The 57,180-nt window shown below is 37.6% G+C and carries 59 protein-coding genes (2 of these 59 running past the window's edge); 25 read left to right on the top strand and 34 right to left on the bottom strand.

Annotated elements, in window-relative coordinates; genetic code table 11:
• The 5 genes in view from pssA to selD are tightly spaced (at most 23 nt apart) and all read right to left on the bottom strand, a layout consistent with a single transcriptional unit that may run on beyond the window.
• Positions 1-565 carry the 5' portion of a CDP-diacylglycerol--serine O-phosphatidyltransferase gene (gene pssA, locus SKC36_RS03385; protein WP_459464591.1) on the bottom strand. It extends 158 nt beyond the left edge of the window, so the window shows 565 of its 723 coding nt (coding positions 1-565); the start codon lies at positions 563-565; the stop codon falls past the left edge of the window.
• A gap of 1 nt (position 566) precedes the next feature.
• Positions 567-1,208: an MBL fold metallo-hydrolase gene (locus SKC36_RS03380; protein WP_459464588.1), complete on the bottom strand. Its 642-nt coding sequence runs from the start codon at positions 1,206-1,208 to the stop codon at positions 567-569.
• A 23-nt stretch (positions 1,209-1,231) separates the two neighbouring features.
• Complete coding sequence (locus SKC36_RS03375) at positions 1,232-1,954, bottom strand: SAM-dependent methyltransferase (RefSeq protein ID WP_459464586.1); 723 nt, start codon at positions 1,952-1,954, stop codon at positions 1,232-1,234.
• Complete coding sequence (locus SKC36_RS03370; RefSeq protein ID WP_459453114.1) at positions 1,951-2,712, bottom strand: alpha/beta fold hydrolase; 762 nt, start codon at positions 2,710-2,712, stop codon at positions 1,951-1,953. The genes SKC36_RS03375 and SKC36_RS03370 overlap by 4 nt, the downstream gene beginning before the upstream one ends.
• A complete protein-coding gene (gene selD / locus SKC36_RS03365; RefSeq protein ID WP_459464584.1) occupies positions 2,713-3,750 on the bottom strand; it encodes a selenide, water dikinase SelD in 1,038 nt (345 codons plus the stop codon).
• 264 nt (positions 3,751-4,014) lie between these two features.
• Between selD and SKC36_RS03360 the strand changes: the two genes are divergently transcribed.
• Positions 4,015-7,326 carry a TonB-dependent receptor gene (locus tag SKC36_RS03360; protein WP_459464582.1) on the top strand — a complete coding sequence of 1,104 codons (3,312 nt, stop codon included), beginning with the start codon at positions 4,015-4,017 and terminating at the stop codon, positions 7,324-7,326.
• A gap of 228 nt (positions 7,327-7,554) precedes the next feature.
• On the opposite strand, the gene SKC36_RS03355 is transcribed toward SKC36_RS03360, so the two are convergent.
• The 4 genes from SKC36_RS03355 to SKC36_RS03340 form a co-directional block, all read right to left on the bottom strand.
• Complete coding sequence (locus SKC36_RS03355; RefSeq protein WP_459453111.1) at positions 7,555-8,529, bottom strand: UDP-glucuronic acid decarboxylase family protein; 975 nt, start codon at positions 8,527-8,529, stop codon at positions 7,555-7,557.
• A gap of 9 nt (positions 8,530-8,538) precedes the next feature.
• Positions 8,539-9,852 (bottom strand): UDP-glucose dehydrogenase family protein, encoded by a 1,314-nt coding sequence (locus SKC36_RS03350; RefSeq protein WP_459453110.1) that lies wholly within the window; start codon positions 9,850-9,852, stop codon positions 8,539-8,541.
• An 85-nt stretch (positions 9,853-9,937) separates the two neighbouring features.
• Complete coding sequence (gene pafA, locus SKC36_RS03345) at positions 9,938-11,575, bottom strand: alkaline phosphatase PafA (protein ID WP_459464580.1); 1,638 nt, start codon at positions 11,573-11,575, stop codon at positions 9,938-9,940.
• Positions 11,572-12,033: a type I restriction enzyme HsdR N-terminal domain-containing protein gene (locus tag SKC36_RS03340; RefSeq protein ID WP_459453108.1), complete on the bottom strand. Its 462-nt coding sequence runs from the start codon at positions 12,031-12,033 to the stop codon at positions 11,572-11,574. Before SKC36_RS03340 ends, pafA begins: the two co-directional genes overlap by 4 nt.
• A gap of 66 nt (positions 12,034-12,099) precedes the next feature.
• Here SKC36_RS03340 and SKC36_RS03335 point away from each other — a divergent pair, with 66 nt between their 5' ends.
• Positions 12,100-12,873, top strand: coding sequence for an AMP nucleosidase (locus SKC36_RS03335; protein ID WP_459464578.1), 774 nt, complete (start codon positions 12,100-12,102; stop codon positions 12,871-12,873).
• 2 nt (positions 12,874-12,875) lie between these two features.
• On the opposite strand, the gene SKC36_RS03330 is transcribed toward SKC36_RS03335, so the two are convergent.
• From SKC36_RS03330 to argS, 4 genes are all read right to left on the bottom strand, one after another.
• Positions 12,876-14,222 carry a tetratricopeptide repeat protein gene (locus SKC36_RS03330; protein ID WP_459464576.1) on the bottom strand — a complete coding sequence of 449 codons (1,347 nt, stop codon included), beginning with the start codon at positions 14,220-14,222 and terminating at the stop codon, positions 12,876-12,878.
• Positions 14,223-14,260: 38 nt separating this feature from the next.
• Positions 14,261-15,175, bottom strand: a complete 915-nt coding sequence (menA, locus tag SKC36_RS03325; protein ID WP_459464573.1) for a 1,4-dihydroxy-2-naphthoate octaprenyltransferase — start codon at positions 15,173-15,175, stop codon at positions 14,261-14,263.
• 69 nt (positions 15,176-15,244) lie between these two features.
• Complete coding sequence (locus SKC36_RS03320) at positions 15,245-15,871, bottom strand: glutathione peroxidase (RefSeq protein ID WP_459464571.1); 627 nt, start codon at positions 15,869-15,871, stop codon at positions 15,245-15,247.
• 1 nt (position 15,872) lies between these two features.
• Positions 15,873-17,660, bottom strand: coding sequence for an arginine--tRNA ligase (argS, locus tag SKC36_RS03315; RefSeq protein WP_459464569.1), 1,788 nt, complete (start codon positions 17,658-17,660; stop codon positions 15,873-15,875).
• 107 nt (positions 17,661-17,767) lie between these two features.
• On the opposite strand from argS, the gene SKC36_RS03310 reads away from it, so the two are divergent.
• Both SKC36_RS03310 and SKC36_RS03305 read left to right on the top strand, forming a co-directional pair.
• Positions 17,768-18,334, top strand: coding sequence for an L-threonylcarbamoyladenylate synthase (locus SKC36_RS03310; RefSeq protein ID WP_459464567.1), 567 nt, complete (start codon positions 17,768-17,770; stop codon positions 18,332-18,334).
• Complete coding sequence (locus tag SKC36_RS03305) at positions 18,331-19,776, top strand: CCA tRNA nucleotidyltransferase (protein ID WP_459453101.1); 1,446 nt, start codon at positions 18,331-18,333, stop codon at positions 19,774-19,776. Before SKC36_RS03310 ends, SKC36_RS03305 begins: the two co-directional genes overlap by 4 nt.
• A gap of 30 nt (positions 19,777-19,806) precedes the next feature.
• Here the strand turns inward: SKC36_RS03305 and SKC36_RS03300 are convergent, their stop codons facing one another.
• The 3 genes from SKC36_RS03300 to SKC36_RS03290 all read right to left on the bottom strand — a co-directional run bounded on the left by SKC36_RS03300 (position 19,807) and on the right by SKC36_RS03290 (position 21,608).
• Complete coding sequence (locus SKC36_RS03300; protein ID WP_459453100.1) at positions 19,807-20,439, bottom strand: NAD(P)H-dependent oxidoreductase; 633 nt, start codon at positions 20,437-20,439, stop codon at positions 19,807-19,809.
• Positions 20,440-20,512: 73 nt separating this feature from the next.
• The gene (locus SKC36_RS03295; RefSeq protein ID WP_459453099.1) at positions 20,513-21,088 is read right to left on the bottom strand and encodes a YceI family protein; all 576 of its coding nucleotides are present in this window, start codon (positions 21,086-21,088) and stop codon (positions 20,513-20,515) included.
• Positions 21,089-21,158: 70 nt separating this feature from the next.
• Complete coding sequence (locus tag SKC36_RS03290) at positions 21,159-21,608, bottom strand: MarR family winged helix-turn-helix transcriptional regulator (RefSeq protein WP_459453098.1); 450 nt, start codon at positions 21,606-21,608, stop codon at positions 21,159-21,161.
• Positions 21,609-21,721: 113 nt separating this feature from the next.
• On the opposite strand from SKC36_RS03290, the gene SKC36_RS03285 reads away from it, so the two are divergent.
• Positions 21,722-22,333 carry a Maf family protein gene (locus SKC36_RS03285; protein WP_459453097.1) on the top strand — a complete coding sequence of 204 codons (612 nt, stop codon included), beginning with the start codon at positions 21,722-21,724 and terminating at the stop codon, positions 22,331-22,333.
• Positions 22,334-22,339: 6 nt separating this feature from the next.
• Here SKC36_RS03285 and SKC36_RS03280 read toward each other — a convergent pair whose 3' ends face one another.
• Positions 22,340-22,666 carry a HesB/IscA family protein gene (locus tag SKC36_RS03280; RefSeq protein WP_459451814.1) on the bottom strand — a complete coding sequence of 109 codons (327 nt, stop codon included), beginning with the start codon at positions 22,664-22,666 and terminating at the stop codon, positions 22,340-22,342.
• 145 nt (positions 22,667-22,811) lie between these two features.
• On the opposite strand from SKC36_RS03280, the gene sufC reads away from it, so the two are divergent.
• Genes sufC through SKC36_RS03250 form a run of 6 tightly spaced genes read left to right on the top strand, consistent with a single transcriptional unit; the run spans position 22,812 to position 27,284 of the window.
• Positions 22,812-23,564 carry a Fe-S cluster assembly ATPase SufC gene (gene sufC / locus SKC36_RS03275; RefSeq protein ID WP_459464565.1) on the top strand — a complete coding sequence of 251 codons (753 nt, stop codon included), beginning with the start codon at positions 22,812-22,814 and terminating at the stop codon, positions 23,562-23,564.
• Between the two features lie 3 nt (positions 23,565-23,567).
• Entirely contained in the window at positions 23,568-24,842 is a 1,275-nt protein-coding gene (gene sufD, locus SKC36_RS03270; RefSeq protein WP_459464563.1) for a Fe-S cluster assembly protein SufD, read from the top strand.
• Positions 24,843-24,846: 4 nt separating this feature from the next.
• Entirely contained in the window at positions 24,847-26,067 is a 1,221-nt protein-coding gene (locus tag SKC36_RS03265) for an aminotransferase class V-fold PLP-dependent enzyme (RefSeq protein WP_459453094.1), read from the top strand.
• Position 26,068: 1 nt separating this feature from the next.
• Positions 26,069-26,494 carry a SufE family protein gene (locus SKC36_RS03260; RefSeq protein WP_459453093.1) on the top strand — a complete coding sequence of 142 codons (426 nt, stop codon included), beginning with the start codon at positions 26,069-26,071 and terminating at the stop codon, positions 26,492-26,494.
• Between the two features lie 3 nt (positions 26,495-26,497).
• Complete coding sequence (locus SKC36_RS03255; RefSeq protein WP_459453092.1) at positions 26,498-26,836, top strand: iron-sulfur cluster assembly protein; 339 nt, start codon at positions 26,498-26,500, stop codon at positions 26,834-26,836.
• 34 nt (positions 26,837-26,870) lie between these two features.
• Positions 26,871-27,284, top strand: coding sequence for a BrxA/BrxB family bacilliredoxin (locus SKC36_RS03250; protein WP_166228622.1), 414 nt, complete (start codon positions 26,871-26,873; stop codon positions 27,282-27,284).
• A 77-nt stretch (positions 27,285-27,361) separates the two neighbouring features.
• On the opposite strand, the gene SKC36_RS03245 is transcribed toward SKC36_RS03250, so the two are convergent.
• Both SKC36_RS03245 and SKC36_RS03240 read right to left on the bottom strand, forming a co-directional pair.
• The gene (locus SKC36_RS03245) at positions 27,362-30,217 is read right to left on the bottom strand and encodes a M16 family metallopeptidase (protein WP_459464560.1); all 2,856 of its coding nucleotides are present in this window, start codon (positions 30,215-30,217) and stop codon (positions 27,362-27,364) included.
• A gap of 99 nt (positions 30,218-30,316) precedes the next feature.
• Positions 30,317-31,720, bottom strand: a complete 1,404-nt coding sequence (locus SKC36_RS03240; protein WP_459453090.1) for a tetratricopeptide repeat protein — start codon at positions 31,718-31,720, stop codon at positions 30,317-30,319.
• 104 nt (positions 31,721-31,824) lie between these two features.
• On the opposite strand from SKC36_RS03240, the gene SKC36_RS03235 reads away from it, so the two are divergent.
• From SKC36_RS03235 to SKC36_RS03210, 6 genes are all read left to right on the top strand, one after another.
• Entirely contained in the window at positions 31,825-32,781 is a 957-nt protein-coding gene (locus SKC36_RS03235; protein ID WP_459464558.1) for a Ppx/GppA phosphatase family protein, read from the top strand.
• Between the two features lie 64 nt (positions 32,782-32,845).
• Positions 32,846-33,592, top strand: a complete 747-nt coding sequence (locus tag SKC36_RS03230) for a MotA/TolQ/ExbB proton channel family protein (RefSeq protein WP_109323214.1) — start codon at positions 32,846-32,848, stop codon at positions 33,590-33,592.
• Between the two features lie 5 nt (positions 33,593-33,597).
• Positions 33,598-33,999, top strand: coding sequence for an ExbD/TolR family protein (locus SKC36_RS03225; protein ID WP_459453088.1), 402 nt, complete (start codon positions 33,598-33,600; stop codon positions 33,997-33,999).
• 1 nt (position 34,000) lies between these two features.
• Positions 34,001-34,513, top strand: a complete 513-nt coding sequence (locus SKC36_RS03220; RefSeq protein ID WP_459453087.1) for a DUF421 domain-containing protein — start codon at positions 34,001-34,003, stop codon at positions 34,511-34,513.
• Positions 34,514-34,578: 65 nt separating this feature from the next.
• Entirely contained in the window at positions 34,579-37,032 is a 2,454-nt protein-coding gene (thrA, locus tag SKC36_RS03215; RefSeq protein WP_459464556.1) for a bifunctional aspartate kinase/homoserine dehydrogenase I, read from the top strand.
• A 9-nt stretch (positions 37,033-37,041) separates the two neighbouring features.
• Positions 37,042-37,977, top strand: coding sequence for a homoserine kinase (locus SKC36_RS03210; protein WP_459453085.1), 936 nt, complete (start codon positions 37,042-37,044; stop codon positions 37,975-37,977).
• Here SKC36_RS03210 and SKC36_RS03205 read toward each other — a convergent pair.
• Together SKC36_RS03205 and rpsU are read right to left on the bottom strand one after the other, a co-directional pair.
• Complete coding sequence (locus SKC36_RS03205) at positions 37,974-38,852, bottom strand: tyrosine-type recombinase/integrase (RefSeq protein ID WP_459464554.1); 879 nt, start codon at positions 38,850-38,852, stop codon at positions 37,974-37,976. The two genes, SKC36_RS03210 and SKC36_RS03205, sit on opposite strands and share 4 nt — an antisense overlap.
• Before the next feature lie 36 nt (positions 38,853-38,888).
• Entirely contained in the window at positions 38,889-39,083 is a 195-nt protein-coding gene (gene rpsU, locus SKC36_RS03200; protein WP_109323208.1) for a 30S ribosomal protein S21, read from the bottom strand.
• Positions 39,084-39,224: 141 nt separating this feature from the next.
• Here rpsU and metG point away from each other — a divergent pair, with 141 nt between their 5' ends.
• Entirely contained in the window at positions 39,225-41,255 is a 2,031-nt protein-coding gene (gene metG / locus SKC36_RS03195) for a methionine--tRNA ligase (RefSeq protein WP_459464551.1), read from the top strand.
• 238 nt (positions 41,256-41,493) lie between these two features.
• Here the strand turns inward: metG and SKC36_RS03190 are convergent, their stop codons facing one another.
• On the bottom strand, positions 41,494-41,970 hold the full coding sequence (locus SKC36_RS03190; RefSeq protein ID WP_459453082.1) for a hypothetical protein: 477 nt from the start codon (positions 41,968-41,970) through the stop codon (positions 41,494-41,496).
• Between the two features lie 249 nt (positions 41,971-42,219).
• Positions 42,220-42,780 carry an aminoacyl-tRNA hydrolase gene (pth, locus tag SKC36_RS03185; RefSeq protein ID WP_459453081.1) on the bottom strand — a complete coding sequence of 187 codons (561 nt, stop codon included), beginning with the start codon at positions 42,778-42,780 and terminating at the stop codon, positions 42,220-42,222.
• A 76-nt stretch (positions 42,781-42,856) separates the two neighbouring features.
• Between pth and SKC36_RS03180 the strand changes: the two genes are divergently transcribed.
• A complete protein-coding gene (locus SKC36_RS03180; protein WP_459464549.1) occupies positions 42,857-43,606 on the top strand; it encodes an SDR family NAD(P)-dependent oxidoreductase in 750 nt (249 codons plus the stop codon).
• A 1-nt stretch (position 43,607) separates the two neighbouring features.
• Here SKC36_RS03180 and rlmB read toward each other — a convergent pair whose 3' ends face one another.
• The 4 genes from rlmB to SKC36_RS03160 all read right to left on the bottom strand — a co-directional run bounded on the left by rlmB (position 43,608) and on the right by SKC36_RS03160 (position 46,014).
• Positions 43,608-44,399, bottom strand: a complete 792-nt coding sequence (rlmB, locus tag SKC36_RS03175) for a 23S rRNA (guanosine(2251)-2'-O)-methyltransferase RlmB (protein WP_459453079.1) — start codon at positions 44,397-44,399, stop codon at positions 43,608-43,610.
• Between the two features lie 70 nt (positions 44,400-44,469).
• Entirely contained in the window at positions 44,470-45,063 is a 594-nt protein-coding gene (locus SKC36_RS03170) for an alpha-ketoglutarate-dependent dioxygenase AlkB family protein (RefSeq protein WP_459464740.1), read from the bottom strand.
• 98 nt (positions 45,064-45,161) lie between these two features.
• On the bottom strand, positions 45,162-45,461 hold the full coding sequence (locus SKC36_RS03165; RefSeq protein ID WP_459453077.1) for a winged helix-turn-helix domain-containing protein: 300 nt from the start codon (positions 45,459-45,461) through the stop codon (positions 45,162-45,164).
• Positions 45,454-46,014, bottom strand: coding sequence for a hypothetical protein (locus SKC36_RS03160; protein WP_459464547.1), 561 nt, complete (start codon positions 46,012-46,014; stop codon positions 45,454-45,456). The genes SKC36_RS03165 and SKC36_RS03160 overlap by 8 nt, the downstream gene beginning before the upstream one ends.
• 111 nt (positions 46,015-46,125) lie before the next feature.
• Between SKC36_RS03160 and SKC36_RS03155 the strand changes: the two genes are divergently transcribed.
• Both SKC36_RS03155 and SKC36_RS03150 read left to right on the top strand, forming a co-directional pair.
• The gene (locus SKC36_RS03155) at positions 46,126-46,896 is read left to right on the top strand and encodes a class I SAM-dependent methyltransferase (RefSeq protein WP_459453075.1); all 771 of its coding nucleotides are present in this window, start codon (positions 46,126-46,128) and stop codon (positions 46,894-46,896) included.
• 4 nt (positions 46,897-46,900) lie between these two features.
• On the top strand, positions 46,901-47,542 hold the full coding sequence (locus SKC36_RS03150; RefSeq protein ID WP_459464542.1) for an O-methyltransferase: 642 nt from the start codon (positions 46,901-46,903) through the stop codon (positions 47,540-47,542).
• Here SKC36_RS03150 and SKC36_RS03145 read toward each other — a convergent pair.
• Positions 47,539-49,116, bottom strand: a complete 1,578-nt coding sequence (locus SKC36_RS03145; protein ID WP_459464540.1) for a LysM peptidoglycan-binding domain-containing protein — start codon at positions 49,114-49,116, stop codon at positions 47,539-47,541. The genes SKC36_RS03150 and SKC36_RS03145 overlap by 4 nt on opposite strands.
• Positions 49,117-49,275: 159 nt before the next feature.
• Here SKC36_RS03145 and SKC36_RS03140 point away from each other — a divergent pair, with 159 nt between their 5' ends.
• Complete coding sequence (locus tag SKC36_RS03140; RefSeq protein WP_459464538.1) at positions 49,276-49,848, top strand: DUF3109 family protein; 573 nt, start codon at positions 49,276-49,278, stop codon at positions 49,846-49,848.
• Between the two features lie 60 nt (positions 49,849-49,908).
• Positions 49,909-50,235 (top strand): MGMT family protein, encoded by a 327-nt coding sequence (locus tag SKC36_RS03135; RefSeq protein ID WP_459464536.1) that lies wholly within the window; start codon positions 49,909-49,911, stop codon positions 50,233-50,235.
• Positions 50,236-50,256: 21 nt separating this feature from the next.
• On the opposite strand, the gene mtgA is transcribed toward SKC36_RS03135, so the two are convergent.
• The 3 genes from mtgA to SKC36_RS03120 are packed head-to-tail and all read right to left on the bottom strand — an operon-like array spanning position 50,257 to position 53,471.
• Positions 50,257-51,051 (bottom strand): monofunctional biosynthetic peptidoglycan transglycosylase, encoded by a 795-nt coding sequence (gene mtgA, locus SKC36_RS03130; protein ID WP_459464534.1) that lies wholly within the window; start codon positions 51,049-51,051, stop codon positions 50,257-50,259.
• A 57-nt stretch (positions 51,052-51,108) separates the two neighbouring features.
• Entirely contained in the window at positions 51,109-52,233 is a 1,125-nt protein-coding gene (gene hemW, locus SKC36_RS03125) for a radical SAM family heme chaperone HemW (protein WP_459464532.1), read from the bottom strand.
• Positions 52,234-52,241: 8 nt separating this feature from the next.
• Positions 52,242-53,471 (bottom strand): M16 family metallopeptidase, encoded by a 1,230-nt coding sequence (locus tag SKC36_RS03120; RefSeq protein ID WP_459453068.1) that lies wholly within the window; start codon positions 53,469-53,471, stop codon positions 52,242-52,244.
• A 66-nt stretch (positions 53,472-53,537) separates the two neighbouring features.
• Between SKC36_RS03120 and SKC36_RS03115 the strand changes: the two genes are divergently transcribed.
• Positions 53,538-54,560, top strand: a complete 1,023-nt coding sequence (locus SKC36_RS03115) for a glycosyltransferase family 9 protein (protein ID WP_459464530.1) — start codon at positions 53,538-53,540, stop codon at positions 54,558-54,560.
• Here SKC36_RS03115 and SKC36_RS03110 read toward each other — a convergent pair.
• The 3 genes from SKC36_RS03110 to rfbC are packed head-to-tail and all read right to left on the bottom strand — an operon-like array spanning position 54,540 to position 56,580.
• Positions 54,540-55,457: an aspartate carbamoyltransferase catalytic subunit gene (locus SKC36_RS03110; RefSeq protein WP_459464527.1), complete on the bottom strand. Its 918-nt coding sequence runs from the start codon at positions 55,455-55,457 to the stop codon at positions 54,540-54,542. The genes SKC36_RS03115 and SKC36_RS03110 overlap by 21 nt on opposite strands.
• Positions 55,458-55,467: 10 nt before the next feature.
• Positions 55,468-56,007, bottom strand: coding sequence for a bifunctional pyr operon transcriptional regulator/uracil phosphoribosyltransferase PyrR (gene pyrR / locus SKC36_RS03105; protein WP_459464525.1), 540 nt, complete (start codon positions 56,005-56,007; stop codon positions 55,468-55,470).
• 33 nt (positions 56,008-56,040) lie between these two features.
• A complete protein-coding gene (rfbC, locus tag SKC36_RS03100) occupies positions 56,041-56,580 on the bottom strand; it encodes a dTDP-4-dehydrorhamnose 3,5-epimerase (protein WP_459464523.1) in 540 nt (179 codons plus the stop codon).
• A gap of 113 nt (positions 56,581-56,693) precedes the next feature.
• Here rfbC and pyrF point away from each other — a divergent pair, with 113 nt between their 5' ends.
• Positions 56,694-57,180, top strand: partial view of an orotidine-5'-phosphate decarboxylase gene (gene pyrF / locus SKC36_RS03095; protein WP_459464521.1) — the 5' portion only. It continues 338 nt past the right edge of the window; 487 of the gene's 825 nt are visible here — the first part of the coding sequence; the start codon lies at positions 56,694-56,696; the stop codon falls past the right edge of the window.

Below are 57,180 nucleotides of genomic sequence, written 5' to 3'. Positions count from 1 at the left end.
TAAACTTAAAGGCCATTAAAGGCAATTCGCAAACCAATAAATAACTCATGATCACTGAGTAAATTAATAATCCTTTAAAGTTTAAAACGTACTCACTAAACTCCGGTTGAAATTCTAAAATAAGTGGTAGCGAGGCTATGACAATTCCATTGGCAGGAGTTGGTACGCCTATAAACTGATCACCTTGCCTGGTATCAATATTGAATTTGGCTAATCGATAGGCCGAAAAAAGGGCCAAGGAGAAGACCAAAAAAGGTTTATAAAATCCAAATAATCCCACGGAGCATTGTGTACCACAGCTCGCCTCTACCAAATGAAAAAGCATGAAGCTTGGTAATACTCCAAAGGAAACCATGTCCGCTAAAGAATCTAATTCCTTTCCTAATTCGGAATATGCATGTAATAATCTGGCTAAAAAGCCATCTAGGAAATCAAAGACTAATGAAAGTAAAATACAATAGGAAGCCCATAAGACATGCCCTTGCATGACAAAATAAATACCAAAACAGCCTGATAATAGATTTCCCAGGGTTAAGGTATTTGGAATTTCTTTTTTGATAGACATCTTATGCTCTGACAAATGGGTTTTGAATTTTTTCGATTCCTATGGTCGTACTGCCACCATGACCAGGAAATACCTCAGTCTCCTCAGGGAGAACGTACAACTGATTTTGAATGCTATTGACTAAATCAGCATGATTACAAAGTGGGAAATCAGTCCTTCCGATGCTTCTCCTAAATAATACATCTCCATCAATAAGCCACCCTTGTTCTTCTAAATAAAAGGCCACATGACCAGGAGCATGTCCAGGAACAAATAACACCTTAAGCTTCATTTCTCCAATTTCAATAATTTCGTTGTCTTCCAACAAGCGGTCAACTTCCACAGATTGGTAGGCAGGGAAACCATACACCGCAGCTCGGTTAGCGGCATCATTCAGTAAGGGTAAATCTTTGGGATGCAAGCCAAACGGAACCTTGTATTGCTCTTTAATATAATGCACCCCTAACACATGGTCAATATGGGCATGGGTATTAAGACAATACTTTAATTGAATATCCTTTGAAAGGATGAAGTCCGTCAAGACCTTTCTTTCCTCATAATTATGGCATCCTGGATCAAATATGACACCATTTCCAGCATCATCCCAAAGCAAATAGGTGTTTTCTTGGAAAGGATTAAAAGTAAATACTTCTTTATATATCACGGATGAATGATTTTGTATGCAAATTACTTATTTCCTGTAAATTGATGTTGTCCTAATAAGAATATGCATGGTTTTTTATGCAAATCGGGAATAGATTTAGCCCAAGACTCCACCGTTTTAGTTTGAATAAATCCTAGTGGTGCTTGAATATCGCATGCTAGGCAAATCAATTGATGTTTGGGACAAACTTCTAATAAATCTGTCAACAGTGCATTATTTCGATAGGGTGTTTCAATGAATAATTGAGTTTGCCCGGATTTTTCCACTTCCTTTTGTAAGTATTCAATCTTTTTTACCCGGGCACTTTTTTCAATGGGTAAATAGCCATGAAAACAAAAACTTTGGCCAGAAAACCCTGAGGCCATTAAGGCCAATAAGATGGAAGAGGGCCCAACCAATGAAACGACTTCAATCTGTAGTTTGTGCGCAATGGAAACAGCCAGGGCACCTGGATCAGCTATACCAGGGCATCCGGCCTCAGAAATGATACCGATGGAATGATTTCCTTGAACCTGGGGTTGAATAAATTTTTCTACCTCAGCGGCCGAACTATCCTTATCCAATACTTCAAAAACTAGATCTTCAATTTTGATACCTAATTTTAATTCACTGATGAACCTTCTGGCCGTACGTACATTTTCTACCAAAAAATGTTGGCATGTCAATATGGCTTGGCTTACCTCGGGTGCTAAAACTTGTGAGGCTGTATTTTCAGCAATGGGGCAGGGTATCAAATAGATTTTCATAAAATTTGGCGTAAGGCCTCAACAAATGCCTCAGGTTGATCAGCCTGAACCCAGTGTCCAGCATTGGGGATTTCGATCAACTCAAAGTTGGGGAAAATTTCTGCAATATACCGCTCGTCCTCAGGTTGAATGTAATGAGATTCTGCTCCTTTAATAAAAAAGGCAGGAATGTTGACTGCATTTTTTACCCAAAGTTCATGGCCTACTACGTCAATATTTTTGGTAATGACACGAACATTTATTCTCCAGGCAAATTCTTGCTGTTCATTTCGATATAAATTTTTCAATAAAAATTGACGAACACCTTCCTTTTCCTCGAATCGTTTCAAATGTTCATTTGCCTCCGTTCTACTTTGGAGATTTTTTAGATCTAGGCTATTTAATCCCTCTAAAATGGCAGTATGGTGAACTGGATAGAATTTAGGCGCAATATCTACCACGATCATTTTTTGAGCTATATCCGGATGGTTTAAAGCAAATTGCATCACGACTTTACCTCCCATTGAATGACCTAGAATGATGGGCTTGGTCAATTGATGTTCTTGAATAAATTCCAAAAGATCTTCGGACATTACCTGGTAATCAAATTCGTCTGCCCAGGGCGACTGCCCATGATTTCGTTGATCAACCAAATACACTTGATATTGGTCGGATAAGACTTTAGCTATGCCTAACCAGTTATCGGAAGATCCAAATATTCCATGGAGAATGATCAAGGCGGGGCCTTGCTCTCCCACTTTTCTAAAATATAGTTTCATTTATTGAATATAAATTGCCTTTTCTTTGGCGGCCATGGTTTGCCCTATAACCTCCAATGTAAAACCTTCCGATTGTGCAAATGATTCAAATTCCATTTGGTGATTTTTATCAACCGCAATTAATAAACCTCCGGAGGTTTGAGGATCCGCCCCAATCAGCTTTTGAATTTCCGAAATGGTATCTTCTACTCGATGCTCATAACTAGCCCAATTTCGGGTTGTTCCACCCGGGAAACATTTTTGTTCTAAATAGTGCTTAATCTGGGGAAGGGTAGGGATTTTATCAAAAAATAATTGAGCACTGACTCCTGATCCATCACACATTTCTACCAAATGCCCTAATAAACCAAAACCTGTCACGTCTGTTAATGATTTGACATAGCCCAATGGCCCAAGTTTTTCACCTAATTTATTCAAAGTACTCATTTGGTTAACGGCCAATTGCAAATCTTCTGGACTTACTATTCCTCTTTTTTGAGCAGTCGTTAAAATTCCCACGCCCAAAGGTTTGGTTAAATACAATATACATTGATCGCTAGCTTGATCGTTTTGTTTTAAATGTTCTTTTTTAACTTTTCCTGTTACAGCCAAACCAAAAATAGGTTCAGGGGAATCAATGGAATGCCCACCTGCTAAAGGTATACCTGCTTCGGCACATGCTGCTCGTCCACCTTCTAATACTTTCTTAGCAATCTCTGGAGCTAATTTATCGATGGGCCAACCCAATATGGCGATTGCCATTAGGGGAGAACCTCCCATGGCATAGATATCAGAGATCGCGTTTGTAGCAGCAATTTTCCCGAAATCAAAAGGGTCATCTACAATGGGCATAAAAAAATCTGTGGTAGAAATAACCGCCTCCCCATTTTGCCAATCAAATACGGCTGCATCATCCCTACTCTCATTTCCAACCAACAGAAGAGGATGATTTTTTTTTGGGGTATCTGTATGTAAAATTTGATCTAAAATTTGTGGTGAAATCTTACATCCACAACCAGCGCCATGTGAAAACGAGGTTAATTTTATGCTAGTGTCCAATATTCGGTATTTTAAATGAAGAGTACAAAAATATTCTTTAAATAATTAAAAATTAAGTTTGTGTTAAGATTTAAGCATAAATAGTACAATAAGATGAGTCATTACATTTAAATATGATAACAAAATGCCTTTTTTGTTCTAATTATCAGTTGATTAGTACAATTTGCCTTATAATGACTTTTGTCAAATAGTTGTAGTATTTGATTTTTTACATTTATTTTGTGGAAATATCTTTCAACTCAATTATAACTAAATTCCAAATTTATGCAGAAAAGATTTATTACTCGTTCTGTGTTATTGGGGGCGTTTTTTGCGCTTTTGATGGCATTGCCGATTGGGCAGCTATTTGCTCAAGTTACTAGCTCTTCTTTTACTGGTACAGTTACCGATGCAAAAGGAGAGGTTTTGCCAGGTGCTAGCGTTTTAGCTGTGCACACTCCATCTGGAACCAAGTATGGTGTTGCCACCAATGCTGCCGGTCGTTATACCTTAATTGGTGTTCGTGTGGGTGGTCCTTTTGTGTTAAAAGTAACTTTTGTAGGTTACAAAGAGCAAGTTAAAGACAATTTATTCACAAGCTTAGGTACCTCTACCAACGTTAGCTTTAAGCTAGAGGAAGTAGGTCAGCAATTGCAGGAAGTTGTGGTTAAATCATCTCGTTCAGATTTGTTTAGTTCCAATAGAACAGGTGCAGCCACTTCATTTGCAACAGAAACAATCAATGGATTGCCAACCATCGGACGTACGATTGATGACATTACTAAGTACAACGCGTATAGTAATGGACGTTCATTTGCTGGACAAGATTCTCGTTTCAATAACTTCACAATTGACGGATCCGTTTTCAACAATGGATTTGGTTTAGGAAGTTCATCTCAAGCGGGTGGTCGTACAGGTACTACTGCCGTTTCTTTGGATGCCATTGAGCAAATCCAAATTAACATTGCTCCATTTGATGTTCGTCAATCAGGTTTTGCTGGTGCTGGTATCAACGCAGTAACTCGTTCTGGAACTAATGATTTTACTGGTTCTGCCTACCATATTTTTAGAAATAGTGATTTAGTAGGAAAGAAAGCGGACGGTAGAGACTTACCATCCATCAATATTTCTGAAAAGACTACAGGTTTCCGTGTAGGAGGTCCTTTGATTAAGGATAAATTATTCTTCTTTGCGAACTATGAAGAATTTAAGAGCTCTACGCCTGCTTTAAACTGGTCTGCAAACCGTCCAGGTGCCACAGGTAACGTTTCTCGTGTTTTAGCTTCTGATATTGAAGATTTAGGAAATTTCATGAAATCTAATTTCAATTATGAAATTGGCGCGATTGATAACTTCAACAATGAAGTGACTTCAAAGAAAGGTTTGTTGCGTTTGGATTATAACATTAACAACAACAACAAATTAACCATCCGTTATTCTCAGCACGATTCGCAGTCAGGATCTATCATTTCTAACTCGAATAGTAGTAATACGGCGGGTAATGGTAACCGTACTAACTCGGCTTTAGCCTTGTCACCGCAAAATACTGGTTATACCATTCAAGATAACACGCGTTCCATCGTAGCTGAATTGAACTCCACCTTGAACTCAAAATTTGCTAATAACTTTATTGCAACATATAACAAGCAAATTGAAGATAGAGCTCAAACATCTTTATTCCCTACCATTGATATCTTGAAAGATGGTTCTACTTATACTTCTTTGGGTATGGATCCATTTACTCCTAACAATAAGTTGAATTATTCAACTTTGAACTTGACCAATAACTTGACTTATTTTAATGATAAGCACACGTTTACATTTGGTTTAAGTTATGAGTATTTTATGTCGAATAACGTATTCTTCCCTTCTTCGAATGGTGTGTATGTATTTAACTCCATCAATGATTTCAAAACGGCCGCTTTAGCTTACAAGGCAAATCCAAATTTGGCTGTTTCGCCAGTTGTGATGCCTCGTTTTAACTACCGTTATTCATTATTGCCAGATGGTGCTGAGCCATTGCAACAATTGAAAGTTTCTACTTATTCAGCTTATGTACAAGATGAATTCCAAGTAACTGAGAAATTCAAGTTAACGGGTGGTGTGCGTTTTGACTTGTTCTCTTATGACAATTCCACTTCAGCGGATTTTTATAATCCAATCGTAGCTGGTTTGACATATAAGGATGAGAATGGTCAAGATTTGAAAGTTAATACAGGAGCTTTCCCTCCAGCTAAATTGTTAGTTTCTCCACGTATTGGATTTAATTACGATGTAAATGGTGATAAGTCATTACAGATTAGAGGTGGTACTGGTTTCTTCGTATCTAGAATTCCACAAGTATTGGTATCTAACCAATTGGGAAATAATGGGGTAAATACAGCGGTAATTTCTGCGCCAAATACTACAGCTTATCCATTTACTTTAAATCCAAAAAATTATAAGCCTGCTACTACGGATATCAATAAATTGCCTCCATATGTAGTAAATGCTTCAACGGAAGATTTGAAAAACCCAATGATTTGGAAAACGAACTTTGCTATTGACAAGAAATTGCCATGGGGTTTAGTGGGTACTTTGGAGGCCATTTACAACAAAAACTTGAACTCCTTACGTTATATTGACGCTAACTTAAAAGCTCCTGCAGCTAATTTTGTTGGACCAGATAACCGTAGTCGCTTCAATACAGCAGGTCGTTTCATTAATGCTCCAACAACCAACGTATTCGTGTTAACTAACACGGATAAAGGTGAATCATACTCATTCACAGCAAAATTAGAAAAACCAACTGTTGATGGTTTTGGTGGAATGTTAGGTTATACTTATGCCGTGGCTAAGGACATTCAATCAGTAGGTTCAACTGTTCAAGCTAATATTGCTTCTGAATATGGTCAAAACTACCTAAGAACATCATTCTCAGATAATGATTTGCGTCATCGTTTTGTAGGATTTGTTAACTATCGTTTGAATTACGGTGGTAAATTGGGAGGTTCTACTATGTTTACATTAGGAGCTGTTTCTTCTTCAGGTTATCGTCAATCATATACTTTTGGTGCTGACTTTAATGGAGATGGTCAAATTAATGACTTGATTTTTGTTCCTTACAAAGCATCTGACTTGACATTTACTCCATTAGTAGTAAGTGGACGTACTTATACGCCAGCTGAACAAGCTGCTGCTTTTGATGCATTTATTGACGGTAATGAATATTTGAAAAACCGTCGTGGAATGTATGCTGAGCGTAACGGAGCTTATTCTCCTTGGTTAACTCGTTTCGACTTTACTGTTGAGCAAGATTTCCACATCAAGACAGGTAAGAACAAGAGAAATATCATCCGTTTACGTGCTGATATCTTAAACGTGGGTAACTTACTTGATAATACTTGGGGTGTAGGTTGGGTTCCAACCAATGCTAACCCATTACGCTTTACAGCAGCATCGAATGGTACTGTAACTTATCAAATGGGTACTCAGGTTATTCAGAACCCTACAACAGGTGCCAGCGAAACCATCTTATTGCGTGATTCATTCGTGAAATCTATCAACGTAAATAACGTTTGGCAAGCACAATTGGGAATTCGTTATATTTTCGAATAATCGAATCCTTGCAATACTAATTCAAAAGAGGCTGCCCATCGGGCAGCCTCTTTTGTTTTCAACGCAATTTTTTCACGCTGGCAAGGTTCCAAACCTTGACAGCGTTGTGCGTTGATAACGATTTTCAAAATAATTTTATTTCAATGACATCATCTTTATCAAAATCCCGATAAATTTTAAATCACAAAAAAGGCCAGCAATTTGCTGGCCTTTTTGATGTTGATTTTTTTACTTGAACTCTTTATGATGAGCTAATCTGTGTAAGTCTTCTTGACTTAAAGATTTGAAATATTCATACGTGATTTTTAAGCCTTCCGCCCTTGATACTTTGGGTTCCCAGCCTAAAATAGCTTTGGCCTTTGTAATATCTGGCTTTCTTTGTTTGGGATCGTCCGTTGGTAAAGGAAGGGAAATTAATTTTTGACTAGTGCCGGTTAACTTGATGATTTCTTCACCGAACTCTTTAATGGTGATTTCATCTGGATTACCGATATTAACTGGTTGGGCGTAATCACTTAATAATAAGCGATAAATCCCCTCTACTAGATCATCTACATAACAAAAAGCACGCGTTTGAGATCCATCACCAAACATCGTTAAATCTTCTCCTCGTAAGGCCTGACCAATAAATGCTGGTAATACTCGTCCGTCGTTTAGACGCATTCTAGGACCATAGGTATTGAATATTCGGACAATTCGGGTTTCAACTTCATGGTAGGTATGATATGCCATCGTCATGGCTTCTTGAAAACGCTTTGCCTCATCGTAAACACCTCTAGGGCCAACTGGATTTACATTTCCCCAATATTCCTCTGTTTGTGGATGAACTAATGGGTCACCGTAAACCTCAGATGTAGAAGCAATCAATACACGGGCATTTTTTACACGAGCTAATCCTAAACAATTATGAATCCCCAAAGAACCTACTTTTAAGGTCTGAATTGGGATTTTTAAATAATCAATTGGAGAGGCAGGTGATGCAAAGTGAAGGATGTAATCTAATTCACCTGGAACGTGAATGAACTTAGAAACATCATGATGATAAAATTCAAAATTGGGAAGCTTGAAAAGGTGCTCAATGTTTTTTAAATCGCCCGTAATTAAATTATCCATGGCTATCACATGATAACCTTCCTTGATAAATCGATCACATAAATGCGACCCTAAAAAACCAGCTCCTCCAGTTATTAATACTTTTTTCATTTCTACGTTTTAAGATAATACGGTTTGACGGCCAATGGAATAATAGGTATAACCTAATTCTTTCATTTGAGATAATTCATATAAATTTCTACCGTCAAAAATGACCTTGTTTTTAAGTAATGAATCCATTTTTTCAAAGTCAGGAGTACGGAATTGAGGCCATTCGGTAACAATTAAAAGAGCGTCCGCATTTTCCAAAGCTTCGTAAGGATTTTTACAAAACTGTATGCTATCTCCTAATAAAGTTTGAACATTTGGCATAGCCTCTGGGTCATAAGCTTTGATGGTACAACCAGCGGCTAATAAGGCTTCAATATTATACAAAGCTGGAGCTTCACGAATATCATCCGTATATGGCTTGAAGGCCAAACCCCAAATGGCAATGGTTTTTCCAGCTAAATCATCATTAAAATACTGGCGAACTTGCGGTAATAATTTAGTCTTCTGGTTTTCATTTACCCGCATTACGCTGTCCAGTATATGGAACTTGTAATTATTCTCTTCTGAAGTTTTTGCCAAGGCTTGAACATCTTTTGGAAAACAACTTCCTCCATATCCTATACCAGCAAATAAAAATCGCTTACCAATGCGGGAATCGGTTCCTATACCTCGGCGAATATCGTCTACGTTTGCTCCAACCAATTCACATAAATTAGCAATCTCATTCATGAAAGTGATTTTGGTTGCTAAAAATGCATTGGCGGCATATTTTGTCATTTCTGCGGAACGCTCATCCATAAAAATGATAGGATTTCCTTGACGAACTAAGGGAGCGTATAATTTACTCATTAATTCTTTGGCTCTATCTGATTCCGTTCCTATAACCACTCGGTCTGGTTTCATGAAATCTTCTACAGCTACCCCTTCTCTTAAAAACTCAGGATTAGATACCACATCAAAAGGCACTTTGGCATTTTTTGCAATGGCGTTTTTAACCAATTCCGATGTGCCTACAGGGACAGTACTTTTATCAATAATAACTGTATAATCTTTCAACAATGGACCTAAATCATTGGCCACCTGCAAGATATACTTCAAATCTGCCGAACCATCTTCCCCGGGAGGCGTAGGTAAGGCTAAAAATATAACTTTGGCTCCTTCTATACCTTCTACTAATGAAGTGGTAAAGTTTAAACGGCCTTCTTCTACGTTGCGATGAAATAAATCTTCTAAACCAGGTTCATAAATGGGTACTACACCCGCTTTCATTTGATTTATCTTAGCTTCATTAATATCTACACAAGTAACGTGATTACCTGTTTCTGAAAAACAAGTTCCTGTGACTAGGCCTACATATCCCGTTCCTACTACCGCAATTTTCATGGGTTAATCTTTAATTAGTTCAAAAATTTGGCCTAAAATTAGCCATTTTTCTTTTAAAATTTATAATAAATTCAAATATTCAAATCTATTTAGCCAATGGTATAATTTTTCCAATACTTCCGGAAGGTTCCATGCATCCTAACCAATTGGCAAGGGTGGTAGAAATATCACTAATGCTCGTTCTGCTACTAATTTCTTGTGGCTTAACTTTCCAACCATAAAATAAAAGAGGGACATGGGTATCATAAGCATATAGAGTGCTATGCGTGGTACCTGTTTTTCCGCCCATGAACCATTGTGGCTTTAATAAAATCATGAAATCACCACTTCGGGCTGGGTTGTATCCATGGCTAACTAGTTCTTTGTATGGCTGTATTAATGAACTGTTTGCAATATCTTGCATATCGACGATGGTCGATGTTCCCTCAATTTTTGAATAAGCTGCCAATAAAACTTGATGTAACTTTTTACGATTGATAGCTAATTTTTCTGCTAATGAATGGTCAATGTAAAGCTGTGAGTTTTCACTACCAATAATTAATTTATCCGATCCAAATTCCTTTTGCAAAGCATTTTTTGCCTCCGTTAAGGCTTTATTGGCTTCAAAAACGCCACCAGGCATTTTTTTAGATTGTAAATAGCCAGGAACTTCTGCTACTGCATGATCCGCTGTTAAAAATACCAATACTCGGTCTTTGCCAAATTGCTTATCTAAGTAGGTTAACATTTCCGCAATATCACGGTCCAGACGTAAATAGGTATCTTCTAATTCTATTGACTGTGGACCAAATGCATGGCCAACATAATCTGTGGATGAAAAACTTACTGCTAAAAAATCTGTTGAGTTGTTTTGTCCCAATTTTTCTTCTTCAATGGCTTTTAATGCAAAATCCTTCGTAATAGAATTCCCATAAGGTGTGGAACGGATTATTTCTAAGGGATTTGGCCCTTCTAAAGTATGAGGGAATGTTGGTGTTTTTTCGGATGGTAATTTTCCTTCAAATGGTAAATTGTCCTCTGCACTTTGAATATATGTTTCAATGGGATACAAGGTATTCCAGCCTTTCTTTATATAATTGAGGGCTTTTTCCTCGGAGTTGAATTTTTGAACCCAAGTAGGTAATTCTTTCATATAAAAAGTAGAAGTAATCCAGCGACCTTCTTTCGAATCATACCAATAGGAGGCATTAGCTGTATGACCGCCAGGTAAAATAGCTCCTCGGTCCTTTAATGCAATGGCAATGGTTTTAGAGCGAAAATTCTGTGCTATGCGTAATTGATCTGTGATGGTGCTTGTCCATAGGTTTTTGGGCGACATAAATCCAGTTTTTCCAGTCGTTCCAACGGTTGTTACAGTACTGTCATCAGTACAATATACTTTTTTGCCTGTGGCTACGTCCGTCCAATCATTTCCTACAATACCATGTACTGCTGGAACAGTTCCTGTATAAACACTAGCATGTCCAGCTGCCGTCACTGTAGGGGCATAATTATAATGATTGTCTTGGCAATTTAAACCTTCACGCATCAAACGCTTAAATCCATTGTCGCTGTAGCGATCCTGGTATTTATATAAATAATCATAACGCATTTGATCCACCACAATACCAACCACTAACGCGGGTCTTTTGGCTAATGCTTTGGTTTTATTTTGAGCCCATGTTGTACTTATACTTAGTAAACTGATGATCAAAAAGGCAAATACTCTACTGTGTCTTTTCATAAATAAATAGGAAATTGTGTTAAGGTTTTTGTTTTTTGGTGTAATAAATCGATCTCTAGTAATCTGGTTTCTAGTCCATTGGTAAGTACTAAATACTTGGACTGTATCTTTTTTTGATATTGACTAATTTGCTGCCATGTAATTTCAGTGAGCTTAACATGAGGGGCCTTACATTCAATGATCATAAATACAGTTCCATCCTTGGCATAAATTTGAATATCACTTCTTCTTTGTAATTGATTGACATGAATTCCACCTTCAATTTGTATCATGCCAATAGGATAATTTAAATGCGTGGTGATGTATTGCAAACAGTGTTGACGTACCCATTCTTCTGGCGAAAGCATTCTAAATTTCTTGGCTATCGAATCAAAAATATAGAGTTTTCCATCCTTTTGTTTTAATTTGTAATCATAAGGGGGAAACTGGAGCGTCAGGTCAGCTAAAGGTTGCATCATGGGCCATTACACAAACTCTAAATTAATCTATTTGTAGATTAATTTCATCACGAACTTGCTCTTTTCATGAAAACTAAAGAAGAAATTGTACAAAATTGGTTACCTCGTTACACAGGAACACCATTGGAAAGTTTTGGTCAGTATATTTTATTGACCAATTTTAAAAATTACGTCGATATGTTTGCTGAAAAATTTGGCGTAGAAATCTTAGGGAAGGATCGACCGATGCAAACAGCCACCGCGGATAATATCACCATCATTAATTTCGGTATGGGTTCACCCATGGCTGCCACCGTGATGGATATTCTATCTGCTATTTCGCCCAAAGCGGTATTGTTTTTAGGCAAATGCGGGGGATTGAAAAAGAACTTAGCCTTAGGCGATTTAATACTTCCTATCGCTGCCGTAAGGGGAGAAGGAACCTCAGATGAATATATGCCAAAAGAGATTCCTGCTTTACCATCTTTCCGTTTGCAGCGTTCTGTATCTTCCATGATTAAGAAGCACGAAAAGGATTATTGGACAGGCTTAATTTATACCACCAATCGTCGGGTTTGGGAGCACGATGAGGATTTTAAAAAGTATTTGTCTGATATCCGTGCTATGTGCATTGATATGGAAACAGCAACGATTTTCACCGTGGGTTTTGTCAATAAAATTCCTCGGGGAGCTTTGTTATTGGTTTCAGATAATCCCATGACTCCAGATGGAGTTAAAACAGATGTTAGTGATAAAAAAGTAACCGATAATTATGTGAATCTGCACCTTCAAATAGGCATCGATGCGCTAGAAGAATTAGCTTCTTCTGGAGAATCTGTTAAGCACTTACGTTTTGAATAATTTTAATTGCAGAAATCACGAATAACCTGAAAGGATGGATTGTAACCCAATTCTCCTGCTTTGCTTAAATCCAAACACCCTGTAGTATCCGCTAAGGCTAGTTTGATGATTCCTCTTACAAAATAGGCTTCAGCGTATTTGGCGTTCAATTTGATGGCATTGCTGCAATCTTGAATGGCATTTCGCTGGTCTCCTAAATTGGATTTAGCCATTGCTCTCATAAAATAAGCATCTGCATAGATGGGATTTAAGGAAATTGCTCGGTTATAATCATCCATGGCCTGCTTAGGGTCTCCTGATTTTGATTTGGCTAAACCTCTATTGAAATAGATTTCTGCTCTTTCTGGACTAAATTCAGCCATTTTGATTTTATCTTGGACAGCATTCCTTAATTCGTCCAATACGGCTTTATTCATTTTGGCAGTGTATAGAATTTTAGCATTTTCTAAATTTCCCATATCTACCGCCTTCGAATAATCTTCAATGGCCCCACGTTGATCGCCTAATTTAGACTTCACAAATCCCCTTCCATATAAAGCTTCCACCTTGGTAGGTTCTATTTCCAATGCTTTGTTGAAATCTTCTAAGGCTCCTTTTTCGCCATTTTCACCCCGGAAATTTTCCAATTGCGTTTTACAAAATCCAGAAAAATACCAGTCATTAGCTTCGTCTGGACTGATTTTAAGGGCTTCATTGAAATCCTTTAATGCATTCGCAAAATCATTTAATTTCATTTTGGCAAAGCCTCTACCAGAATAATAAGTTGATCTTTTTGGGCTTATTTCGATGGCTTTACTGTAGTCCTCAATACTGCTTGAATATTCCCCTAATTTGACCTTGCAATCTCCTCTGGCGGCTAGACAAGGGGCATATTCAGGATTTAACTCCAAGGATTTATTGAAGTCAGATAAACCACCACGGTAGTTTTCCAATTTACTTTTTGACAGTCCCCTGGAATAATAGGCAGTTGCCTCTAAGGGGTTTAATCGAATCGCTTCATTATAATCTTGAATGGCAATTTTGTGATTGTCTTGCTTACTATAACTTTGGCCACGGGCAATAAATGCTTCGTAATATGTGGATTTTAATTCAATGGCTTTTTCAAAATCCAGTATGGCTCCTCTGAAATCTTTTAAATTATACTTAGCAAATCCTCGATTATAAAATGCAATTGGATTAGGATTAGCTGTATTTCTCTCAATTTCAATACTGAAGTTTCTAAGAGCCTCGGCGTAATTTCCCGTTTTATTTTGAGTTAAACCTAGCTCCATGTAATTGACAGTATCTTGTGCCAAAACAGAATTAGAAATAATAAGTATGCAGGCAAAAGCCAGAGAAGTCCACTTCATGGTCAAATATTAAATTTAGACTGTAAAAATAAGGGAAATCACTCGCTAAGAAAAATTTGAGTAAACCCAAATACTAAAATAAGCCATAAGGTAAGCAAAGCTGTTTTTTTCAAATAGGGATCTATTTGGGCCGGTGTTAAATTAGGCTGTAATTTGTTGGCTAATAAGGCAATGGGTATATAGGCTGCCAACATGGTGGCATTTTGTATGAAGGTAGGAGGTACTCCCTGATTCATCATGGGAAATATTCCAAAGCTGAGGATACTAAGTATGTATAAAAACTTTTGATAGAGGAAGCCTGTGGTCTTCCCAATTCGTACGGGAATGGATAACTTACCTTGTTTTTTATCATTTTCTAAATCGCGCAGGTTATTGAGATTAAGTACAGCTACTGACATAAATCCACAACCAGCCGCAGGTAAAAATATGGCAGGTTTAAAAGCCAAGGTTTGTAAAAAATAGACGCCCACCGTACCAACTATTCCAAAAAACAAAAAGACAGAAAGGTCTCCCAAGCCCATATAACCATAAGGTCTTTTACCTACTGTATACGCGATGGCGGCACCTATGGCCAAAATACCTAAAACTAAAAAGCTAAGAATGATTTCGATGGACGCAGTTTGTAAGCTGACATATAATAGGCTGATGCCTGAAATAAATGCTAATAAGGCAAACAAGTACACCGCTTTTTTCATTTCAACCGGGCTTATAGCACCAGTCTGAACAGCCCTTAAAGCAACTTTTCTGTCGGCATTGTCAATTCCATTTTGCGTATCTCCTAAATCATTGGCAAAATTGGATAGAATTTGTAGTAGGAGGGTAGTGAGAATGGCTAATGCACCAATTGTCCATTGAAAGCGCCCATCTACATAGGCCAATATATTACCTAAAATGGTGCTAGCTGCTGCCAATGGTAATGTGCGGGGCCTAGCGGCTTCTACCCAACGATTCATAAACTTTGCTTTTAATTAGAAACAAACATCCCTGAATTAGGTCTTAATTCAGGGATGTAAAGAAATAGATTATTTCGCTAATGCTTGAAGAAACTCAGGACTTGTAGGTTTGATGCCCGAAGCGAAAAAGTTAACTAATTCACCTTTTTCGTTGATAACATACTTACAGAAATTCCAGCTTGGTTCTTTTTCATTCCAACCATTACTTTTTTTATCTGTCAACCATTTGTATAAATCACATTTAGCTTCACCTTTCACTACGACTTTCTCCATCATTTGGAAACTAACACCGTAGTTTTTTTGGCAAAAGCTTGCAATTTCTTCGTTAGTACCAGGCTCCTGACCACCAAATTCATTGGCGGGAAATCCTAAAATAACGATGTCTTTATTTGCTTGGTGGAATTTCTCCCAATCAGCATACTGCGGAGTATATCCACATTTAGAAGCTGTATTTAATACAACTACTTTCTTTCCTTTGAACTGGCTAAAGTCAATAACCTTGCCATCAATTCCTTTCATTTTAAAAGTATGAAAGTTCGGTGCTGCAACAACAGTTTCCACGTTTTCTGGGCGGTTTAAAATGGTGTTTTGTTTAAACGGCAAAGTAAGAGCCGTTAATAAGGATCCAATTTTTACAATATTTACTAACATAACGACAGTGATTAATATAAGTGAGATAGTTAAAATTCGTTTCATGTTACATCCGTTCAGGTGAAACTATACCCAATAACGAAGTTGCGTGTTGAATTGTTTTACCTGTTAGGTCTGCCAAGGTAAGTCGAATTGTTCTAATGTCCTCATTTTCCTCGTTTAATATCGTCAATTCATTGTAAAATTTATTGAATTGTTTTGCCAAATCAAACGAATATTGAGCAATAATTGATGGAGAAAAGTTTTCACAAGCCTCGGCTAACTTAGTTTTATATGTACCCAGTAAATAGATTAATTCTCTTTCAGACTCAGCTAGCGTAATGTTAGAATCCGATTTTCCACTCATTGGAAATCCTTTTTCTAGCGCTTTTCTTCTGATCGAACAAATCCTGGTATGCGTATATTGAATGAATGGTCCTGTATTTCCTTGGAAATCAATGGATTCCTCTGGGTTGAATAACATCCGTTTTTTGGGATCTACTTTAAGTAAAAAGTATTTCAAAGCTCCCATGCCTAACTGCTGGAATAATTGATTTGATTCCTCCTCAGAAAAACCTTCAATTTTCCCCAATTCTAGGGTCCTTTCTCTCGCAGTATCGACCATTTCCTGCATCAAATCATCCGCATCCACAACCGTACCCTCTCTAGATTTCATTTTACCACTAGGTAAGTCTACCATGCCATATGAAAGATGATAATTTCCTTGAGAAAAAGCTTTATTGAGTTTCTTTAAGATATGAAAAAGAACCTCAAAATGGTAGTCTTGTTCATTTCCCACGACATAAATGGATTGCTTAGCTCCAAAATCTTCATATTTCAATTGGGCCGTTCCCATGTCTTGGGTAATATAAACTGAAGTTCCATCCTTTCTGAGAACTAATTTCTCATCCAAGCCTTCCTCCTCTAAATTTATCCAAACAGAGCCATCTGGTTTCTGATAAAATACCCCTTGGGTTAATCCTTCATCAACTAATTTTTTACCCAATAAATAGGTATTTGATTCACGGTATATTTTATCAAAATCAACTCCCATTTGCTTGTAACTTGCAGCAAAACCTTCTAATACCCATGAATTCATGGTTTCCCATAATTGAATTACGGCAGGTTCACCTTGTTCCCAAGCTAATAGCATGGCCTGAGCCTGCAACATGATTGGTGCTTCTGCCTTGGCTTTTTCTGCATCTAAGCCTGTGGCTACCAATTGTTCAATTTCTGCTTTATAGGCTTTATCAAAGGCTACATAATATTTACCCACCAAGTGATCTCCTTTCATGCCGCTGGAAGCAGGAGTTTCACCATTTCCAAATAATTGGTAGGCCAACATCGACTTGCAAATATGAATACCACGATCATTGACCAAATTGGTCTTGATGACTTCATATCCACCAGCTTTCAAGATTTGGGCGACGGAATAACCTAAGAAATTATTTCTCAAATGGCCTAGGTGAAGCGGTTTGTTGGTATTGGGAGAAGAATATTCAATGACAATTTTTTCATTCTTAGGCGCCAATTGAAAAGCAGATGAATCATTTGATAAATCTTGCAATAAGCCATACCATACGGAGTCATGAAGTGAAATATTCAAAAAACCTTGAACTACTTGATAGGCCTTTACCAATTGAGGCTTGTTTTCAATTAAATAGTCACCTAATGTCTGTGCAATTTGGGCAGGGGCTTTACCAGCTTTTTTGGTATATGGAAATACGACAAAAGTATAAGCCCCTTCAAATTCCTTTTTTGTTTCTTGAAGGCTAAGGTCTTTTTCATCTATTTGAAATAATGAACTTAAACCTGCTTGAATACTTTCAATGAGTTGTACTTGAATACTCGACATACCAAAGACGAAGAAAATGTGATTAAAATGTTTGCAAAGGTAGCCAATTCATGCTAAACATTGATTCTTGACTTAATAAAAGAGGAATTAATCTTTACCTTTGTGGCATGATACAATCTGTTTACGACGAAGCCATTAAATCCTTAAAAACGGGTGGTGTACTCTTATATCCCAGTGATACGATATGGGGTTTAGGATGCGATGCACGAATGGATGCGTCAATTGAAAAAATGTTGGATATCAAGCAAAGGCCAGAAAATAAGGGATTAATCTTGTTGATTTCAAAGATTGAGCAATTAAATGAATACGTGGAACAAGTTCCTGACATTGCCTGGGATTTGGTAGATTTTGCCGAAGACCCCTTAACGGTCATTTATCCCAAAGGTAAAAATGTAAGTAAACTTGTATTGGGGCCAGAAGGAAGTATTGCCATTCGTTTAGTGAAAGATGATTTTTGTAAGGGCCTAGTTTATCGATATCAAAGAGCTATTGTTTCTTCTTCTGCCAATGTTTCTGGTGAATTATCTCCTGAAAATTTTGAAAGCATATCTCCTGTAATAAAACAAGGAGTAGACTATATTTTACAAAATCCCCAGCCTACCAAAGGAAAAGCTAAGGCATCTAAAATTGTCAAATTAGGCCTTAATGGTGATTATACTATGATTCGTAAATGATACAAACGGGAAAGGAAATTATTGAGAATCCAATTTTTGTCAAAATTGGAGCTGCAGCTGACCGTTTGGGATTGGACGCCTATGTCATTGGAGGATTTGTACGTGATGCCATTTTAGGTCGAGATAGCCAGAAGGATATCGATGTAGTTTGTATTGGTTCTGGTATCGCATTAGCGGAGGAAGTTGCTCGCGAATTTAATTTACCAGAGCATCAAGTTTCTGTTTTCAAAAACTTTGGTACCGCTATGCTTAAGGTAGATGACTGGGACTTAGAGTTTGTTGGAGCTAGAAAGGAATCCTATCAACGAGATTCAAGAAAACCAGTGGTGGAGGAAGGAAGCTTGGAGGATGACCAAAATCGGCGAGATTTCACCATCAATGCCATGGCTGTCCAGCTTAATTCAGCTCATAGGGGCAAACTCCTGGATCCATTTGACGGACTAAAAGACTTAGAAGCTCGAATTTTACGAACTCCGCTAGAACCAAGAATCACCTTTTCCGACGATCCTCTTCGGATGATGCGCGCGATTCGTTTTGCGGCACAATTAGGCTTTGATATATACCCAAGTACTTTTGAGGCTCTTCAAGTTGAGAATGTTCGCCTAGAAATTATTTCTATGGAAAGAATCTCGGAAGAGTTGAATAAAATTATCCTATGTAAAAAACCATCCTATGGATTTCTACTTTTAGATGCTTGCGGTATTTTGCCCATTATATTTCCTGAATTTGTTAAACTTAAAGGGGTAGATACGGAAGAAGGAAAGGGGCATAAAGATAATTTTTACCATACACTTCAAGTCTTAGACAATATTTCCCAGCATACTGATGATTTATGGTGGCGTTGGGCAGCAATATTACACGATATCGCCAAACCAGCTACCAAACGATTTGACCCCAAAAAAGGATGGACATTTCACGGTCATGAAGAGATGGGAGCGAGGCAGGTGCCCGCAATATTTAAACGATTAAAATTGCCTTTGAATGAGAAGATGAAATTAGTTCAAAAGCTAGTTCGTTTGCACTTACGGCCTATAGCTTTATCAAAGGAAGAAATTACCGATGCCGCTTTGAGGCGCTTATTATTTGAAGCAGGGGAAGAATTGGAAGCATTAATGACCCTTTGTCGGGCTGATATCACCTCCAAAAATGGCGATAAAGTAAAAAGGTATTTGAAGAACTTTGATAAAGTAGAGGAAAAACTGAAGGAAGTAGAGGAGAAGGATTCATTGAGAAATTTTCAACCTGTGATTTCTGGAGAAATTATCATGCAGGTATTTGATATTGGACCTGGTAAAGAAATTGGCTTGATAAAAGTCGCTATTCGAGAAGCAATTTTGGAGGGTCAAGTGAAAAATGATTTGTCTTCTGCCTGGGAATTTATGCTTGAAGAGGGGAAGAAACTCGGATTGAGTCCTCACATAAATCTAGCTGATTTGGCATAAAAAAAGGTCTCGTTAGAGACCTTTTTTAGATTATATCACGTGAATAAATAACTCTTCTTTAGGCCAGCGAACTTTTTTCGCATTTACCATAAAGTCTGAGGATTCATCTCGCTCACCAACTGCCATCATTAAAACAGCATGTAAACCTTTTTCTTTTAGATTTAAAATAGCATCAACCTGTGCTGGAATAAATCCTTCCATCGGGGTGCTATCAATTTCTAATTTGGCAGCTGCAGCTAGGGCAGTACCCATGGCCAAATACACCTGCTTATCCATCCATTTTACTTGATCTTCCACAGGGCGACTCAACAAAGATCCTGCAATAGCGTCTTTGTATGCCTTTAAATCCTCCAATGGAACATTTCTTGTTTCGGAAACTAATTGGATGAAAGCATTGATTTTTTCCTCGGTAATCTCATTCCAAGCAGCAAAGATTAAAAGGTGTGATGATTCCACTACCTGTGGCTGATTAAAAGCTGCAGGTTGAATTTTGGCTTTTAATTCTTCATTCTCAATTACCAAAACTTGATAAGGTTGTAAACCAAATCCAGAAGCAGATAATTGAATGGAAGTTAAAAGGGAATCTATTTTAGATGCATCCACCTTTTTACCGTTCATTCTTTTCGCAGCATATCGCCACTCCAAAGCATCTATTAAGGACATAATTTTTAGTTTTTATTAGGGTACAAAATATGAAATAAGCTAAACCCGTAACAGGCTTAGCTTATTAATTGTTTTATTCAGATACTAATGTCACGGCTAATGTGAAATCATCAAAGATGGCTTTGTCTCCGATAGATTCGAAAAATTTCTTTGAACCATATTTGATGTTGTAATCCGTACGGTCAATTGTGATGTTTGCTTTGGCAATCATTTTGCCATTGTTTTGGCTAATTTGTGCCGGAAAGCTGATAGCTTTTGTGATTCCTTTGATGGTTAAATTTCCACTTACTTGGTTTCCTGCAACCTTAGTGATTACAAACTGAGCTGTTGGAAATTTTTCGATTTCAAAGAAGTCACCAGAAGTAATGTGACTTACAAATTTCTTGTTGTATTCTGGATCAGTGATATCCTTACATACAATCGATTTCATGTCGATGGTAAAATTACCACCCGTAATTTGGTTTTTGTTAACTACTAATTTACCAGCAGAAATGCCAATAGTACCTGTGTGCTCACCAGTTACTTTTTTTGCATTCCAAACAATGCTACTAGCTTTAGTTGATACTGGACTTGTGCTTGGCGCAGCAATACTTGTTTGAGTAAAAGCCATGAAGGCTAAGGCGGAAAGAATAAAGCTTACTTTTTTCATTTTTGTTTAATTTTAAAAGGGTTGTAATTGAATTAAAAAATATAATTTGTTGATGAAATGTATGGTGCTATTAATTTCTAAAATGGTCCAAAAGTTCATTCAGTTTGATTAAATCTTCTTGACTCATGTGGTTAAATCGCTTAACCCATTGATTTTGAACCTCATCTAGTTGTTGAAGTAGAGCTAAACCTTCAGGTAGAATGAGCACATCCACTGCTCTGCGGTCATTGGGACATTCTCTTCTTAATACCCATTTTTTTTCTACCAATTTATCAACTAAGCGAGAAGCATTGGAAGTACGATCCATCATTCGCTCTATGATGGCCAGAACAGTCATGGGTTTCCCGTTTTGACCTCTCAAAATCCGAAGTACATTGTACTGCTGCATGGTGAGATCATAGGGTTTCAATAATTCTTGTTGTTGGTAGGCCACCCAGTTTCCTGTAAAAATCACATTGACAATGGCTTTGGCCTCCTCTGAGGCAAAAGTACTTTGTTGTAATTCGTGTGAAATTCCCATATCAGTATAAATTGATGTTGCAAAATTAAATGTAATTACATTAAATACAAATGTTTTTAAATATTTTTTTTCAAAATAGGCCTGAATGAATCAAAATCATGTATTTTTGAAACATGTCAAGCACACTATCTCTTCAATATCCTCTTATTTTAGCGTCGAACTCACCCAGAAGAAAGGAGATTTTAACCCAGGCTGGTTTTGATTTTACCGTGTTACCTGCTGATATCGATGAATCCATTGATACCAGCTGGTCCATAGGAGAGGTGCCTGGAATTTTAGCTGAAAAGAAAGCCATGGTATTAGCAGCGTCGTGCCCGAATCAGTTAATTCTGGCAGCAGATACCATTGTGGTGGTCGATAATAAGATATTGAATAAACCTGCCAATAAACAAGAAGCTAGGGAAATGTTAATGCAACTCTCGGGTAAAGACCATGAAGTATTTACTGGAATTTCATTGGTTGGCCCACAGGGTGTTTTTACCCAAGTAGATCGAGCCATAGTTACTTTTAGAGAATTATTGGATTGGGAGATTGACTGGTATGTCAAAGGTGGATCTTCCCTCGACAAAGCTGGTGCTTATGGAGTACAAGATTTCATTGGAATGGTGGGAATTAGTCGTCTAGAAGGCTCTTTCTACACCGTGATGGGTTTGCCCATTCATAGGGTATATCAATTGATGCAGCCATATATTTTAGAAGGCCGTCAGTCGATGCTAAGCTTTTGATGGTATTTAAATAGAAAAACTTTCTCCGCAACCGCAGGTACGAGATGCGTTTGGATTTTTAAATTGAAAACCTTTTCCATTTAAACCATCCGAGAAATCCAATTCTGTTCCAGCTAAGTAAAGGATCGATTTCTTGTCGACCATGACCTTCACGCCTTTATCTTCAAAAATCATGTCGGTACTTTGTGGCTCAGCAGCAAAATCCAATTGATACATTAAACCAGAACATCCTCCGCCCTCTACGGCCACGCGAATATTGTATTCTTCTGTTAAACCTTCTTTAGATCTTAACTCTTTAATACGATCGGCTGCTAAATCTGAAATAGTTATCATGGTGATGAATTTTGAATTTGATACAAAATTATAAAAAAAATGGAGAATTATTGCTATTGTTTAGAGTGAATCTAAATAAGCTATGGTTTTTCCAAGGTATAGGTTATAATTTTGTAATTCAAAGCAAGAATCAAATACAAACATTATGCTGTCAATTAAAAATTTACATGCTTCTATTGGAGAAAAAGAAATTTTAAGAGGAATAGATTTAGAAGTAAAAGCTGGTGAGGTACATGCCATCATGGGTCCGAATGGTTCGGGGAAATCTACTTTGGCCTCCGTTTTGGCGGGTAGAGAAGATTATGAAGTCACTGCCGGATCAGTGCAGTTTCTAGGTAAAGATTTATTGGAATTGGCTCCAGAAGAAAGAGCTGCCGAAGGAATTTTCTTGGCTTTTCAATATCCTGTAGAGATTCCAGGGGTTTCAACTACCAATTTTCTTAAGTCGGCCGTAAACGAAATTCGTAAGTACCGTGGCGAGGATCCGATGGACGCTGTGCAGTTTTTAAAAATGTTCAAAGAGAAAATGGCCTATGTGAATATCGATCAATCACTTTTGAGCCGAGCGTTAAATGAAGGTTTCTCAGGAGGAGAGAAGAAACGTAATGAAATATTCCAAATGGCAGTCCTAGATCCTAAATTAGCAATTTTGGATGAGACAGATTCTGGATTGGATATTGACGCCTTACGTATTGTGGCAGAGGGTGTAAATAAATTGAAAGGCCCGGATAACGCTACAATTGTGGTTACTCACTACCAACGTTTATTGGATTATATTGTTCCAGACTATGTGCATGTTTTATATAAAGGTAGAATCGTGAAGTCAGGAACGAAAGAATTGGCTTTAGAATTAGAAGAAAGAGGTTACGATTGGATTAAATCGGAAGTAGATCAATAAGATATGTTAACAGCTGAGTTAAATAATTCATTACAAGAGATTGCTCAAAATCTAGGTCTTGAATCGGTACAAGGTAAAGCTTTACAAGAGTTCATTTCGAAAGGATTTCCTACTTCCAAATGGGAGGAGTGGAAATACACATCCTTGAAGGACTTTAATGGTATAGCTCGAAATTGGTCTCCAAAGGCTAATTTTACCTTATTTTCTTCGCTAGATTGGGCTGATTTTGTTTTACAAACATCCAATGGCTATGTATCTTGGGATAAATCAAGAATTCAGGAAGGTTTTGCCCTATTAAGTTTTGAAGAATTCCTTCAAAAATGCCCTCAATTCGAATCAACTTGGTCCAAGAAAAACCCATTATTGGAGCAAAATTCATTGTTTGATTTAAATGTGGCCCTTAATCCCCAACACATGGTGTTATGGATTAAGAAGGATACAGAAGTTACTAAGGCAATTCTTCACCAATATCAAGTTGCTGCTTCAGAAAACGCATCCGCCGTACAAGCTAGGTGGTTAATTTATTTGGAAGAAGGGGCAAAGGCTACTTTCATAGAGCAACAATCTTCTACGGGTTCAGGTGATATTTTATCCAATTTTGTACAAGAAATTTTTGTAGAAAAAGGGGCCCAATTTACCTATTTAAAAGAGCAAGATTTTCAACCTGGTGTAAGCCATGTAGATCATACTTTTATTTATCAAGCAGAGGGTAGTCAGGTCGATACATTTACTTTTTCATTAAATGCTTCTTTGATTCGTAATAATTTACACTTTTACATAGAGGGACCACAAGTAGTCTCGAATTTGAACGGTTTGTATGTTCCGGGGGAGAACCAATTAATGGATTCCCATACCGTCGTAGATCACCGTATGCCGCATTCAGAATCCAATGAGTTATACAAAGGGGTGTTGATGGGAAATGCCACAGGCGTTTTTAATGGTAAGATTTTTGTTCGCCAAGATGCACAAAAAACCAATGCTTTTCAGTCTTGTCGTAATGTGCTTGCCTCTACAAGGGCAACCATGAACACTAAGCCTCAATTAGAAATTTGGGCAGATGATGTGAAATGTTCTCATGGAACTACCACTGGCCAGCTAAATGAGGAAGCGTTGTTTTACATGCGTTCCCGTGGTATTTCATTACCTGCCGCCAGAACTTTATTGTTATTGGCTTTTGTCCAAGAGGTAATCAATAAAGTAGAACATCCAGAAATGAGAGAACTACTAACTGAAAAGATAGTGTCCAAAATTCAACAGTCTGTCGATTTGTCAAATTAGAATCATGACCAACTTGGAGCAAATTCGTTTAGATTTCCCTGTTTTAGACCAACAAGTCAATGGTTCTCCATTGATCTATTTCGATAACGCGGCTACGACTCAAAAACCAAAAGCTGTGCTGGAGGCTCTGAATCACTACTATACCCAGGATAATGCCAATATTCATCGTGGTATTCATGCCTTAGCTGAAAGGGCGACTGCTGCTTATGAATTGACACGTAAGAAGATTCAATCCTTTTTGAATGCAGCTTCTTCAGATCAAATTATTTTTACTTCGGGAACTACAGCCGGGATTAATTTAGTTGCCCAAACTTTTGGGAGGGCAAATTTTCAGGAGGGGGACAAAATTTTAGTTTCCAATTTAGAGCATCATTCGAATATCGTTCCTTGGCAAATGATTGCCCAAGAAAAAGGAGCAGAAGTACTGGTAATTCCTGTCCTAGACTCGGGCGTGTTAGATTTAGAAGCTTATCGCCAGCTTTTGAAGGATTACTCAGTTAAATTAGTGGCTGTCAATCATGTTTCAAATGCCATTGGCACCATTAATCCAATTCAAGAAATGATTGATTTAGCACATGCTCATGGTGCTAAAATATTAATTGATGGAGCTCAATCTGTGGCTCACATGGAAATGGATGTCCAGCGTTATGGTATGGACTTTTTCGTTTTTTCTGCACATAAATTATTTGGACCTACTGGGGTTGGGGTACTTTATGGTAAACGTGAGCTTTTAGAGGCCATGCCTCCTTATCAAGGTGGAGGAGAAATGATCAAGGAAGTTAGTTTCTCTGGAACCACCTACAATGAATTACCTTATAAATTTGAAGCTGGAACACCTAATATTGCAGATGTTATAGCCTTCGCTGCCTCTTTTGATTATTTAAATTCACTAGAAAAAGGTTGGGTAGAAGCACAAGAAAATGAACTATTACGCTATGCCACAGAACAATTAAGTCAAATTGATGGTTTAAAAATCATTGGAACAGCGCCCAATAAAATTGCAGTAATTAGTTTCCTTATTGAAGGTACTCATCCTCAAGATATTGGGGTTTTATTAGACAAATTTGGTATTGCCATTCGAACAGGTCATCATTGTGCGCAACCCTTGATGCAGCGATTTAATATACCGGGAACTTGTAGAGCCTCATTCTCGTTCTACAATACCAAGGAGGAAATTGATCGATTTGTTACATGTTTGAAACGAGTCATAACAATGTTATTATAATATGGCATCTAGTATAAACGATACACAAGACGAATTGATTGAAGAATTTGGCCTTTTTGAAGACTGGGCTGACAAATATGAATATTTGATTGATTTAGGTAAGAAATTACCAGGTATGTCAGATGAGTATAAGACGGAGGATAATGTCATCAAAGGATGTCAAAGCAGAGTATGGCTTCATGCTTTCATGGAAGATGGAAAATTGATTTTTCAAGCAGATTCTGAGGCGGTTATTGTTAAGGGATTAATTAGTATGCTCATACGAGTTCTCTCTGGACATTCTCCCTCTGAAATTATGCAGGCCGACTTGTACTTCATTGACCGTATAGGAATGAGTCAGCATTTAGCTCAGACAAGATCCAATGGATTATTATCTATGGTGAAACAAATGAAAAATTATGCACTTGCCTATTCTTCAAAAGCTTAAGATATGGAAAACACGACACCAAGTTCAGTGCTAACTGAGGCAGATTTAAAGGAAAAGGTTGTTAAGGCCATTAAAACAGTATACGATCCAGAAATTCCCGTGGATGTATATGAATTGGGATTAATATATGAAATCAAAATATTCCCAGTAAATAATGTCTATGTACTGATGACTTTAACCTCTCCATCTTGTCCTTCAGCTGAAAGTATTCCCGTTGATATTGAAAAAGCCATTCGGGAAATTGAAGGAGTAGCCGAAGTATCCGTAGAATTAACTTTTGATCCTCCATATTCTCAAGATATGATGTCAGAAGTAGCCAAATTAGAACTTGGCTTTATGTAATTGATTAACCCATTTAAATTTAAATAGAATTAATATGTATCCAGAACATTTAGTACATCCTATGAGGATGGATATCGTAGAAGGTGGATTTCAAGAGTTGAAACAAGCCTCTGAAGTAGAAGAAGTATTGGCTAAACCAGGTACAACCTTATTGTTTATTAATTCGGTTTGCGGTTGTTCTGCTCGTACCGCTCGTCCAGGTGTAAAAGAGGCAGTAGCAGCATCTAGTAAAAAACCAGATACATTAGTAACTGTTTTTGCTGGGGTAGATCAAGAAGCTACACAGAAAGCAAGAGAATATACTTTGCCATATCCTCCATCTTCTCCTTCAATCGCCTTATTCAAAGATGGTGAATTGGTTCACTTTGTGGAGCGTCATCACATTGAAGGTCGTTCTGCTGAATTGATTTCAGCGCACTTAGAAGGTGTTTTTGAGGAGTTCTGCTAGTACTTTTTTTTAGAGCTCAAGCACTGCTTGAGCTTTTTTATAGCCCTAGCAGTGCTAGGGCTATGGGACTGGGCCTGTTAGGGCTTAGGAGCGCCGCCTACTGCACCAGTGTTGTTAGGTGCATTTTCAGCTTTGGCAGCTTTTTTCTTGGCTGCCCCTTCGTAATCTCCCGCTTTGATTAAAGACATTTTAAGCAAATCCAAAGTCTTACGAGTGGCTTGTAAAATTTGGTCAGAGGTTAAAGCATTGACTTTTTTATCCAACTCCTCCGAGAATTTCAAACTACGATTTAAATATAAATTGCTGTTCAATGTACCACTTAGAGAATTGTCTTGAGAACGAGCCACTTGTCTAGCCTGTAGCCAAGATTTTTTTGCTTCCTCAATTTCCTTTTCTGTGTATCCGTCTTTTAATACTTTTTCAATCTCCTCTTTAAATGCAGCTTCTAATTTGGCTAAATTCTCAGGAGCATAAATGGCATAAGTCAGGAAACTACCAGCTTTGTCTATCGGATGGGCACTAAACTGAGAACCCACACCATAGGATAATCCTTCCTTTTGACGAATTCTTCCCATTAAACGATTGGCTAATCCTGGACTTCCTCCCAAAATGTAATTACTGATTTCCATTGCCGCATAATCTGGGTCTGTATCTGAAATTTTTAAAGGTTGATAAGCCACGAAAAAGGCATTCGCTTTATCTGGAGTTTCAATGGATTTAATCACCGGTTTTACATCTGCTACAATTTCAGGAATTCTAGTGTAAGGTTTAGGTGATTTCCAATTAGAAAATTCTGTTTTAATGAGTTCTTTTACTTCGTTTTCATCAAAATCTCCTACTGCTGAAAATGTAGCTGAACTAGCTCCGTAAAAGTTTTTATAGAACGATACGGCATCTTCTAATTTGGCAGCGCTATAAAGAGCCGTTTGTTCAGCTAAGGTTGGGCTGTAACGAACATCATTTTTCGCGTAATGTCCTGTTCTAACTTGATTTAAAGCCTCAATAGCCTTGGCTTGTGGATCACTTTTTTGAGCATCTATTTGAGTTAAATTTTCTTGTTTTAATTTCTCAAATTCTTCTGCTGGGAAGACTGGGGTTTTTAATGCTTCAGCTACTAATTTAAGTGCAGGAACTAAATTTTCACGAGTAGTTTCAATGGATACGTTAGCTTGAGTAGCACTTCCACTAATAGAAACCCTTGCCTTTAATTTGTCCAATTCATCTTGAAATTGTTGACGAGTATGTTTCGCAGTTCCCTTGGTCAACATATCAGCCGCTAAATCAGCAGCAGTTGCAGTTCCTAAAAGTGATTTCTCATCACCAAATCTCAAAGTCATACGAGCATAAACGGAGCTACCTCTCGTTTTCTTAGCCAACAATGCTACCTTAACAGATCCAATTGTCTCTTTTTTAGTTCTTGAATCAATATTGCTTGGAGATGGATCAAATGCCTCACCTTCAGCAACGGCCGCTCTTCCTTTGAAATCTTTAAGTATTTCCTCAGCTTCTTTTGCCTCAGGGATTTCAGCGCGATCAGGCTTTTCTGTTGGATAGAAGATTCCTGAAGTACGATTAGATGCCTTAAAGTATTTTTGTGCTACTCGCTGAACATCTTCTGCAGTAACTTTTTCAATTAAGTTTCTCGTGTGAAATAATAAACGCCAATCACCTTGGGCGATGTATTCCGATAAACCTACACCTACACGCTGCGCATTATTTAATAATAACTCTACGTTTTTGATGTTTTTCATCTTGATTCGATCAACATCTGCTTGGGTAGGAGGAGTTTTGGCAAATTGCTCAATAGTCTCTAAAATGATATTACGAACTGAATCAGCTGATTTTTCCTTCGGTACTTCAGCCCCAAAATACACCAAACCAGGTTCTTTTAATTGGAAGCTATAACCATATTGAGAAGCAGCCTTTTTCGTATCGATCAATGCCTTGTACAATCGGCCTGATGGCGCATCAGTTAATAAGGCGGCAAAGACATCGCAAGCAATGTAATCAGGATGTAAGCCAGAGGGAATATGGTAAGCAACACCCACAGCTTGTACATCTCCTACTCGACGAAGGGTAACATGACGCTCTCCATCTTGAGTTGGTTCTGCCGTGAATGTTTTGGTTAAAACTCTTTCTGGTTTAGGGATGACACCAAATTTTTGATTTATTAAATTCAAAGTTTTAACAGGATCAAATTTACCAGCCACTAATAATACCGCATTATCTGGTTGGTAATATTTCTTATAATAGGCTTGTAAATTCTCAATTGGCACTTTTTCAATATCTGATCGTGCTCCAATGGTTGAATTACCATAATTATGCCATAAAAAAGCCGTTGATACAATTCGATCACTTAATACTGAGCTTGGGTCATTTTCTCCCATTTCAAACTCATTACGAACCACAGTCATTTCGGTTTCTAACTCACTTTTAGCAATTCTTGAGTTAATCATACGGTCTGCCTCCATATCCAAGGCCCAGTCCAGGTTTTCATCTGTAGCCGCAAATGTCTCGAAGTAATTTGTACGATCTAACCAGGTAGTTCCATTAAACTGAGCACCATGATCAGTAATCTCTTTGGCTACATCTTTATGTTTCTCTTTAGTTCCTTTAAACACCATATGTTCCAATAGGTGAGACATTCCTGTTTCACCGTAGCCTTCATGGCGAGAACCTACTAAATACGTGATGTTTACCGTAATGGTTTGCTTGGATGGGTCAGGAAATAATAAAACTTTTAAACCATTTCCTAAACGATACTCCGTAATTCCCTCCGCAGAAGTGATTTTTTCCGGAATACTTAATGTACTTGTTTTTGCCGCAGAGCTACTTGTTTTTGGGCTAACTCCACTTGTTTTTGATTTTTGTTGAGCTTGAATGCCACTGATTCCAGTAACAAACAATAGTGCAATGAGGATTGTTTTTTTCATAAAAAATTAGGGTTGGGGAATAATTCGACTTGAAAATGCTGAAAATCAAAGGAAATTTCTAGCAATTAGTTACCAATGGTTTTTAAACTACATGTAAGGTTATTTCTTATATTGTTGAATTAACTTAAATATGGCCTTTTGTGTTTCTAAATTGGGGAAAAACTCAAAAATGACTTCATGCTTGTCATAATCCAAAAGTAATCCAGATTCTAAAAAGTGAAAGGCATCTTTAAATTGGCCTGCTTTAATAAGATAAACGGCAGATCTGTAATATAATTCTGCTTCTTCGGGTAATTCATCAATGGCAGATAACATGATATCCGCCGATTTTTCATAATCTTCTAATTCAAAATGCAATTGAGCCCATTTAATCCACGTAGGAGCAAAAAATGAATCGAGTTCTATGGATTTTTGATAGGCCTCATCCGCAGAAAGAGTATTGCCTAAATAGGCTTCTACATCGGCTAATCCAGTCCAATAAAGTGGATTCGTTTCATTTAGTTTGAGGGATTTTTTTAGAAAATGAAGGGCCTCGAACCATTTGTCTAATTCTGTTAAACATACTGCCAAGCCATAATATCCTTCATCCCACAAAGGGTCTATTTTAACAGCCTCTTTATAATATTCAATAGCCTCATTAAATTTCTTTTGCCTTTCTAGACTTGCTCCTAAACAGCAATATAATTCGGGATTGGGTTCATCGTATTTGAGACACTGACGGTAATTTTCCTCCGCCAATACATAATCTTGAAGGTTCATATGGGTATTTCCCAAGTTGAACAAAGATGATCCAAACGTAGGCTCAATGGCTAGTGAATACTCATATGAATCAATCGCTTTTTCATATTGCTTGAGCTTAGAATAAGCAATTCCTAAATTGTACCAGGCCGTATACGAAAATGGATCCTCATCAATGAATTGTTTGTAATAGGGGATACTTTCTTCGATTTTTCCAATATCGTCTAAAGAATTAGCTAGTTCAACCAAGGCATTTTCATTCTCAGGATTTACCTCCAATGCCTTTTTGAACATATCTACCGCCTCTCGAGGTTTGGACCAAGCATGATAGGTTAATCCTAAGCGGAAATAGACTTCGTCTTTTTCTTCAGCTAATTCTAAGGCCACTAAAAATACTTCTACAGCTGCCTCATATTGCTGCATTTGGCTCAACAAAGAGCCTTTTACCAACATGATTTCTAAATCAGTAGGGAAAAGTAAAATAGCATTCTCAATCAATTCCATGCCTTCTTCCGGCTTTTGCATGTCGCCTAAAATCTGCGCTTTCAAGGAAATTAATTCGAGGGTATATGGGAAATGCGTCAATCCTAAATCACAAGCTTTTAAAGCCTCTTCAAATTTAGCTTGAAGAAAATAGTGCTCGGCAATTTGTTCTAAAGTCTCTACATCAAAAAATGAATTTTCATGCTGATAAATCATTTTTTCGAAACGCTGAACAGAAGATTGCAAATCTTCTTTGTTTTCATCATAGTTTGGATCCAGCATAAATATTTGTTGAGATGGAGGAAGCGAACGTTTCCTCTAAAATAAAGAAAATAATTCAGGACTTTAACCTCATTTGGGATTAATTTTGTTCCAAAATAGAAATAATGATGAAGCCTCGTGCGATTATCGACTTAGGTACAAATACCTTCCAATTATTGATTGCACAAAAGCGAGAATCTGATGGCTCCATGCACATTCTAGCTCATGAACAAAGACCTGTTTCCTTGGGCAAAGGTGCCATGAAATCCAATGTGTTGCAAGATGAGGCAATGGATAGGGCTATTCAAACTTTAATCGAGTTTAAGCAAATAGCTAATTCATTTCAATGTACTGACCATCAGATTGTTGCATTGGGTACAAGTATTTTAAGAAGGGCGGAAAATACACCTGAATTAGTTAAAAAAATTCAACAAGAATTAGGTATTCAAGTAGAAATTATTTCAGGAATACGTGAGGCGGAATTAATCTACCAGGGTATTCAGTCATCCTTACCGCAGCCTTGGAACGCCACAAGTCTCGTAATGGATATCGGTGGAGGAAGTGTCGAATTTATTTTATTTAAAGCGAATCAGGTACTCGGAAAATTGAGTTTGGAAATAGGTGGATTGCAACTACAATCCTTATTTCATTTGAATGGTGAATATGATCAAAGTTTTAATGAATCATTGGTCGATTACATTCAAAAGGCTTTGGTACCACTCGATCAACTTTGTCAAGCTCATCAGCCGGAAGTTTTGATTGGAGCAGCTGGAGCATTTGAGACCATTGGTGATTTAGAGAGGGTTACCAACTTGGAATTCCAGAAATTAACTCCCTATGCTTATCCTTTATCGATCCCATATTTTCTTAAAAATAAGGCCTTGATAGATAGAATACCTTATGGTGAAAGGGTAAATTTACCCGGCATGAAAATGTTTCGTGCCAGCATCTTTCCTTATGCCAATGCCTTAATTTATCAAGTTTTACATCGATACCATATACCTGAAATGTGGATTTCGACGTTTAGCCTCAAAGAAGGATATTGGTTTTTTCTGCAATCTCAAGCCGATAAAAAGGAATAGAGATTTTGAAAAAAAAATCGTAAACTTGTAAACAATTGTAAACCTTATTTAAGACTAATCTTTTATGGCTTTATCGCTAGCTTCCATTCTACTTCAAGCAGGTTCGACTCTCGATTCAGTGTCTGCTGCAGTTTCCGATTCCATTGTTAATGCTCAGCCCGTACAACAAGCTACCAAAGTAGTGGAAGAGTTTTCTGTGCTAGATTTATTAGGAAAAGGAGGGTATGTGATGTATCCCATCGGTTTCTTATTTGCTGGAGCAGTATTTTTATTCATTGAGCGCTATTTATACATTCGCAAAACCGCCAAATTGGATGAGAATTTCCTGCATACCATCAATGATATGTTGGTGAATGGTAATGTTCAAGGCGCGATTACCTATTGCAAAACATCGCAATATCCTATCGCTAAATTGTTAGAGAAAGGTTTAAGTCGTTTAGGTTCTCCCATTCGTGATATTGAAACAGCCATTGAAAATAAGGCGAAAGTGGAAATTTACAATATGGAAAAGAATTTAGGTATTTTGAGTGCGATTGCTCGAATTGCCCCCATGTTTGGTTTCTTAGGTACAGTAACGGGTATGATTCGTACCTTTCATAATATCTCCATTTCTAATAAAATTGATATCTCCACCATTGCTGGGGGTATTTATGAAAAAATGGTTACATCGGCCTCTGGTTTGATTGTAGGTATTATTGCCTACGTGTTATACACTTTATTAATGACGATGATTGATCGCACCATTAATAAAATGGAAATTACGGCCATTGATTTCTTGGATATCCTTCATAAGCCAGCTAATAAAGTTTAAGAGGTATGAATTTTAGAAAACGAAATAGGGAAGCCTCGGAAGTAGAAACAGGCGCATTAGCAGATATTCTATTCTTTTTGTTGATGTTCTTTCTAATGATTTCCACCTTAGCCTCTCCAGATGCTATCAAGTTATTGCTGCCAGAAACAGCGAAGCCAGCACCTACACCAGCAAATGAAGTGGTTCGCTTGACTGTGGATGAAAATCGAAATTACTCTATTGATGATAATCCAGTGGATTTTGCCAATTTAGAACTAGCTTTAACCGAAGCAGTATCTGCAAAAAAAGCAGCCACTTTAATCGTACGCATGGACCGCAACCAAACGGTTCAAGAATTAACTAATGTCTATGATTTAGCCGCCAAATTAAACCTATCGATGGTGATGGCAGCAGAAAAGAAAAAATAATATGGAGGGCTATGTACTTATCGCCCTTAAATCAATAGCCGTCTACGTATTCATCGTGGCGGCTATTCGTCTTTTTGGGAAACGTGAATTTGCCCAATTATCTGTCGTAGACGTAGTATTTATTCTCCTTATTTCAAATTCTGTACAAACCGCCATGGTAGGCGAAGACGCTAGTTTGGTGGGCGGTTTAGTTGCCGCTTTGTCACTATTTTTAATGAATTTTTTATTTAAAAAGATAATAACTTCCAATAAATTTTGGTCAAAAGCCATCGATGGAGAACCTATCTTATTAATTTATCAAGGGGTTTTAAAGCCTGCTGGCCTCAGAGAAGCCAGCCTGACCCTAGAAGAATTAGAAGCCGCCATCCGTGAGCATGGTGTTGAAAAATTAGCTGATGTAGATTTAGCCGTTTTTGAAGTAGATGGAAATATTTCAGTTCTTTCTGAAAACTATCGAAAAATATCCAAAAGGAGACGAGGTGGGCACCGGATTATAGGGAATAATACAGCCTAATCTCGTATATTTGTCGAATTCTTGCCTGTTTGTAGAGGTAAGTATCATTTTTCTCTTCATACTTAATGGAAAAAATTTTAAAATTCGGAGGGACAAGTTGTGGGAGCGTAGAGAGTATCCAGTCCGTCTTAACCGTCATTGAATCCAATTGGAAATCATCTAAACAGTTTGCCGTGGTATTTTCCGCAATGAGCGGAGTTACCAACTCGTTGTTGGAGGCAGGTAAATTGGCATCTCAAGGTAAAGAACCTTATTTGCAATTAATTGAAACCATTGAAACTAGGCATTTTGAAGTAATCAAACACTTCATTCCTTTGAAAGGTCAGTCACAAGTGATTGCTCATATTCGAACCTTAGTCAATGAATTAAGGGATGTATTAAAAGGAATAGCCCTTGTAAAAGAAATTTCCCCCAAGACCTCTGATTTGTTAGTTAGTTTTGGAGAGCGACTTTCAACCTCTTTAATCACAGCCATACTAAAAGAAAAAGGCCTTCCTGTACTTTTTGTGGATGCCCGATTGTTCATCAAAACCAATGATAGCTTTGGGAAATCTGAGGTTGATTTTATTCAAACAAATCAATTAATTCAATCGTATTTTTCACAGCATGCCGAAGAAATCTGTTTAATTACCGGTTTTATTGGCTCTAATTCTCAAGGTGAAACCACTACATTAGGGCGCGGTGGATCTGATTATACGGCTTCCGTGCTCGGTGCAGCCTTGGCTGTTCAAGAAATAGAAATTTGGACCGATGTGGATGGCATGATGACGGCTGATCCAAGAAAAGTAAGTAATGCTTTCACCATTCCTTCCATCAGCTATGCTGAGGCTATGGAGCTGACCCATTTTGGAGCAAAAGTCATTTATCCGCCTTCATTGCAGCCTGCATTTGCTAAAAATATACCCATTCGTGTATTAAATACCTTTAATCTTGGTTTCAAAGGTACGGTTGTAAGTAAGGAACAAAAGCCAAATCCATATATCATCACAGGTATTAGCTCCATTGATTCCCTTGCCTTAGTCAACTTACAAGGTTCAGGAATGATAGGGGTAGCAGGGGTATCTGCCAAATTATTTACTGTTTTAGCCAGAGAGAAAATATCGGTTATTTTAATTTCTCAAGCTTCCTCAGAACATTCCATTTGTTTCGCCATTGAGCCTCAAAATGCTGATCGCGTAAGAGAGATTTTGGAGGTAGAGTTTGCCCAAGAAATGGCGATGGGAGATATTGAAGGAATCGATATTCAATCCAATCTTTCTGTCATTGCCGTTGTGGGGGAGGGTATGCGTAAGCATACGGGTGTTAGTGGTAAATTATTTTCCGTTTTAGGAAAAAATGGAATTAATATTGTGGCAACCGCCCAAGGATCATCGGAATTAAATATTTCTGTGGTCATAGAGCAGAAAGATTTATCCAAAGCGCTGAATGTTATTCATGAAACATTCTTCTTCTCCCAATTAAAAACATTGCATTTGTTTTTAGTTGGTACTGGATTAATTGGAAAGACTTTATTGGATCAATTGGCCGGTCAAGAACGTTATTTGGCTAAATACCGCGGACTTAAGGTCAAATTAGTCGGTATTGCTAATTCTAGACAGCAATTGATTCAGGAAAAGGGAATAGACGTTAAAACAGCCTTAGATCATTTAGCTAAACATGGAAAATCCCAAGATCTAACAAGTTTCATAGATCAAATTAAGAATCTTAATCTTCCCAATTCCATTTTTGCTGATTGTACAGCAGATAAGCAGATTTATAACCATTATTTAGGCTTGTTTAAGTCCAATATTTCGGTAGTTACTCCTAATAAAGTAGCCAATTCTGGACCTTATCCATTATATGCGGAATTACATCAAACAGCCCTTGAGAAAGGTGTAAAATTCTTATACGAGACCAATGTGGGGGCTGGTTTGCCAGTTATTAATACACTTCAGGGTTTAATTGCTTCAGGTGATCGTTTCGAAAAAATAGAGGGAATTTTATCAGGTACCTTATCTTTTATATTCAATCAATTTAAACCTGGACGTTCCTTTGCAGAGGTTTTAAGAGAGGCCAAGGCCAAAGGTTACACAGAACCTGATCCTAGAGAAGATTTGAGTGGGATGGACGTGGCTCGTAAAATTTTGATTTTAAGTCGTGAAATCGGTTTGAAATTAGAATTTTCGGATATCACCATTGATAAAATTATTCCACCGGCTTGCGAACAAGCTGCCACGGTGGATGAGTTCTTTGCAGAACTTGAAAAAGCAAATGATTATTTTGAACAAATGGTAGCTTCGGCCTCGGAAAGAGGTCATGTATTACGCTATATTGCCGCACTTGAAAATCAAAAAATTACCATAGGTTTGCGGGAAATTGATGCTCAGCATCCTTTTTATCAAATGGATGGAGCGGATAATGTGATTGCCTTTACTACTAAGAGGTACCATGACAGACCTTTGGTAATCAAAGGGCCTGGTGCAGGTGCTGAGGTAACTGCCTCAGGTGTATTTGCCGATATCGTTTCAATGGGTAGCTAATCACAAAAGATGGAAAAAATACGTGTATATGCCCCTGCCACTGTTGCCAATGTAGCTTGTGGATTTGATATTTTCGGATTTGCGGTTAATCGTCCAGGTGATGAAATTGTCCTGGAAAAAAGAGCAGAACCTGGGATTAGTATCATTGAAATTACCGGAGATGACGGCCGCTTACCGCTGGACGTTGCTAAAAATACGGCTGGAATAGCCATTCAGAAATATTTGGCTCATATCGGTCGAGAAGACCAAGGGTTTAATTTATCCTTGCACAAAGACATGCCTTTGGGTTCGGGGCTTGGTTCTTCGGCAGCTTCGGCTGTTGCCGGTGTATTTGCAGCTAATGAATTAATGGGTAAACCATTGACTCAGAAAGAATTACTACCTTTTGCTATGGAAGGGGAGCGTGTGGCCTGTGGTTCTGCTCATGCAGATAATGTGGGTCCTAGCTTATTGGGTGGATTTATCATCATTCGAAGTTATGATCCATTGGATATCATCCAGATAGCCACTCCTTCAGAGCTTTATGCCAGTATCGTTCATCCACATATTGAGGTGAATACCAAGGACGCTCGCGGTATTTTAGATAAAGAAATTTCATTAGCTACTACCATTACCCAAATGGGGAATGTGGCAGGTTTGGTAGCAGGATTAATGTTACCCGATTATGCCTTGATTGGTAGATCTTTAGTGGATGTTATCATTGAGCCATCTCGCGCTATTTTAATTCCTCAATTTGCCGAAGTAAAAGCAGCAGCCTTACAATCTGGAGCATTAGGTTGTTCCATTTCCGGTTCTGGTCCCTCATTGTTTGCCTTATCCAGAGGGGAGGAAGTAGCTCAGCAAGTAGCTGAGGCTATGAGAAGGCAGTTTGCAGAAGTGGGAATTGGTTCTGATATTTTTGTTTCACCCATCAATCAACAAGGCCCTATGATATTGTCTAATTAGGCTTTGGGGTGAGCTTGAGCGTAGATCTCTTTGATTTTTTCCATGGAATTGTGCGTGTACACCTGGGTAGCCGCTAGGTTAGCATGGCCTAACAACTCCTTAATGGCATTTAAATCAGCACCATTGTTCAATAAATGTGTCGCATAGGTATGCCTTAGTACGTGAGGAGATAGCTTCTCTAAGGTACTTATTTCCCCTAATTGCTTTTTAACTAACCTTTGTACAAACATAGGATAAACCTCTTTTCCTTTATTATCGACAATCAAATAAGGACTTTCAAAGGGACAAACTTGTAAGTATTTTTTTATGAGTTGTAATAGGAAGGCTGGTATCGGAATAATTCTTTCTTTATTTCTTTTTCCTAATACGCGTAATGTTGCCTGAAGTAGGTTGATATGACTTTTTTGTAATGAAATGAGTTCAGCTAAGCGCATACCGGTTCCGTATAATAAAAATAGTATCAGCTGGTCTCGGAGTGATTCAAAATTTTGATCTCCTTCATCCACTAGCTTAATCTCAGCCATCTCGCTCTCTCGCAAGAATTGAGGAAGCTTTTTTCTGGTTTTAATGGTTCTAATGGGTAAAAGTGGATTTTCTTGGATTAGTCCTTTTTGTAATAAAAATTTATAAAAGGTTCTCAGGCTGGCTAATTTTCGATTAATACTCCGATTTTCAATGGATTTTTCGGACAATTCAACCAGCCAAAGGCGAATAATTCCAGGATTTACTTGTGTGTAGGAAAGGGAATTAGTTTGTTCCTCAAGAAAGAGGCTAAACTGTTTTAAATCAGTCGAATAGGACTTGATGGTGTGCGCACTGCAGCGTCGCTCCACCGATAAATGTTCCAAAAAAAAATTGACTACGTCCGAATTCATCACTCGAAAGTAGTCAATTATTAGAAATTAGGGGAATTAGTTATTGATATTCCCGTAAGTTTTTTGCTTGTAAGACGCACGAATCAATTCAGTACGGCGAGCGATAGATGGTTTTTCGAAAGCAGATCTTCTACGCAATTCTTTAACTACACCCGTCTTCTCGAATTTCTTTTTGAATCGCTTTAATGCTTTGTCTATTGACTCGTTTTCTTTGATTGAAATTATTAACATGTACGTAATGATTTTTAAAATGTCCGCAAATATAACTCTTTGTTTTTTTACTTGCAAACCTTAGCTCAAGATTTTAACACATTTATTCGGGTTCAAAATGCTGTTTTTTAGCTAAATTTGTATTTCATTTTAATTATAGATATGTCAGAATTTAAACGAACTACAGTCACTGCCGCGTTAATTTATGCCAATGGGCCCATTCATATTGGTCATTTGGCAGGATGTTACTTACCTGCAGATATTTATGTTCGTTTTTTACGACTTCAAAATAAGGATGTCATTTTTGTTTCAGGTACGGATGAACATGGGGTACCAATCACCATCAAGGCTCAGAAAGAAGGAAAAACTCCACAAGAAGTAGTTGATTATTACTACAAAGAAATTAAACAATCATTTGAGGAATTTGGGATTTCTTTTGATATCTACGGAAGAACTTCTGATCCTGTGCACCATAAACTGTCTCAAGAATTCTTTTTGAAATTATACCAAGAGGGTAAATTTATTGAAGAAGTAACAGAGCAATTTTACGATGAAGAAGCGGGTCAGTTTCTTGCTGATCGCTACATCGTAGGGGAGTGCCCTAGCTGTCACCAGCCGGGGGCCTATGGGGATCAATGTGAAAAATGTGGTACCACATTATCTCCCAATGAATTAATCAACCCAAAATCTACCTTAAGTGGTTCTGCTCCTTCTTTACGTCCGACCAAAAACTGGTTTTTGCCTTTAGATCAATGGCAACCTGAATTAGAAAAATACGTGGCTTCGCATCCTGAGTGGAAATCCAATGTATCGGGCCAAGTGAAATCTTGGTTAAATGATGGATTAAAGCCGCGTGCCATGACTCGAGATTTAACTTGGGGGGTACCCGTGCCGATTGAGGGCAACGAGGGTAAGGTTTTATATGTCTGGTTTGACGCTCCGATCGGCTATATTTCCATGACCAGCCAATTAAGGCCAGATTGGGAGAAATATTGGAAGGATAAGGACAGTAGGATTGTTCATTTTATTGGTAAGGATAATATTGTATTTCATTGCTTGATTTTCCCTGCGATGTGCATGGCACATGGAGATTATCAACTTGCTGATCAAGTTCCTGCCAATGAATTCATGAATTTAGAGGGTGATAAGATTTCGACTTCTAGGAATTGGGCAGTTTGGTTGCATGAGTACTTAAAAGAATTTCCAGGTAAGCAAGATGTTTTGCGTTATGCCTTAACAGCCTCAAGCCCAGAAACTAAAGATGCTGATTTCACTTGGGCTGATTTTCAGACCAAGAATAATTCTGAGTTGGTAGCTATTCTAGGCAATTTTGTCAATCGAGCATTTGTGCTTTTAGATAAAAACTTCGAATCCAAGGTCCCAACTAAATTGGAGGATAGCCCTTTGGAAATTGAACTCAAGAAATCCTTAAGTGAAATTCCAGATAAATTAGCTGCAGCATTAGAAGGATATAAATTTAGAGATGCTTTGGTATACGCTATGGAAGTTGCCAGGTTAGGTAATAAATACTTAGCTGAGGCTGAACCATGGAAGCTGATGAAAGAAAATCCTGAAAAGGCTGGTCATGTTTTAAACTATGCCATACAGTTAGTCTCTCATGTCAGCATAGCCTTAGAGCCATTTTTACCATTTACAACTCAAAAATTACGCAATTCTTTAGGGATAGCGAAGGCTGATTGGGCACTTTTGGGTGATTTTGAGAGTATTCCGGTAGGTACTAGCTTGAAAAATCCGGGCTTATTGTTCGAAAAATTAGAGGATGATGTCATCCAAAAGCAAGTAGAAAAGTTGCAACAAAGCAAACAGCAGATGTTACTTCAATCAAAACAGCCAAATCCGATTAAGGATACCGTCGATTTTGAGAGTTTTGCCAAAATGGATATTCGAATTGGTCAGGTGATTGCGGCAGAAAAAATGGAGAAAAGTAAGAAGTTGCTCAAATTGACGGTTGATGATGGTTTACGTCAAAGAACTATTTTGAGTGGAATTGCGGAACATTTTAATGTTGATCAAGTAGTTGGAAGAAAGGTTACCTTCTTGGCCAACTTGGCTCCTCGAAAAATGATGGGCTTGGAAAGTGAGGGGATGATTCTAATGGCAGAGGGGCAGGATGGAAAATTATCATTTATTGAACCGGATTCCAGCATTTGGAATGGTGCTTCAGTGAGTTAAAAAGGGCCATTTTGGGCATAAAAATAAGGTCAGAAGATGCTTCTGGCCTTATTTATTTAACCTCTAAACCTATTTAACTATGAAAATTTATACAAATATATAGGATTTCTTAGAATAATATAAGATTAATGCAAAAAAAATTATTGTATCATTTAGATTAAATAAAAAAGGTGTCGTTATGAACAACACCTTTTTTTATTACCTCTAAACCTATTTAACTATGAAAACTACTTACAATCTAATTTTTAAATACAACAATCAACTCTGGGTTTTGTTCGAATTCTAAATCTAATTTAGAATCAATCACAGGTTCTTGGCCTAAAATAGCCCAGATGGTATTGATGGCTTTCGCCGATTTGTTAATCTCTTTCATCCAGTTTAACGATTTTTCATCCGAGAAATTTTGCGCTTGGCGCGAAATCGTTTGAATTGTTTGGTTAAACGTGATTTTATCTTGCTTGCTCGCATTTAAGTATTCTGCCTTACCGCTTTGGTAATCTTCTAATATAGAGATAGTTAAGCTAGCCGCAGATGGCTTAGTTGCGTTGTTATCTTTCTTTATAAAATTCTGAATTACTTCAGATAAAGTTTCTTTTTTGATAGACAAATTACTTGTCGACGTTTCGTTGTTACGATTTGTACCGCTTGCTTTTGTTTCCGCTCCGATTATGCTTAGTCCAACTAAACAGCTAATCACTAATAAATTCTTTTTCATAAGTTTTGTTATATTTATTTCCTAAATCAACAATACAAAATTATTGTATTTTTTCGATATAGCAAAACTTGAATTTAGACAATTTGCATTACAAAAATTCTAAATATTTGTTAAAACGAATCAAAAACAGAATTTATTTGATATTTTTAGATTTAAAACAAAATAATATTTGGTATAACTTATGTATACTTTTTGATAATTCTAATTTAAAAATTTAGGAATAATTCAAAAATTCTTTAAAAAATACAATTACTGATTGTATTTATTCATTGTTTGTTGGATGCCTTCCAGGCAAAATGTTTCGATGAAGGGGATAGACCTCTCAAGGACCTCTGGAATTAGTCCTAATTCTTCTTCGGAAAAGTTACTTAGTACATATTCAGCTTGGCGACCTTTAGGAAAATTGTCGCCAATTCCCATTCTTAATCTGGGGTATTCGCTACTTTGTAGTGTTGCTTCTATACTTTTTAATCCATTATGTCCTCCGCTAGAGCCTTTTGGTTTTAAACGCAGCGTTTCAAAGGGTAATGCCAAGTCATCTACTAGTATAAGGACATTTTCTTTGGGAACTTTCAGATGCTGCATCCAATAGTTTACAGCCTTACCACTCAGATTCATATAAGTCGTTGGCTTAATGAGGTGAATTTGATGCCCCTTAAGTTTATAAGAACATTGGCTAGCGTACCTATCTGGATTAAATTTTAAATCTTTCTGTTTGGCTAAAAAATCCAAAGCCATAAATCCGATATTGTGGCGTGTAAATAAATATTCAGGGCCTATATTGCCTAATCCTACAATTAGATAATTCATACATCAATTTTTGACAAAAGTACATGCAAATTTTTTAGAAGACAGCTTTGGACTTAACTTAGTATAAAAAATTGATATGAATAAAATTGCTTGTATAACAGGAGCCAGCTCAGGAATAGGTTTTGCAACATCAAAAGCATTAGCTGCCTTGGGATTTCATTTAATTCTATGTGGTAGACGTAGAGATCGATTAGAAGAATTACAGGAATTGATACAAGTACCTAGTATTATTTTGACTTTTGATGTACGTCATTGGGAGGAGGTAGAACAAGCCTTTACTCATTTACCTGCAGCATGGAAAAATATCGATGTCTTGATAAATAATGCTGGCAATGCGCATGGTCTTGCTCCTATACAAGATGGAGCTTTAGAGGACTGGGATGCCATGATGCATGGAAATGTTAATGGCTTGCTTTACGTTTCTAAAATGGTTATTCCTGAAATGATTCGAAGGGAACAAGGTCATATCATCAATATCTCCTCCATTGCTGGGAAACAAACCTATGCCAATGGTAATGTTTATTGCGCCTCAAAAGCGGCAGTGGAAGCTTTGTCGCAAGGTATGCGCATTGATTTAAATCCTTTTCGCATTAAAGTGTCTAATATAGCTCCTGGAGCCGTTAATACGGAGTTTTCAGCTGTTCGATTTAAAGGAGATATTCCACGTGCTGATTCAGTTTATCAAGGTTTTACTCCTTTGGTAGCTGAGGATATAGCTGATTTAATTGCTTATATGGTTTCATGCCCAGCTCATGTGAATTTGGCGGACGTCACGATTTTACCTTCAGCACAGGCCTCGGCTACTCAAATTAAGAAGGATTTATAAATTAGTCGAGCCTTTGGCGTAGCGCTTCGTAAATGATAACGCCTGCGGCTACTGATACATTCAGGGAACCAACTTGCCCAGTTTGAGGAATGGCGGCTAATTCATCTGACTTACGTATAATCTCATCCGATATTCCATCTTCTTCTGACCCAAGAACTATGGCAGTGGGTTCTTTGAAGTCTTTGGAATAAACCGAATCTTTGGTTTTCTCAGTACATGCTACCACTTTAAGTCCTGCATTTTGCAAGTATTCGATGGTACTGATAAGGTTTTCTTCCCGACAAACAGGAAGAAAGTTTAATGCGCCGGATGAGGTTTTCATGGCATCTGCATTAATCTGAGCAGCTCCACGAGAAGGAATCACAATGGCATGTACACCTGCACATTCGGCGGTACGTGCAATAGCTCCAAAATTTCTTACGTCAGTAATTCGATCTAAAATTAGAATTAAAGGAGTTTGACCTTTTTCAAAAGTATCTGCAATGATATTATCAATTTTAGCATAATGAATGGCAGAAACGAAAGCAATAGCACCTTGATGGTTCTTGCGCGTAATGCGATTCAATTTTTCAATGGGTACTTTTTGGACCTGTATGCCTCTCTCTTTGGCTAATTCAAGGATTTCGATATTTCCTAATTCCCTTTGAACCAATAAACGATCAATTTCTTTTCCCGCACGCAGGGTCTCTAATACTGATTGTATTCCAAATACAAATTCTTTGTTATCTGTTTTTGGGGTGGTAAAATGCCTAAATGGCTTTTTAAAAGGCTTGGGATCTTGATCGAATGACACGTTGAATAGCTATAATGTTCCTCAAAGGTCGGGATTTTTTTTCATTTTTCTTTAAAATCCTTCTTCAGGCCTAAATCATGCGCCGAAAGGTTAGGTTGATTCTTAGGTCTTTTACTTTTTTTGATTTTGCTAAAGCATGTTTCCAATGCTCTTGAATGACCCCTTGCATATTGATTAATTGGCCATTTTTTAAATCTACACTAATTTTTTCTCCACTTTTCTGATGTTTTAAGTCAAACCGTCTTTGACTTCCTAAACTTAAGGAGGCAATACTAGAATGAGGAACAATGGATTTTTCATTATCAGAATGCCAACCCATGCCTTCATTACCATCATGGTATAAATTTAATAAACAGGCATTGTAGCTTGAAAGGCAAATTGCTTCCACTTGATTCTTAATTTCCGAAAGGAGGGGAGTCCAGGTTTGGGCTTGCTTTTGACTGCCTGAATAAGCATAGGATTTCCCCTCATCTCCATACCAGGCTACCTTGCGGGAAGTAATGTGAGTTTTTCCAAAAATATGCACTTGATCATGCTCCCAAGCTATAGTATGCAGTAGTTCTTCTAAAATTAAGTTCGCTCGTTCCTCTTGAAAGATGATTCCGTAGGAATAAAGTTCCCCATCATAAGGAAGTAAATTTTGGCTAGTTTTTAATAATGGCATCAAGCAACTAAACTAATAAAAAAATCCTGACTCCCAATAGGGAGCCAGGATTTAAACATTTGCCCGAGAATAGATCAGATGATTGGCATATTGTATGGTTAGGTATTGTTTTCATTTAAATGGAGGTACTTTTTGATGTTTTCAACATAGACCTTAAAAGCATTCGTACCTATTTCTGTTATACTCACAATGGTTAATGGATAGTTATTTTTAAATGTTTTTTCAATTTGAATATATCCTGCTTCATGTAGTTTCTTTAATTGATGACTTAAATTTCCTTGGGTTGTTTTAGTTTCTTTTAATAAATCATTGAAATGAGCATGTTTCACTGTTAGTAATATTGACATCACCGCTAGGCGGACGGGAGAGCTTAATATGGGGTCTAAATCTTTAAACATGAGGAGAAAATAGGTTCGGCACAACATTCCCTATCACCATGCAAGCACCATTTAGAAGTAATTGTTGATGAAAAGGGAGATACAAACAATAAATAGCACCTAGTCCAAAAATTAAACCACAAAAGATGAATAAGCGGTTTTTCATTAAAAACCCAGAAATGCTAGTTCCAATACCCACGCAAACTAGGATATTAGGAAATGGACTTGTTTGATTAAAAAGGGAGATATAAAGGGAAATGCCAATGGCGATGTATAGGGTAAACCACATCGTTAATACAAAATGGTTATAATAGCTTAGGGTATTTTTTTTACCAGCATAGCCCCAAATAACACTTAAAACAAGGCCAATGCTCGGAAATAAAACCCAAGGGTAATACCATGGAATAGTCAAAATATCTTGTAAGATGGCGTACTGAGTGAAGCTCGCAACGGCAATCAAGATACCCCAAAGCACATAGAATTTTCGTTGAATGTGGTAATCGTGGCGCGTAGATGACACTACCTTTTGTATAATGGCCAGACTTTCATGGGGGGCTAGTATGTTTTTTGACATGTTTTAGCGGTTTGTTGTTTGCAATATTAATGTAGTTTGTAATACAAACCAAATTATTTAGAAAAAAATATTTATTTGAATATTCCTACCTTTGTAATCAAATTCATGATTATGTATAAAACTACTGAAATAGCCTCTTCTGAAATTGCTTCGGATAATCCGATTCACCAACGTCTTTTATTTCCTTATTTGCATGTAAGCCAATTAGTTTCTGGTGATGTTTTGGAAATTGGGTGTGGTACTGGTAGGGGCGTTGGAGTACTTGCTCCTCAAGTAAGTAATTATACTGGGGTAGATAAGAATACGGAGTTAATGCAGGAGTTAAGTCAAAAATATCCTTCATTTACGTTTATTGACATGTTTTTACCCCCATTGAAAGATTTACCTTCAAATCATTATGATTTTGTGGTGACTTTTCAAGTAATTGAGCATATCGAAAATGATGATTTCTTTCTTCAAGAAGCTGCTCGTGTGTTAAAACCAGGAGGAAAATTATATTTAACCACGGTGAATAAGAAATTTTCATTAACCCGTAATCCATGGCATGTGAGGGAATATGATGCTATCGGCCTTCAAAAGTTGATGGAAAAACATTTTTCAACGGTTGTAACAGAAGGTATACACGGAAATTCTAAAGTGATGGATTATTATGAGGAGAATAAGAAATCGGTACAAAAAATTACGCGATTTGATATATTGAACCTTCAATACAAATTACCAAGAACTTGGTTACAAGTTCCATATGATATTGCTAATCGTATGAGTCGTTTGATTGTTTCTAAAGCGAATAATCAATTGGTGGATTCCATTCAGGTTGATGATTATTCCTTAAATCAAACTCCTGATACCTCTTTTGATTTCTTCTACACGGGCATAAAATAATACCATGGAATTCATTGATCCCGCCATAGATGCCTATTCTAGGTCTTTTACTGAGCCTGAAAGTGATTTATTGAAGCGTTTGGATCGAGAAACCCATGCTCAAGTATTACAGCCTCGCATGTTATCTGGTCATTTGCAAGGTCGTTTTTTGGCGCTCATTTCCTCCTTACTACAACCTAAATTAATACTTGAAATTGGTACTTATACGGGTTATTCAGCACTATGCTTAGCTGAAGGATTGGTGCCATCTGGAAAATTAATCACCTTGGATATCAATGAAGAGCTGGAACGATTTACTCGCTCTTTTTTCGAACAATCACCGCTTGGCTCTCAAATTGATTACCGAATTGTTGATGCTAAAGATGAAATTCCTAAGATAGTGGATGAAATTGATTTAGTGTTTATAGATGCCGACAAGCGAAATTATGCACTTTATTTTGACCTAGTAATAAATAAAGTACGAAAAGGGGGGCTAATTATCGTCGATAATGTGCTTTGGAGTGGAAAAGTAGTGGATGAATCAGCAAAAGATAAATCAACCCAAGCCTTGCGGGATTTTAATCAAAAGTGTTTAGAGGATCCTAGAGTAGAGAATCTACTTTTGCCTTTACGCGATGGATTGTTGATTTTAAAGAAGAAGGACTAGGGCTGGACTTTCAATTTTTGCCCAACTTGAATGTTAGGGTTTTTGCCTAATTTATTCCATTCAATAAGTTTTTGTACACTTATTCCATATTTTGAAGCTATTCTAAACAAGGTTTCTCCTGCCTTCACTTGGTGGATACTTGGGCTTTTAGAAAGTGCTGGAGTTTCAACGGAAGCATTTACCTTCTCTGTTCTTTTTTTAGGTGCTTCTTCTTGCACCTTTATGGCCTCTTTTATTTCTTTATCTGGAGCATCTGAACGTATGGTAATTTCTCTGCTGACAGCTGGGTCTATATAAACTGAATTACTTATGCTTTTTATATTTACTTTAGGCTCCTCTGCTACGGTCTCTTCTATTTTTTCTTTGACTTCTTTAACCTGAGCCGGCGATTTTTTTGCTTTTTCATCCAATTGCTCGGCAATTAATTCCAGCATGGGTATTTTCCTTGATACTTTGATTTTTTGGCCTAGGCTTATCATTGCGCTCATTTCTAAGCCATTTAGTTTTAATAAGTCAGGCAATTTCATGTCATATTTTCGAGCAATGGAGCTTAAACTTTCACCTGATTCTACGCTATGCCATCTCGTTTCTACTTTATCACTCAAAATAGGCTTATGTTTCTTTTTAGGGTACAGTGCCTCTTGAGGCACCTCAGCTTCCACGTAAAGTTTGTTGGTGTCACTGGAAGCGATGAGCGCTGAACTTTGTGCAGCAAGACTAACATTACTCTTTGATTCAAATATGGATACATTGGAGGGGTGATATAAAGTATATTCTTTATCATCAGGAACCCAATCCTTTAATACCCAAGAATTATATTTTTTTAAATCATCATAACTGACTTTCCATTCATCTGATAACTCCATCAGGTTTTTACCTTTTACTTGTTTGTAGGTAACCATGCTGGGAGTAGAGGTGGCTGTGCTGTCTTGTGAGTTTAATTGTAATTCGGTTTCCCAAAAATGTTTGTAGGCTAGAAATCGCAATACATACCAATCTGTACTTGAATCGACTTCAATCAATGATTTTCCTAACCAGTCTGTCGCCAGGGGCATTTTTTTTAAAGTTCCCAAGCCCAAACGGTAAGAAAGTAAGGTGCTTAGCCAATTGTCTAAAACGGTATTATTTCTAGTTAAATAATTGACAGCTCCTCTGGTGGCTTCCATGATGTGGCGTCTTTCATCCACTTCTTTATTTACTTTTAAACCTACGTCTTTGGCTGTTTCTAATTTAAATTGCCAATAGCCCACGGCATTGGAGCTTGAAACTGCATTGGGATTCAATGCACTCTCTTGTACACATAAGTATTTAAATTCGTCTGGGATATTACCATCTTTTAAGATAGGTTCAATGATGGGAAAAAATAGCCTCATTTTTTCTTTCATCATACCTACATATTTCTTGTTGGCCCCCAACATAGCCCATTCTTTTTCTAAAATAGGTTTAGCGGAAGGATGAATAGCTACGCGCAAATTACCAAGACTTAAGGTATCTGGACGAAGGCTTGCTTGAAGGGTAAAATGGTAGCTGCTTACAAACAACAAAAAAAGAAATACTAGCTTTTTTTGATTCATAAAAGATATGTTAATAAAGCTATGAAGGCTTTTGAAGTCTATTTTATTGTAAAATTACCAAATATTCTCATTTAACGGTTTTAAAATAGGATTATTGCTAATTGTCCAATTGTTTCAAGAGCTTGGGAATATCTTTACCTTTGTAAAAAATAGGAAATAATGATATTGATTGATGAAACTGTAATTAGTGAGGATGTAGCGGATGAGTTTTTTGTATGTGATTTGAGTAAATGTAAAGGGGCTTGTTGTGTTGAAGGAGATTTGGGTGCACCTTTGGAGGAAGAAGAGTTAGCCATTATTGAAAATATACAAGAGCAAATTGCTCCTTATTTATCTGAAGAGGGTAAGGCGGTAATTCAACAAGTAGGAACCTGGGTAAAAGATGAGGATGGTGATTTTTCTACTCCGGTAATTGAAGGAAGAGAATGTGTTTATGCCATTTATGATGATAAAAAATACCTAAAGTGTGGTATTGAGCAAGCGTATTTTGACGGCAAAATTGATTTCAGAAAGCCTATTTCTTGTCATTTATACCCGATTCGCATTGCTAAATTAGCGGAATATCAAGCTTTAAATTATGACCGCTGGTCGATTTGTTCCGATGCTTGCTCCCACGGGAAGCAGTTAGGAGTACCTATCTATAAATTTCTAAAAGAACCTTTGATTCGGAAGTTTGGCGAGAAATGGTACAATGAGCTAGAAAAAGAAATTGAAGAAAGAAAAGAACTGTAGGTAGGTTTTCTATTCGTTGTTTTAGCGCGCTACATGCTAGCGCATCAACCAGTGTTTTCCATGGCTGCCAATCTGAATTCTTTTGAGGCTATTTATCAAGTTGTACAGCTGATCCCAAGAGGTAAAGTAACTTCCTATGGAGCTATTGCTGCCTATTTAGGTATGAAAGGGGGAGCACGCATGGTGGGTTGGGCGATGAATGCCTCTCATACATTGGAGGATGTTCCAGCCCATCGAGTGGTGAATCGTAATGGATTATTGACGGGTAAAAATTTCTTTGGAGGGAATCGAATGCAGGAGCTTCTTGAAGCTGAAGGAATTCAGGTCATTGATGATAAAATAGTTGAATTTTCCCAGCATTTTTGGGATCCAGGGGTCGAATTATAAGGCAAATTTCTAGATTAAAAATTAATCAATTTGACTTAAGAATTTCTTGCCCCCTAACATGCGCATTTGTCGCTGTATTGTGTTGGTCCTTCTTTGTACATAATTGGAAGGATTTTGGATAGAAAAACGGATCGGATTCGGTAATACTGCTGCTATTCTTGCGGCCTCGGCACGACTTACTTCAGAAGAAGAATGTCCGTAATATTTACGGCAAGCAGCTTCTACTCCAAATGTCATTTTTCCCGTTTCTGCCACATTGAGGTACACTTCTAGTATTCTTTTTTTGCCCCAAATTATCTCAATCATAAAGGTAAAATATGCCTCTAGACCTTTTCTGAGGTAACTTCGACCTTGCCATAAAAAAACGTTTTTAGCTACTTGTTGGGAAATTGTACTTGCTCCTTTGATGCGTTTTCCCTTCATATTATGACGCATTGCACCCCACATGGCATCAAAATCAAATCCTTTATGCTCAGGGAAAAGTTGATCTTCAGAAGCAATAACAGCCAGGGCACAGTTTTTATCAATTTCTGAATATGAAGTCCAATTTGAATATATTTTGCTTGGATTTCCTTCAAAAATGGCGTCTATTTTTCGACTTGCCATGGTAGGCGTGAAGTATATGGGAAGGAATTTCAATAAAATAATCATCACCAAAGAGGCAATCCAGGCATAAAAAACAAACCAGGAGAGCTTAATGAAATATTTTTTGAAAATATTGGTCGACGAAACCTTTGGGCTAGAATTTACTTTTCCGAATTTAGACGATTTGGTAGCTAGGCGCGTTTCTTTCGTAAAGTCAATTCTTTTTGCCATTGAGATGTCTGAAATTATAATAGTTTGCAAAAATACAATCTTAATTGAAAAGCAGGATTAAATTAGAAAAATATCGCTACTCAATTTATCTGCAATTAATTTTCCGGAATCAGTCAGTATTAAAAAACCATTTTCTTCCTGAGCCCAGTTCTTTTCTTTCCATTCATCGATTTCTTTTTGAGGAAAATGTTGATGAAGGTCTTGAAATGCCTTTTTTACATGGTGTAAATCAATGCCCCACATGGTTCTTAAGCGAGTCATTAGGTATTCGTTTATCTTGTTTTCCGGGCTTAATTGCTCTAATTCAAAGTACTTTTCTCCTTGTTCTATACGGCTGATATAGGTTTTGTTATTGGCTATGTTCCATTGACGACTATGGCCATTATAGCTATGGGCGGATGGACCTATCCCCAAATATTCCTCCTGATTCCAATAACTTGAATTGTGTTTTGAATAGTGTTTGTTTTTGGCAAAATTAGACACTTCGTATGCTTCATATCCGGCTAACTTCAGTATTTGATGGCTTAATTCAAAATGCGCTGCCATGAGGTTATCGGGAGTTTCCAGTAAAAGACCTTTTTGTTTTTGTTTACCAAAGACGGTTCTAGGCTCTATCGTTAAACTATAAGCTGAAATATGATCAACATCTAAGGAGATGGCTTGCTGAATATCATGGGCTGTTTCTTGCAGACTATGGCCGCTAATTCCATAAATAATATCGATGCTGATATTATTCAAACCTAAATCTTGGGCTCTTTTAATGGCATTTTTGGAATCTAGGCTGCTATGGTTGCGATGTAAATGGCGTAGACTTTCATCCTTAAATGTTTGTATTCCCACACTCAGTCGATTGATGCCTATTCGTTGAAGCACCTCGATATAATCCTTGCTTAAATCTTCAGGATTGGCTTCTAGTGTTATTTCTGCATGCTTATTGACTTGATAAATTTCATTTATCTTTTCAAAAAGTCGATTTAGTTGATTTTCAGATAGGAGGGAAGGAGTTCCCCCACCTAAATAGATGGTATCAATTTCCCTTTTGCTTAAATACTCTTTTTGCAGATCGATCTCTTGAAGCATTGCCTCCACCATCGAGTCCCTTTGAGATAAGACCGTAGAAAAATGGAAGTCACAATAATGACAAGCTTGTCGACAAAATGGAATATGTAGGTAAAGGTGCAAGCGTTTTCTTAGGGTTCAAAGATTAAATAGCTCAATTGATCTGGTACAAACATTTCTTGGGCTAAAGTTTGAAGTTTATCCGAAGTGATGGCATCAATTTGTAAGAATAATTCATCTAAACTTTCGATTTTTTCACGATCTAACAGGTTTTTTGCCATCATGAGCATGAAGTTTAAATTTCCTTCCTCAGCCATGGCTAATTGTCCTTTAAGCTGCGATTTGATCTTTTGCAAGGCTGGCCCAGATAAAGCTTTTTGTTGCAACTTATCAAACTCCCGCATGATTAGTTTGATGGATTTATTGACTTGGTTGGGTTCCGTTCCAAAATAAATGGCCCAAAAACCAGAATCAATGTAGGAGGTAAAGCTAGCCTCAATGGAGTAAACCAATCCATGTCTTTCACGAACTGAAACATTTAACAATGAATTCATTCCTGGCCCACCTAATAAATTGATGAGTGTAAAAAAGGCCATTCTGTTAGGGTTAGCCAAGGCGTAGGATTGTCTACCTAAAGCCACGTGCGACTGTGTAACGCCGCGTTTGACGACCTTTCTTTCAGGAACCATTAGGCTAGGCTGAATACGTTTTAACTGTTGTTTTTTTGCCTGAATACCTCCCAAGTGTTTTTCTGCCCATTGAAATACTTTCTCATGAGGTAATTTTCCTATGGAAGAAAAAACAATCCGCGAAGTGTCCATATTTCTTTCAATGAACTGAATTAAATCAGCTTGTTGAAATCCTTGGACGGTTTGATTTGTTCCCAAAATATTCATTCCTAGAGAATGATTTGGGAATAATAATTCATCGAAATCGTCTTGAATGGCATCTTCTGGAGAGTCATAATACATGGACATCTCCTCCAAAATCACACTTCTTTCTTTTTCTAACTCCTTTTGAGGGAAGGTAGAATGGAAGGTAATGTCAGCTAATAATTCCAATGCTCTTTCGTAGTATGGGCTTAGCACAGAAGCATGAAAACAAATTTTCTCTTTTGTTGTGTAGGCATTTAATTCACCTCCGATAATCTCCAAACGATTGATAATCTGAATATTATTCTTCTTTTGAGTGCCTTTGAAAGCCATGTGTTCCCAAAAGTGGGCTATACCTTGCTCGGAATCATTTTCATCCCGACTGCCTATGTCCAACATGATGCCTACATGCGAAATTTCTGTATGTACTACTTGTCTATGAACAAGGATAATGCCATTGGAAAGCGTTCGGGTTTGAATCGAATTCATGTAGGTAATTGGATAAAAATGTCCCAAATTTAACTAATTTTATGGCCATTTCATTCATTTTTTTCTATGTTGGAGCATTCCAAAATTCTATTGATTCAAACAGCTTTTTTAGGAGATGCGGTACTAGCGACAGCCTTGTTAGAAAAGATTCGTTTAGAATCACCGGAAACGGAAATTCATTTGCTGGTAAGAAAGGGGAATGAAAGTTTATTCAAAGCCTATCCTTATACCAATCTCAGTCGGGTTTGGACCTATGATAAATCCAAAAAATGGTCCTCTTGGTTGGAGCTAAGGCATGATTTAAAGGCTGAGCATTTTGATGCCGTTTATGTCATTCAGCGATTTTTTGGCATGGGATTACTTAGTCTCAGTATTGGGGCTAAGCGTGTGGTTGGATTTGATAAAAACCCCTTATCCTTTTTATTTACTGAAAAAGTTGTACATGAATGGGGTTCGGGCGTTCATGAAGTGGAAAGAAATACGGCTTTAGTAAAATCTTGGTTAGGAGAAAAGGTATACAAGCCCTGCTTAAAGGCACCTGGATTTGCTTTAGGTCCCGAATTGAAGGAAAAAGAATATATCTGTATTTCTCCGGGCAGCGTTTGGGAAACGAAACGTTTACCTATTCGCATTTGGATTGAGTTTATTCAGCTTTTGCCTGAAAATCAGGTAGTTGTATTAATGGGTTCTCCCAATGAAATAGACTTGTCCAATCAAATTGCAGAAGCGTTTAAAGCCACGAATCGACTGGTTTTAAATGAAACGGGCCTCCATCCTTTGTTGGCTTCTGCCTATATTTTTCAACAAAGTAAAATGAGCTTTGTGAATGATTCAGGCCCTATGCATATTTGTTCAGCTGAAAATGTACCAACCGTGGCGGTGTATTGTTCTACAGTTCCGTCTTTTGGTTTTGGGCCTTTGGCAGACTGGAATCGTATTATAGAAACGCCACAAGTTTTAGATTGCCGTCCATGTGGAGATCATGGTAAAAAGCATTGTCCATTAGGCCATTATGCCTGCGGGGAAAGCATTCAAGCTGAATCCATTTTTCAGGCTTATCAGGATTTTTTAAGCGCGGGAAGCAAGTAAGTATAAAACAGCCATCCGTACTGCTACACCGTTTTCTACTTGATCTAATATGATGGAATGGGGAGAATCAGCTGCATCTGAACTTAATTCTACGCCTCGATTGATAGGACCAGGGTGCATCAAGACAATTTCCTTGGGTAGTTCATCCAGCATTTTTCGAGTAATTCCAAAGAATTGGGCGTATTCTCGCAGAGAAGGGAAATATTTGATTTGTTGGCGCTCTAGTTGAATTCTCAAGACATTGGCAGCATCGCACCATTGTAAAGTGTCTTTGACATCATGAGAAACTTCTACACCAAGGCTTTGAATATGCTTAGGAATTAAGGTACTAGGGCCACAAAGTCGAACCTGAGCACCTTGTTTTTTCAAGGCATATATATTGGAAAGCGCAACACGGGAATGTAAAATATCTCCAACGATGGCTATTTTTTTGCCTGCTAAATCACCCAGTTTTTCTCGGAGAGAAAAAGTGTCTAATAAGGCTTGCGTAGGGTGTTCGTGGGTTCCATCCCCTGCATTGATGATATTTGCTTTAATGTGCTTAGATAAATAGTGGGGAGCACCAGGGCTGGAATGGCGCATAACGATCATATCTACCTTCATAGCTAGAATGTTGTTCACTGTATCTAGCAAGGTTTCCCCTTTTTTGACCGAACTTCCTGAGGCAGAAAAGTTAATGGTGTCGGCAGAAAGTCTTTTCTCTGCTAATTCAAAGGATAAACGAGTACGCGTTGAATTCTCGAAAAATACATTGGCAATGGTCACATCACGTAAAGAAGGCACCTTTTTAATAGGTCTGTTGAGAACCTCTTTAAATTCTTTGGCCGTTTTTACTATCAGGTCAATGGATTCAGCATCCAGGTCTTTTATTCCTAATAAATGTGGCGATTTCAACATATTTATTTCATCATGGATGAGTGATTAACCAAATTTTGTCTGCATCATGGCCTTGTTCAGTCCATTCTACGAGTACCTTTTCGGTGGAAAGTGTATTGACACTTTTACCAATATAGTCAGCATTAATAGGCAAATCTCGGTTATAAATCCGATCTATTAATACACATAATTCTACTTTAGCTGGTCTGCCAAATGCTGTCATGGCATCCAAGGCTGCCCGAACCATACGTCCGGTAGCTAGCACGTCATCCACTAAAATAACCCGCTTATTTTCAATGATAAAGGGAATATGGGTACTATTGGGAGAAACTGGATCTCTTCTTCGAAAGTCATCTCGATAGAAAGTGGCATCCAGCTGACCAATTTGAGGAGCTTCGGTAAGGTGTTTACTTAGTTCTTTTGCAATTCTTTCTGCAAAATAAATTCCTCTAGGCTGCAGACCTAAAATGACGGTTTCTATACCTTCTATTTGATTTTCAATGAGCTCTTGGCATAACCTAGATATGGTTATTTCCAATAAGGGGCTTGATAAAATCAGCTTGTGAGTCATTGGTACAAAGGTAATATTTTTAGCTAATCTATTTTAGAAGATTCGCTCAGCAGCATTAAAATCTGGTAAAATTTGATCTTTATCTGAAACAATGGGTTGATCAACACCCCAGTCAATGCTGAGGGTAGGGTCATTCCAACGTATCCCAGATTCCGCTTCTTTATTCCAAAAATCAGTGCATTTATAAACAAAAATGGTTTCTTCTAGTGCTACAAATCCATGAGCAAACCCAACAGGTACATAAAGCATATTCCCCTTGTCTGCCTCTAAAATAAACTTCTCGTGTTGACCAAAGGTAGGAGAATCATGCCTCAAATCGACAATGACATCCATGACCTTACCGGTCATACAGCGAACCAATTTCCCTTGTCCATGCGGATTCTTTTGAAAATGTAAACCTCTCAGTACTCCCGGAGTAGAAAAGGAGTAATTATCTTGAACGAAATTTTCCGAAATGCCATTGGCAGCAAATAATTTTTGGTTGTAAGACTCGTAAAAGTGGCCTCTAGCATCAAAAAACTTAGTTGGAATACATTCAATTACTCCTGGGAGCTGGTGTTTAATAAATTGCATAAATTCGAGATCGTGATTGCTTTCCTCTTTTTTTGATATTGCTTGGAAAGAACTTAATTTGCGCCAAAATTATTCATATTTCGGCATTTAAACAATGTCCTTTCCCAATCTCTATGAATTCATCTGCATTAGTCAAACAAATAGAACAAAAACGGTCATTTTTATGTGTTGGCTTGGATTCTGACCTTAGTCTGATTCCAAGTAAATTTAGGCAGGAGAAAGATCCGATTTTTGCATTTAATCAAGCCGTCATAGATGCGACGCATGCCTATGCCGTAGCCTATAAGCCCAATATCGCTTTTTATGAGGCGATGGGACCACGAGGTTGGGAGAGTTTGCAAAAAACGATGGAATATATTCCCAAGGATATTTTTACCATAGCGGATGCGAAAAGAGGTGATATAGGAAATACTGCTTTGAAATACGCTCAAACTTTTTTTGATCCGGCAAGCAGTGGTTTGGATTTTGACTCCATCACGGTGGCTCCTTACATGGGTAGAGATTCGGTGGAGCCTTTTTTGACTTACCGAGATAAATGGGTGATTCTTTTGGCGCTAACTTCCAATGTGGGAAGTCATGATTTTCAAATGACTAAATCGG

This window comes from Aquirufa sp. OSTEICH-129A (assembly GCF_054558355.1).
The sequence above is the reverse complement of the archived record's forward strand: the minus strand, read 5'-3'. Positions and strand labels throughout refer to the sequence as shown.

Bases quoted from the DNA above. Each gene is read 5' to 3' on its own strand.
- SKC36_RS03375 (WP_459464586.1), bottom strand. From the start codon at position 1,954: ATGAAAATCTATTTGATACCCTGCCCCATTGCTGAAAATACAGCCTCA.
- SKC36_RS03370 (WP_459453114.1), bottom strand. From the start codon at position 2,712: ATGAAACTATATTTTAGAAAAGTGGGAGAGCAAGGCCCCGCCTTGATC.
- SKC36_RS03360 (WP_459464582.1), top strand. From the start codon at position 4,015: ATGCAGAAAAGATTTATTACTCGTTCTGTGTTATTGGGGGCGTTTTTT.
- SKC36_RS03355 (WP_459453111.1), bottom strand. From the start codon at position 8,529: ATGAAAAAAGTATTAATAACTGGAGGAGCTGGTTTTTTAGGGTCGCAT.
- SKC36_RS03350 (WP_459453110.1), bottom strand. From the start codon at position 9,852: ATGAAAATTGCGGTAGTAGGAACGGGATATGTAGGCCTAGTCACAGGA.
- pafA (WP_459464580.1), bottom strand. From the start codon at position 11,575: ATGAAAAGACACAGTAGAGTATTTGCCTTTTTGATCATCAGTTTACTA.
- SKC36_RS03340 (WP_459453108.1), bottom strand. From the start codon at position 12,033: ATGATGCAACCTTTAGCTGACCTGACGCTCCAGTTTCCCCCTTATGAT.
- SKC36_RS03335 (WP_459464578.1), top strand. From the start codon at position 12,100: ATGAAAACTAAAGAAGAAATTGTACAAAATTGGTTACCTCGTTACACA.
- SKC36_RS03330 (WP_459464576.1), bottom strand. From the start codon at position 14,222: ATGAAGTGGACTTCTCTGGCTTTTGCCTGCATACTTATTATTTCTAAT.
- menA (WP_459464573.1), bottom strand. From the start codon at position 15,175: ATGAATCGTTGGGTAGAAGCCGCTAGGCCCCGCACATTACCATTGGCA.
- SKC36_RS03320 (WP_459464571.1), bottom strand. From the start codon at position 15,871: ATGAAACGAATTTTAACTATCTCACTTATATTAATCACTGTCGTTATG.
- argS (WP_459464569.1), bottom strand. From the start codon at position 17,660: ATGTCGAGTATTCAAGTACAACTCATTGAAAGTATTCAAGCAGGTTTA.
- SKC36_RS03310 (WP_459464567.1), top strand. From the start codon at position 17,768: ATGATACAATCTGTTTACGACGAAGCCATTAAATCCTTAAAAACGGGT.
- SKC36_RS03305 (WP_459453101.1), top strand. From the start codon at position 18,331: ATGATACAAACGGGAAAGGAAATTATTGAGAATCCAATTTTTGTCAAA.
- SKC36_RS03300 (WP_459453100.1), bottom strand. From the start codon at position 20,439: ATGTCCTTAATAGATGCTTTGGAGTGGCGATATGCTGCGAAAAGAATG.
- SKC36_RS03295 (WP_459453099.1), bottom strand. From the start codon at position 21,088: ATGAAAAAAGTAAGCTTTATTCTTTCCGCCTTAGCCTTCATGGCTTTT.
- SKC36_RS03290 (WP_459453098.1), bottom strand. From the start codon at position 21,608: ATGGGAATTTCACACGAATTACAACAAAGTACTTTTGCCTCAGAGGAG.
- SKC36_RS03285 (WP_459453097.1), top strand. From the start codon at position 21,722: ATGTCAAGCACACTATCTCTTCAATATCCTCTTATTTTAGCGTCGAAC.
- SKC36_RS03280 (WP_459451814.1), bottom strand. From the start codon at position 22,666: ATGATAACTATTTCAGATTTAGCAGCCGATCGTATTAAAGAGTTAAGA.
- sufC (WP_459464565.1), top strand. From the start codon at position 22,812: ATGCTGTCAATTAAAAATTTACATGCTTCTATTGGAGAAAAAGAAATT.
- sufD (WP_459464563.1), top strand. From the start codon at position 23,568: ATGTTAACAGCTGAGTTAAATAATTCATTACAAGAGATTGCTCAAAAT.
- SKC36_RS03265 (WP_459453094.1), top strand. From the start codon at position 24,847: ATGACCAACTTGGAGCAAATTCGTTTAGATTTCCCTGTTTTAGACCAA.
- SKC36_RS03260 (WP_459453093.1), top strand. From the start codon at position 26,069: ATGGCATCTAGTATAAACGATACACAAGACGAATTGATTGAAGAATTT.
- SKC36_RS03255 (WP_459453092.1), top strand. From the start codon at position 26,498: ATGGAAAACACGACACCAAGTTCAGTGCTAACTGAGGCAGATTTAAAG.
- SKC36_RS03250 (WP_166228622.1), top strand. From the start codon at position 26,871: ATGTATCCAGAACATTTAGTACATCCTATGAGGATGGATATCGTAGAA.
- SKC36_RS03245 (WP_459464560.1), bottom strand. From the start codon at position 30,217: ATGAAAAAAACAATCCTCATTGCACTATTGTTTGTTACTGGAATCAGT.
- SKC36_RS03240 (WP_459453090.1), bottom strand. From the start codon at position 31,720: ATGCTGGATCCAAACTATGATGAAAACAAAGAAGATTTGCAATCTTCT.
- SKC36_RS03235 (WP_459464558.1), top strand. From the start codon at position 31,825: ATGATGAAGCCTCGTGCGATTATCGACTTAGGTACAAATACCTTCCAA.
- SKC36_RS03230 (WP_109323214.1), top strand. From the start codon at position 32,846: ATGGCTTTATCGCTAGCTTCCATTCTACTTCAAGCAGGTTCGACTCTC.
- SKC36_RS03225 (WP_459453088.1), top strand. From the start codon at position 33,598: ATGAATTTTAGAAAACGAAATAGGGAAGCCTCGGAAGTAGAAACAGGC.
- SKC36_RS03220 (WP_459453087.1), top strand. From the start codon at position 34,001: ATGGAGGGCTATGTACTTATCGCCCTTAAATCAATAGCCGTCTACGTA.
- thrA (WP_459464556.1), top strand. From the start codon at position 34,579: ATGGAAAAAATTTTAAAATTCGGAGGGACAAGTTGTGGGAGCGTAGAG.
- SKC36_RS03210 (WP_459453085.1), top strand. From the start codon at position 37,042: ATGGAAAAAATACGTGTATATGCCCCTGCCACTGTTGCCAATGTAGCT.
- SKC36_RS03205 (WP_459464554.1), bottom strand. From the start codon at position 38,852: ATGAATTCGGACGTAGTCAATTTTTTTTTGGAACATTTATCGGTGGAG.
- rpsU (WP_109323208.1), bottom strand. From the start codon at position 39,083: ATGTTAATAATTTCAATCAAAGAAAACGAGTCAATAGACAAAGCATTA.
- metG (WP_459464551.1), top strand. From the start codon at position 39,225: ATGTCAGAATTTAAACGAACTACAGTCACTGCCGCGTTAATTTATGCC.
- SKC36_RS03190 (WP_459453082.1), bottom strand. From the start codon at position 41,970: ATGAAAAAGAATTTATTAGTGATTAGCTGTTTAGTTGGACTAAGCATA.
- pth (WP_459453081.1), bottom strand. From the start codon at position 42,780: ATGAATTATCTAATTGTAGGATTAGGCAATATAGGCCCTGAATATTTA.
- SKC36_RS03180 (WP_459464549.1), top strand. From the start codon at position 42,857: ATGAATAAAATTGCTTGTATAACAGGAGCCAGCTCAGGAATAGGTTTT.
- SKC36_RS03170 (WP_459464740.1), bottom strand. From the start codon at position 45,063: ATGCCATTATTAAAAACTAGCCAAAATTTACTTCCTTATGATGGGGAA.
- SKC36_RS03165 (WP_459453077.1), bottom strand. From the start codon at position 45,461: ATGTTTAAAGATTTAGACCCCATATTAAGCTCTCCCGTCCGCCTAGCG.
- SKC36_RS03160 (WP_459464547.1), bottom strand. From the start codon at position 46,014: ATGTCAAAAAACATACTAGCCCCCCATGAAAGTCTGGCCATTATACAA.
- SKC36_RS03155 (WP_459453075.1), top strand. From the start codon at position 46,126: ATGTATAAAACTACTGAAATAGCCTCTTCTGAAATTGCTTCGGATAAT.
- SKC36_RS03150 (WP_459464542.1), top strand. From the start codon at position 46,901: ATGGAATTCATTGATCCCGCCATAGATGCCTATTCTAGGTCTTTTACT.
- SKC36_RS03145 (WP_459464540.1), bottom strand. From the start codon at position 49,116: ATGAATCAAAAAAAGCTAGTATTTCTTTTTTTGTTGTTTGTAAGCAGC.
- SKC36_RS03140 (WP_459464538.1), top strand. From the start codon at position 49,276: ATGATATTGATTGATGAAACTGTAATTAGTGAGGATGTAGCGGATGAG.
- SKC36_RS03135 (WP_459464536.1), top strand. From the start codon at position 49,909: ATGGCTGCCAATCTGAATTCTTTTGAGGCTATTTATCAAGTTGTACAG.
- mtgA (WP_459464534.1), bottom strand. From the start codon at position 51,051: ATGGCAAAAAGAATTGACTTTACGAAAGAAACGCGCCTAGCTACCAAA.
- SKC36_RS03120 (WP_459453068.1), bottom strand. From the start codon at position 53,471: ATGAATTCGATTCAAACCCGAACGCTTTCCAATGGCATTATCCTTGTT.
- SKC36_RS03115 (WP_459464530.1), top strand. From the start codon at position 53,538: ATGTTGGAGCATTCCAAAATTCTATTGATTCAAACAGCTTTTTTAGGA.
- SKC36_RS03110 (WP_459464527.1), bottom strand. From the start codon at position 55,457: ATGTTGAAATCGCCACATTTATTAGGAATAAAAGACCTGGATGCTGAA.
- pyrR (WP_459464525.1), bottom strand. From the start codon at position 56,007: ATGACTCACAAGCTGATTTTATCAAGCCCCTTATTGGAAATAACCATA.
- rfbC (WP_459464523.1), bottom strand. From the start codon at position 56,580: ATGCAATTTATTAAACACCAGCTCCCAGGAGTAATTGAATGTATTCCA.